Here is a 57,671-nt window from a genome sequence, read left to right on the forward strand (position 1 = left end):
TCTCCAACCATTAAAAAAGTTGTAGCTTCATTGAGATATTTTCCATCTAAATCAATTGAAAATTTAGTTTTATCGGATATCTCTCCCCATATGATTTTCTGTTTAGAAAAATCGTCCCAATAATTGGCTCCCCAACGTTGTAAGGCATACCATTCATATCTTATCCCTGTTTCATCCTTATTTCTAGCAGATAATTGCTTTTTAAATGATAATAGATGCTTGTAAATCGCCGGATATTGTTTTTCAAATTCCTTTTCTGCTACCTCCGAAGCCCCCGAAATCTTAGTATTAAAGTGAAGTGGAAAGTGCCAAGGGATAAATAAAAGCCATAAATCTGCGAATTCGTTTCCATATTTTTTAATATCTCTGCCGCGAAGAATGGGGCGTATAATTTCGTCAGATTTTGGGTCTAATTTTATTAACTCTTCTCGTTTTTTTCCGTCAATAATGAAAGCTTCGTTAAAGCCTGTTTTTATACCATAATTTATTTGAATATCCCAGTCTTTTAGCGGTGTCCCAATTTTTTCTATTTTTGCTTTTATTCGTTGTTCTATTGGGTTAAGTATCACCCAGCTATCACTAGAATGAAACCTATTAATCGTTTTATTTTGTTCAAAGAAATCATTTATATGTCCACTCTTTTTCTTCTTTATAGTGCATGTTTTTGTATTTCCAGTGTTGGGTCTTCTTAAAAAAATTAAAATATTTGTTTCAACTGTTGCATTCTCAAAAATTTTCTGTCCTGCAAAATCTATTAATATAATAGGGTCTGTTTTGTGAGCAAAAAAACCTCTCAAGGATTCTCCATAGCCTGCTCTCATCCATTTATTAGAAGTAATAAAAGCAAGGCATCCATTAGGTTTTAAGATATTATAGCCAAGCTCATAAAATAAAGAATAAATATCTCCGGTACGCTCAAAAGTTTCAAATTCTTCATTTTCGAATTGTTTTGCTAAATAACCTCCGTCATTTTGCAATTGTATATATGGTGGATTTCCAATAACAATATCAAAACCTCCTTTATCAAAAATATCTTTAAAGAACAAACGCCATAAAAAATACGGGCGTTCAGTGCGGTCTTGTAAAGTATGAAGCTGCTGGCGACTATTCTTCAGTTTTTGCAGGTCAGTTAAGAGTTTATCATAGTCCTTCCGAGTTTTAGTGTTCATATTTGCAGGTTTGCCAGCTTCGGATATCCTTCTTTCTAACTGTTTCTCTCTTAGCTCTATATTATATTCGATATGATTATGTACTGCTTCTGTAATTCTTTTACGAAGACTACGTTTCTTATCTAGATTCTCTATGTGAAAATACTCTTCTAGTAAACTTTGAATATTTTCAGTTTGGTCAGTATGAAAAATGGTTATTTGTGAATCAACAATATTTCCAAATAGGTCAAGCTGAGGTTCAAATAATTGTGCTTTTTGCTGATGTATTGTTCTTAGATCAATCCCTTCAAAACTTTCTAAAAGGCTATTTCCCTGCATAATTTTATAATCAAGGTTAGGAAGAGGGCTAGGGACATCTTCTTCTACCACAAGAGCTAACCAAAATCTAAGTCGAGCTATATCTACTGCACCTTTGTCAATATCTACTCCATAGATGCTATTTTGTATAATATGGCGCTTTACTTCTGCTGGATCAAGTGTAAGGTCAAGTGTTAGCTTGGTTTTAAATATTTCATTGAGCATTGCTACCGGAAAAGCTCCTGAGCCAATAGCCGGGTCACAAACCTTTACATTATCAAGTAGCTCTTCTATTTTTCGAGCGTTTTTTACTATAAAGCCTTTAATATTACCTCGTTCATTATAACGTACTAATCTAGCTATTTCTTCAATAGATTCTTCCCCCAAATGGGTTTGTAAATATTGTATTAGACTTTCCTGACATAGATATTGCACTATTGCCTTAGGAGTATAAAATGCACCTTTATCTTTGTTTTCTTCAAGTAAATTTTCAAATATATGGCCTAACATTTCTGGGTCAATACCTACATTAGCATCATCTGGGTCATTTTCATCAATAGTAAAATTGTATTGTTCAAAGAAATCAAATAGCTCCGAGAAATAATTTTCAGGAAAATCGAAGTGATTAGTTTCTGGTTGGTCATTATCAAAGAGCCCACCATTTAGATATGGAATTTTCGTATCTGTAAGCTCAAAAATATCATCTTTCCTTTCATGATTTAAAGTCTTAAAAAATAAATTCACTAACCCTACTGAATAAAATTTAGACTTATCCAAAAAACTTTGATGAAATTTTTTGACAAAGTTAAGATTACCATTAGCCCACCCATTTTCGGTAACAGGTACCCCCATCCAACCTTTTTTCTGCAAAAAATATAAGAAAACAATCCTCCCAAGTAGCTTTTTTGCAAAATCTCGTATAGGTTTTTCGGCCTTATCTTGAGTGCTTTGTTCAGAATCGATTAAAATGCTTCTATAATCGGGTTGTACATTTAGGAACCTGCAAAATCTTTCATAATGCTCCTTATAACCTTTAAAAAAGTCTTTATTCAGCTTTTCAACTGAAAAGGCTTCAATTAGCGCCTTTAATCCATCAGTGGCTACCTTTTCCTTTAATTCGGTTAAACGTTTTGCAGCAGTTGTACAGGACTCATTTGGCCCTAAAATAAAGGTATATCTTTTAGGAGCGGTCTCGTTGACTACAAAATCTCCATCCTCTGTAAAGTTTGATTGTCTGGCTATAAAAGAAAGACGATAGTCGGACTTATTAGAACTATGAAACGCCACTAATGCACTATTGACAATACCGTTATCAATATACTTAACTGCAATATCCCGAAGACCTTTTCTATTCTTTATGATATTGGTATTATCTGTGACATTAACATCAAATAAAGCAATACTTTTACCATCGGACAACATGATATTTCCAAATTGGAAACCTTCTACAACTCTACCATAGTCTTTAAAAAGTTGCTGATGTGTTTCAAAATACTTGTTACTTTGAGGAAAAATATCGTCAAGAACTTGTTTAAAGTTATTGAGAGAATAGGGTTGTTGTAAAAGGTTTTTTTGTTCAGGATAGGTCATTTTTTTAGTCTTGTTTTACTTTTAAAAAATATAAAAGGTAATTCAACAAAAGTTCAATTATCAGAGCGTTGCTTCAAAATCGTAATTAACAAACTTATAAATCTTTTCTTGATTTACTTTATATTATATTAAAGCTTTCTGAAATAATGATTTCTGGTTCTTGATTTGTTGGAATGCTAATTAATTCAGTTTCTAATTGTACAGTTTCAAGTGCTTCTTGTTTAAGCGGATATGATTTTAATATTACTATCAGTTTTTCCAGAATTATGGCAGGTTTTAATTTAATACTACTTATATTTTTTTTGAGCTTGTTAATATCACGTTGTAAATTCTGGAAGCGACCTTTAGAAATAGCCTTTTTTGCTAAATTTATTAACTCTTTTTCTTCATTACTAATAAATGGCAATGATAAAAATCCTTCAAGAAACTCAAGAGCTTTTTTTTCATTAGGCCCTGCAGTAATACTTACTTTCTTGTCTTTAGCTTTTTCTTCATTGATTTTGTGAGCAAATACAGCTACTACCTTTTCAATTTGCTCATGATGTAGGTTATGTAGAGGGATGCTTCTTTCATTTAACTCGCATTTAAAAACTTTTGCAGTTTCTAAGAATGTAAGTTCTTCAAAAGAATTATCTGATTTAATATAATAGAAAGCGTCTCGTTTCTGAGTACGAATAAAAGTAATTGTACTTTCTTTACGTGTCTTATCTTTACGCCCTACTCTCGCACGGAGAGGCATATTTTTAATACGCTTAAAATCTTCAAGATTTTCTTCTCTAAATTTACGTAAAAACATTAAAAACACTAAAGACTCGTCTCTTTCCTCATCAGGGTCTTTATCAAAAAGACCAAAAGTTTCAATTTCTTCATCAGGGCTATAAATTTGACTATCTTCACCTAAGGCAGCATGAAAAGCCTGCAATTTCATAATAGCTTTTTTCTGCAAATCGATGTCTCTATCAACTTTAGCAGTAGGAAAGAAATTAAAAACATAAACTTTTTCAGCTCTAGAACCAATACGATTAACACGTCCTATGCGCTGCATTAACCTTGTTGAGTTCCAAGGCGTATCATAGTTGACAATAATATTAGAGCGATGAAGATTTACCCCTTCTGCAAGAACCTCAGTTGAAATAACTATGTCAAAATCCTCTTTTCTATTAGTAAAGTTAGCATCAAAGTTAGCCCTAATGGTTGGCATTTTATCGGTTCTGGATGCACTATCCACACTCAAAATTCTGTGCTGAGTACGATTTTTTAAGTTTTCCTCTAAGTACTTGGTTGTTTCTTTACTTTCAGAGAATACTACTAATTTGTTTTCTGGATTAACTAAAGAATCAAACAAGCGATTTTGTATATAATCTAAGAATACATCCAGTTTGGGGTCTTCTTCAACTGCTTTCCAACGTTCATTTAATTCTGTAAGGATTTGAGTATCATGTTTTAGAGAATCTATGAAATTCTTTTCAAAATCATCTGGTTCACAGATTTCAATACTTGGGTCTTCTATTTGTTTCTCTAAAATTAGCTCTAAAAGTTCATCCTCTCTATCTGAGTTTATATAGTCATTAATAGGCAAGTTTGGCGCAATAAAGATCTTTCCCTTCTCAAACATTTTAATCATTGCTACATTTGCCTCAAGGAAACGCTTAATTGATTGCTTAAATGCGAAGAAACTGCTATCAATCCGCTTTACTAAAAGCGTTTTCATAATCATAGCTAACTGGCCGGAAATTATATCAGCTTTTTTATATTTAGCTTTTTTATGAGGTTTTAAGAAAGAAATGGCTCGATAGCGGCTATACGTAAGAGCGTTTGGAGAAGTCACAGTAAGAATCTTAGGAGGTGGAGGTGTTTCCATAAATGATTCACTACCATCTATTGGTTCAATTTCAAATTTTAATCCACTCAAACACGTAATTGTATAATCATATAGCTCCTCTAGCCTAGGATGAAGTTGATAAAATATCTTTTCAGGTTTTTGAATATCTGGGAATTTTATTCCTTGCTCAATAAGGTCTTTACTATATTGGTCATGAATATTTAAGTCTGTCCGAGTTCTTCTTACCATCAAGGGTTTTATAACCTTTTCACGTATTTCCTCATATAGTTGTTTAACACTCTGTTGGACTTTCTTAATATCTGTTTCTAATTTTAGCTTTCTATATTCGTCAATCTTACGGCGGAAAAAATTTTGCAGATTACTTACCTCAAGACTAGAATCTTTACTGTCCTGAAATAAATAGACTAAATTAGCAATGTCTTCAGGTCGGTTATTAAGTGGTGTTGCAGAAACCAAAATTACTTTTTTACTCATTAAATTTCCATCGGGATTGGTCTTTCTGGTTGGTGATTTACATATTTTTTGTAAATAATTATACATTTCAGCAGCATCAGATCTAAATTTATGCGCTTCATCTACAATCACTAAGTCGTATTTTTCAAGATTAATTACTCTATGAAGACTTCCATTTGTTATTATATCGTAATTGATAAATTGAAACTTTTCAAGTGTTTCTTCCCAGTTGCTTTTTAAGGCCGGTGGAACAATGATAAGCGTACGGGATACATAGCTTGGAAATCCATTAAAATAGAAAAACTTCTTAGCAATTAGGGTAGCAACAATTGTTTTTCCTAACCCAACGACATCAGACAAAAAGAATCCACCATGTTTCATCATTTTGTTATATCCATCATTGACTGCATCGACCTGATAAGACAATCTTTTGAAACCCTTTGGTAAGTCAGTAACAGAACTTGGGTCAAAATCTACACTTTTGCCATAATACTCTATTAAAAACTTTATATATACTTCGAATGGAGTGAATGAATTATTTAAATAGGTTTCTTTTTTTATTGTTTCTATAAACTCTTCACTTATTGCAATCCCCTCCGTCCAAAGCTTCTCAAAGGTATCAGTAGCAAAATCAATATCAGCATCTTCCCGCAATTCAACATTAAATTCAAAATTCCTCTCTAATCCCGCCTCTGTTAAATTACTAGAACCAGTTATTACTGCACCATATCCATGAGAGTGTTTTGTCTGTTCTCGAAAAATATAAATTTTAGCATGTATATTTTGTTTTGGATGGACTTTAATCTGTACTTTACCTGTTAGTAAGTCTTCAATTAGTTGCAACATTCCATCTTCTATTTCTTTTTTATAAGCAGCTTTTTGAATATTTTCTTTTAAGCTTTTTACAAAATCTTCTTGTGATTTTAAAACATCTACCTCAAATAAAATACCCTGCTTCTGTGCTTCATAAATTAGTTTATCAACGTTTATACCGACCAAGATTCTAATTTCCTTTGCTTTCTCAATAAAAGGGCGTATTCGGAAATAGCCAGTAGCTCGAAAATACCCTACCAATGCATCAAAAAAATGTATATTACGATGATTGAAAATTCCCTCAATTTTTTGGAGTAGGGTGTTTTGAGTATCGTTAGTAAAAAATTTAGTCGATTGCATAAATAGGTATGGGTCAGTTGTTCCGTGTAAATATAATGAAGAATATTAAAGCAGTAAAAATTAGGATAATATTATAGCAAAGTAAAAAGAATAAAAAATATTCAGATATTTGATATTAGCAGATAGCGAGAGTAAATCCAAGAAGTTGAAAATAAAGAAATTCTAAATATAACCTTAACAGTAGTTATGGAAAGCTGTATCTACTATAAAATCAAATCCACTTATTGGTAAAGTGTTACTTTATAGATTAATTTAAGATAAATAAAGAGATAAATTTAGTAGAGAATAATTTTGAAAATGGAAACAAAAACAAGTAAAAGGACTGGTACGAATAGAGAAGACAACAAAGTTATTTTTGATACACTTGACCATCCAGTAGTTGTAAATTCTTTTATTGAAAATATAAAAAAAGGTATTAATGCTGGATATAGAGATTTTATCTTAGACTTTTCAAAAATCCATCCTATATTTCCAAATGCAAGCGTCCCTATTTCTGGACTGATACAGTACTATAAAAATACAGGTGTAGTCTTTAGCTATATTGACAATAGTGATAATATAATTAGTTCTACACAATTCTTTGACCCTATTGAACCACAAGATGGATCACAATTAAAGCTAAAGAATACGTTAAATAAAATTTGGAAATTCTCTAATCATGAATCCGTATTTTGGCTGGTAAATTCGTTTCTTGAAGAACTTAGACGCAGTGATATATTCGAAGAGGGTGTATTAGTTGGTATTGAATGGTGTGTAAATGAAATAATGGATAATGTTTTGAATCATTCAAGTCAAAGTATAGGATTCATTATGGGGCAAATTCATAAATCTAAAAAGCATATAGCTTTTACCGTTTTTGATTATGGGCAAGGTATTTACAATTCTTTAAAGGATTCTACTTATGCCCCAAGGCACCCATTGGATGCTATAACATTGTCTGTAAAAGAAGGAGTCTCAAGAGACAAGAAAAATTTTCAGGGGAATGGAATATTTGGACTACATCAAATAGTAAAATTCAATGAGGGGAGACTATCCATAACTTCTAATTCAGCAGCTTACATTTTAAAAAAGGATATTGCAAAGAGTTTTAAAAATGTTCCTACTATTTCTAGAGAAGTAGGCTGCACTACTATTGATTTTCAACTAGATTACGGAAACAAAATATCTATTTCTGATGCTCTGAAGTTTGGAGAAAAAAATTATGAAATACAAAACATTCTATTGGAAAGTTTGGAAAATGAATATAACCAAATACACTACAAAATTAACGAAAGGGTAACAGGTTCTGGGACACGACCGTCAGGTTTAAGAACAAGAAACGATATTTTAAATATTATCAAAGAAACAAAAAAGGTTATAGTTCTTGATTTTGATGAAATAGTATTAATTACATCATCTTTTGCCGATGAAGTAATAGGAAAATTGCTTATTGAACTTGGGTTTTACGGATTTAATAATATAATTAGACTTAGAAATATGAACTCAACTGTTCAAAACATTGTTCAAAGATCAGTAAGCCAACGAATGGCACAATCACTAAATAAATAATTGTTTTTGATAAATGCTTGCAATAATCAAAACGTTATTATATTTGCATATATAATAGAAATTAATTTTCTAAAAGAAAAAATTCATAAGCCCTCACTCATTGTCCGAGTGGGGCATTTTTTTGTAAGACTTTATAAGTTATTTTTAACTTATTGAAAAAACTTTCAATATTCAAGCAAGTAAAAACCTAATTAGATGGTAACTCTGTAATCAGGTTTTTACTTTTATTATAGAATGAATTTACATTGATTCAAACCTAAAGGATGAACATTTATAGAAGTTAATATTCTGAATCTTTTAAGAATAGCAAAAGAGAGACCTAACCTATAAAAGCCAAATCTTAAATACATAATGTATTTTGCTTAAAAAGTAATTTGAATCTTTGTTTATTAGAATTGGAAGCTAGCTAGAATAAAAGATTATAATTCAACCTTAGAGGATACATGTTTATTTATTAGTAAATTGAATATAAATTAAAATGAACCTTAATTTTATAAACATTTAGGGACTATAAATTTACAGATAGTAATTTCTCATTTTTCAGATAATGTATTTCAAAATTATATTTATCAAAAATATCCTTTCCATCTACATCAAAAATGCTTCTTAAAGTAGGGTTATCATAAGTGAAATAGAAGGAATATTTTGTCCCTATATCTCTATTCTTATTAAGGATGATTCTTGCCATTGCTTCTTTGGTTGGTAAATAATGCTTGTTTTCTCCATTTACGCTCATCAAATAATTACTACATTCTATAATATCATAAAGGTCATTACTATTATTCCCTTTACTCCCATGATGCGCCACTTTTACCCAATCACATTTTAATTTATTACCAATAGAATAGCCTTGAGCCTTTAGAGATTTAATAACATCAGATGGATGGCTATCGGCTAACCATAAAATTCGTTTACCATTTAACTCTGTTAAAATTGAAATACTACTTCCATTTTCTTCTGAATCGTCTTCCTCCCAAAAAGAAAAATCAAAATCATCTAACTTGGTTGAGTAATCATAATTTTTGGCCTTCTTTGCTTCACTTATAGAATCTAATTCAGAACGTTCTAATGCCATAAATTTATGATCACTGTATTTTTTTCTAAGGCTAGTTAATTTTTCAGAAGATGGTGATAATATTTGGATTCTCATACCAAATAAATTTTGCTCATCTGATTCGGAAGAAATATCAAGACTAGACAATTTAGATTGTGATTTAAGGTAATAATATAGTTTGTCTCCTTGATCTATACTCTTGGCAGAACTTACAATTTCACTAAGCATCCCTGATGAGGGATGATTGTAACTACGTGGTAGGTTATAATACCAGTTTTTTACAATATCTCTTACCTCACCACTCTTGATTGCATCTAAATATTTTATTATACCACCAATATGGTCATCGTGAATATGAGAAATGACCCATAAATCAATATTCTCTTTCTTTCCAATTATCTTTTTTATTTCATCTACTAATATATGTCTGAAAGTTCTTTCATAACCAGCATCAATCATAATATGATGATTTAACCCATCATTACCTTTAAAACTAATTTTTGCTGCATCACCACATTCAGCTTGATAAAATGAAATTTCCATCTTAACTTATATACGTTTAAATGTTTTTAATTCTCCTTTAAATTCTCCTTTTTCAAAATAAAAAACTCCACATGGTTGTCTTGAATGAAATTGATCTCTATGTCCTTCATTCATTTTTTCTTTAATTATTTTTTCACCTGAGATAGTCCAAATAATATCTAAATTATTTACTTCTAAATATTGGAATAATTTATCTTGCGCTATCATTAGCCCTTTTGAAGCAGTGGCTTTAACAATTATTTCACCTGTCTCATCTTTAAAGCTTCCATCTAATGGTGCATATTGGAGTTTCAACCCTTCAAATAATATCTTAGATGGAATATTATAGTTTTGATTAGCTCCAGAGTTATCTTTTTCCATACTCCCTTTTGCATTTGTAGTTGCTATAATCAGTTTATAATCTGTCCCTGAAATTTTTTGCCACATAACCTCTTTTTCCTCATCTAAATATGCAGGTGCCCAAAATTTTTCCCTGTCTATTATTCGACTAATGTCATGGTCATTCGTAGGTATATTACTATGCCAAAGATTCTTGTTCTGAAGATATTTTATAACTTTAACCTTATCTTTTTTTTTCACTATATATGAATTCAAAGAATAATATATTTGCTTATAAGAATTATATTTGTCTTTACCTAATGGTTTCGGTTGATGCCAAGTTTTTTGTTTCTTTAAACTTACCCAAACTCTATCTTTTTCATCGTGTTTAATAATAAAATCTTTTGGATTAGGTAAATCATTAACATTATTTACCCATTCAGAATTAGATATTTCGCCATTCCAATATGAATATTCCTGTTCAGCATACCAGTTTTTTATATTTGAAGAAGAAATTATATCATTCTCGTCGTCTTCCTGTATATTTTTTGTAATATATGCAGGATCAATATCTCTTAAAAACATTTCCCATGTACCTTTATAATAATGATATTTATCTCTATTTCTCCAAAAATTTCTAATTTTATAATGGTCTGTCAAAAAAGCTAAAATCTCATAATAGGCTATCCATTGATATTTTTTACTAATTCTTTCTACATTGTTATTATATTCTATATTAGAAAAGTTTGAATACAAAGAATCATAATGACCATGTTCTTTCACATCATATCCCAATTCAAACACACGCTGTACAATCCAATTTTTTATAGACGAAGAAGGAAGTACATACTCTCGTGCATGTGATATACTTAGTTTATACTCTAAAATAAAATGTGGAATTATTTCAGTTTGGATAAAATCTTTATCCTCATTGCTGAATTGCTGATTTATTTGACTTTCATAATAATCAATAATTTCATTTATACTTTCTGAGAAAAGTTCATTCAATTCTGGTTTCTTAAACGGATTATTATATTTTTGTTTTAAATTTATAAAGGTCTCTCTATTAATATATGAAGTTATGGTGTCTTTGATAATTTTTTTCTGTTTTTGTGTTAGTCTTTTTAACCAATCTTTATAAAGCCTATTAAAATCAAAGCTTATAGGAGAAAAATAATCCATAACAGGTTCAATTACCTTTTTACCAAAATCCCATTCTACTACTGAAAAATGTACATAATTATATAATCTGCCATATTTGTTTTTTTTATAAACTTCACTTTCATGATCTAAATGATATTTGTCTATGTCTTGTTTCGTTGGGAGTAAAGGGAATGTACTTTTATAAGGAGGCGTTATTAATTTTTTATTGAGATTTTTAATATCAATCTTTTTATAGATTGCATACTCTATAATATTTCGAGCATAATCTCTTAGCAAAATATGTGTAGGAGGGTTGCCATTTTTGAATATATTATCATATGTAAATTGTGCAATTTCCTGAATTGAAGTATCTTGTTCTGTTCTTAAAGTACAACCATATGCAACAGCATATAAACGTTCTAATATATACATATCATCAATATTTTTGAACTTATCCAGAATGCTTATTAAGGCTTTAGGATGTTGCTCTAAAAGATTAACCATTGCTTTCGTTGTTTGGTCTCTTAATACTTTATCTGTTGCTGAAAGTATCCAAGCTAAAGTCTGTCCCGTTAATCTCGCAATCTCAGATGTAGTTTGAGAAGAAATATTGAAAGACCAAGCCCAATCAATTAGCCTCTGAATTGGATATGCTTGGTTATTGTCATTATGTCTACTAAATTGTCTTACATGTTCCAGCCAAAATCCATCTCTTTTCGGCATTGTGTATTGATTTAGTATTTTAAAAAGTCTATCACTATTGAAAGGATGGTTCTCTATAGTTGTTAGTTCAAGAAGTTTATACAGCCAATTATCTTCATTTATTTCACAATATTTACTCCTTAACCATTTAGTAATTTTTTTGTTATCTATACTTTGTATTGCCCTCCATTTAAGGCTATCTAATAAAGAATAATTTAAGAAGTGAGAATCCATATAAAAATGCTCAACGTCTCCCCTATTATCTTTTTTAAATATCCACTCAAATACTTCGAATATTTCTAGTTGATAATTTTCAGGTAAAATCACTGCCATTGCTTGAATGATACCATTATTTTTATAATCTATCAAAAGCTTCCCTAATTCATTGTTCTTTTGACAAGCAGCTAATATTTCGATATTTGTTTGATACCTCTTTAATAGTTCTGATGCTATATAAAAATCTCCAAACCTTTCATAAGTAAAATATATTACTTCTTCATTTATACTGGAATTATAATTCTTTATCAATCCTTTTGTAAAGACTCCCTCTTGAATTAAATCAAGCAATAATGAGGGAAATCCAGAAAAGTTTTCTTCAAAAAATCCTAATGCCTTTTCAATTGTTAAGTACCTTGTATTGCTCTGAAAATAGTAATTAGCTATTTTTTGTATTACAGTTCTAACTAATTCTTTTCTTAGCTTATAATCCGCTTTTGCTTGAAAAACTCTATTTAATGATTCTATGTAATAATCAAAAATTTTATTTATTCCTTGAAATCCGCTTGGGAAACTTTTTTCTTTAGAATTACTAATGCCCTCACACAGTAGTTTTAAAAATAGAGGATTAGTGAATTCTGGAGCAAGTATGGGAAATTTTGGTTGCTCTAGTTGATATACATCGCAAAATAATCGAAGTGCCTCATACTCATTACCTTTAAAACCTTCATGGGTTAAAAATGTGATATTCCCGCCATTCCTTAAATGCTCAGGAATAATATCTTCAAAGTAAGTATCTCTAATAGTTAATACTAAACCAATAAATGGAAACTTTCCAATTTGATTTATAAAACCGGCTAACTGAGCACTCCAAAATTGAGCATTATTGCTTTCATTGATTGCATCTATCAAAATTAAAAAGCGCGAACTTACTTGTTTCGCAATATTATTACACGTAAGCAGAAATTCTTCAAATGTGCATTTTAAATCAAGAATATCAAGAATATGTTTTTCAATTGTATTTCTACCATTAAAGTATTGACCAAGTAACAAAACAGTAGGTAAGTTGTTCTCTATTCTTTTATTAGCAATATCTCCTAATAGATGAGACTTACCACTACCCGCTTCACCTTTTATAACCATTAAAGGACTATTAGTTAACTTTATATTAATATTTTCAAAAAAGTTACTTGTAAAATTGTTATTTCTAATTCTAATTTCTCTTAGCCTTGCAATTTCATCTTCGAAAGGGGGTCTATAAGAGTGATCTTTTTCTATATCTTTATCTTTTATCTCTTCTTCTCTTCTTTTAGAATATAAAGAATCAATTTTTTCCTCGATAATGTTTTTTAATATTTCTATTTCATCAAATAGCCATTGAAAATTAATTTCCTTATCTGGGGCAAAATCTAAATTTAATAGCCAATTTTCAACTTTACTATATAAGTCACTTAGCTTCTTCTCAATATTACTGATTTCAACGTTTTTTTTAAATCGTTTCCAAGAATCTTCAGTTAACCATTGATCGATTATTTTAATAAGCCTTTGTCTAAAATAATCATTTCTAGCAACATCATCAAATCTCTGTGCAATTGGTAATTTGAAATTTAATTCTTCACTATACCTTGTACCTAAACCCTGAATTGATTTTTCAATATGATTTTTAAAAAAAGTTTCCGTAAACCCATACTCTCCTAAATATGAAAACTGTAATTTAGGTAGGTAATTCTTATCTAATAATTCATTTAGACTATCTAAAAATTGACAGTATATAACACGACCCTTATCTTCTGATCTAAACCTTGTAAAAATTCCATATAAGTAGACTTCCCTATTAGCAATCAAGAATATCCCACTCCCAGAAAACCCTTCAGTTGCCCAATCCGTATAATCGTCATTTAATTTGAGTTGGAATTTATTTACTCCCGTCATATTTTGCAGCCAAGTAGGATTAATTGCCGCTAATTCTTTGCCAGCAGTTGCTTTTGGAAATCCTTTAACAACAAAATCAATAAAATTAAGGCGCTCTTTTGTTAATTGAATTGTCGGAATATCTCCAATAATCTTTAAGACTTCATTCTTATTCAAAAGTATAATACCTAGATCATTGTCTTTGTCCTTAAAAAGGAGAGTTTCCTGTATATTAACTGTTATTGTTTTGTAGGACTTAGTATGAGTTTCATATATATCTACATTTATTTCTGATAAGATACTTTGAAAATTATCACCATCACTGAAGAGACAATGTGAGGCTGTAATAATATAGACATTGTCACCAAAGTTTTTTTGATAACATAGTACTCCAGTGCCTATTGTAGTAGGTTTATGGGCATCTTGTGTAATTGTAAGTCTAACTGTAAATTCAGATACTTTTTTGTCATTATTCAATGTCATATAGAGCAAATTTAAAAATCCCATCATTCATTCCGTAAAGTAAAAAACAAAAATGTTAATTAGTTCTAAAAATGAAAATTACTTTATTAAGAATTTAATAAACTTCTCTTGAGATAATTTAAAAATGTTCCGTGCAGCGTCAAAGGAAAAAACCACCTTGTTTTAGATTTGCAGAAATTAATACACTGAAAAGAAAGATTTGTATCTCATTTGTACCTTAAATATATAATTCATTGATAATTAATACACATTACTTTTTGTATTGGAAAGTAATTTACAACACCATACCCAAAAGAAACATATTTTGTCTGTCTCTTTTGGGTTAGAATAACAATTCAAATTTCCAAGTAATGATGTACTATATCCGCCTCACCCTCACATTCTTAAAATAAACTCGTTGCCCATGATGCTGCAACATAATATGCCCTTCCTTATAAGCCTGAAAACGTGGGTTCTTGCTGTATTTACTTCTGATAATAAGTTCTTTTACCGCCTGACTACCGATTTCAAAATCTAATACTTTAGCTCCATTCAACCAATGTTCTACATGGCCATCTTTTTGTATCAATCGGGCTTTATTGAATTGTCCGATGGGCATGAGTTTTTTGTTCATAGGTCTGATTAAATCATACAATGAACCTGCCGAACGTACAGCGGCCGTATCATTGAAATATTTATCATCCAATATCTGAATCTCAAAATTATCCAACCAGTTGGGGCTATTGCCGTTATTGGACACCATCGCCTTATCTTCCTGCAAATGAAAAAATATACCCGAATTAGCAGCAGTATCAACTGCCCATTCATACTCCAATTCAAAATTGCCAAACTGTTCTTTGGTTACTAAATCCACATTTTTGGTCTTTGGAATAGTTTGCAGACTACCGTCTTTAATAACCCAGATGCCATCAGGGAATTTATCCATCTTGTAGCCTCTCAAACCATCGGCACTCTTGCCATCAAACAGAGTAATCCATTTACCGGGTGTTTGTGCTGAGGATGCTATGGCATAGCAGGTTGTCAATAGTATAAGTAAGATTTTTTTCATTTTGGTATTAATATAGTGATTAGGTGATAGTCTTGAACTATGATTTACCTGATTAATATGATTGAGCTGAATAATACTCATTATCAATGGATTACTATGATCTACTGATTGAATAGTATTGAAAAATCAAATAGCGTAATTACAATCAGGGTAATCAATTCAATCAGGTAAATCATAGTTCAAGACTAAATTATTTCTTAAGGTTCTCAAACAAAAACACCCCGTTCTTATTTGCTATCACAATATCAACTTTTTTGTCTTTGTTGATGTCTTGGGCTACGATGTTCAAACCTGCTCCTGAATCGTTGTCTATTACGTGTTCTGTATAGTAAGGTGTTTTACCGGGTGTAAACTCAAAATATAGAAGATAGGCTGCATCCGCATCGCCCGGGTCACGGCCGTGGTGGGCTAAGAATCTTTTTCCGGTAATGTATTCTTTCTTGCCGTCACCATTCAAATCAGCCATGATTGAAGAGTGAGTCTGTGCTGTAGTCTTGCTCATGGTATGCGTTACGAAATCTATTTTGCCATCTTTTTCTATTTGTTCATGAAACCAGATACCCAATGCATGTGCTGAAGCACTCACCACATCATTTTTGCCATCGCCATTCACATCTAATATCTGCATGTGCGAGCAAGGTTCGCCTAAATTTGCCGGATGAAACTCCCAATTCCCTGCACTCTTATCCTTTGTTCCCTTATACCAACCTTCACGCACTACCACATCTTTGATACCATCTTTATCAATATCTCCAAAGCCTATGCCATGCGAAAATATCTCTGTACCAGCCACATTTTCTTTCGTAAGGTTATGGCGTTTCCATGCAGTTTCTCCCTTTTTGGTCGGTGCTTGCAGCCATACAATCTGTTTTTTGTTTTTATCACCGCAAAGAATGTCCAGACGGCCATCGCCATCTATATCAATAAAACCCGGTGACTCGTTGGATATTCCTACTGAGTCATCAATAATATGCTTAGCCCACTGGCCTGGTTTATTCTTAGGGTTTTCAAACCAGAAACCCACTTTGCCCGGAAAATCAATAATCACTACATCGTCCCAGCCGTCTAAATTTACATCCATACCCAGATTCAGAAACGATTCGCTGTATTCTTTACGAGGTTCAAAGGTACGAGAGGGAGCCATTTCATGGCGTGTCCAGTTAGGAGCTTCAAACCAGTAATAGCCTGCCACAATATCCATCCTGCCGTCTTTGTTCAGATCAGCTACTGCTACGCCTTCAGAAATAAAATCTCTGGTAATAGTAGTTTTCTTCCAGCCGGGAGAGGTTTGTGCCAAAGCAGATTCGAGGCAAAGACAACTTAATAATATAGTTGCTAATTTTATATTTGTTTTCATATGAATTCGATTTTTTCGATTTAATGGCTTCCGTGTCCGGCATGTGCATCTTGTACTGGTGCAGGAGGGGCTAATATTTTAGCAATGAGTGCCTGATTATCCTGATTCTCTTTGGTTGGAACTTTGCCTAAGCGTACGTCTAAATCCTTTAAAATCCCTTTAGCTTCAGAAGTGTTTAATGCGCCTGTTCGCTGAATGGCATATGACAGGAATTTAGGCAATCTGGCTTTTTCTGCTATCTGTACAAAACGCTTCGCATCAAGCGTAGCTAATGGTTCAGCCGCATACCATACCATCTGAGGCAGGTTATGGTCAGCTTTGTCTGCTACTTTCTGCGATAAGGCCTCTACTACTTCCCATCGCTGGCTCGGTTCTATGCGTTGCATGGCCGACGACAAGTATAATCTTACCAATGCCGAAGCATCTGTTTTTGCCATTGTACCGAAGCGTTTAAGCGTTTCAGTTGAAACACTTTTATCTTCTGCTAATAACTGAATCGCCCAGCTTCTGATATACTCACTTGGATTTGCCAACAAAGCTACCAGATCTTTCTCGGTTAGTCCTTTCGTCACGTGCAATGTCCACAAAGCTCTCAGCTTGCGTGTTACATCGGGATTTTTAGTCAGGATTTCTTTCAAAGCCTCATGTACCTGCTGACTTGCGCCACGCTCCTGCAAAATAGCTCTTGCCTGACGGACATACCATTCATTTTTATGCAGCTGGTAGTTCACTAGTTCCATGTCTGTAGCTTTCGATAAATCAACCTGTACCCATTTGTCGTTTTCGTGGGTAATTTTAAAGATACGGCCCATGGTTTTGTTATGAACATCAGGATTAGGGCTATGGCATTGGTTTTTATCGTACCAGTCAATGACAAATACCGAACCACTTGGATCATATTTGAAATTCAGCCATTGCGACCAGGAATCGTTCATAATCACAAAATCTTTATTATGCGATGCCACGTAACCTGAACCTGCCCTTGTCAACTGATCCACGTTCATTCTGGCACCATTGATATTGTTCATGAAAATTTTATTCCGGTATTCCTGTGGCCAGCTACCCCCCAGGTATAACATTGCTCCGGCATGGGCGTGTCCGCCGCCTGCCGCACCAGACCTGAAATTACCTGCATGAGGGCCTCTCTCGCCTAACCAGTGGCGATGGTCGGCAATGGTGGTAATATCATCATAAATATAAGGATTAAAGTGCTTGCCTGCCTGACGGAAGAAACGTCCACCCTGAACCATGTGATACATATGCGGAATCACACAAGCCGTAATGAATGGGTGTCCGTAATCATTAAAATCCAATCCCCATGGATTACTCGAACCTTCGGCAAATACCTCAAACTCTCTTGTAACAGGATGGTATCTCCAAACTCCGGCATTGAGTTTCACTCTCTGGTCGTCAGGTGTACCCGGCTTACCTACTTTTGAATGGGTAAATACACCATGTGTACCATATAGCCAGCCATCGGGTCCCCAACGGAAACTGTTCAGCACCTCATGCGTATCGTGTGTCCCCCAACCATCTAACAATATCTGCGGAGGACCAGCAGGCTTGTCGTTGGCAGCATCAAGCGGTACATACATAAAATAAGGGGCTGCACCTAACCACACGCCACCCATACCCAACTCTATCCCACTCACCAGATTCAGGTTTTCCATAAAAACCTTTCTGCTGTCAAGCGTTCCATCACCATTGGTATCCTCAAAAATCAGAATACGGTCTCTCCCTTGTCCTTCGGGCGCAGGTACAGGGTACGTATGCCCTTCTACAACCCATAATCTACCTTTCCAGTCGATAGTAAAACAGATAGGGCGCACAATTTCGGGTTCAGATGCTGCCAGATTAATTTTGAAGCCTTTCTGCAAGGTCATTGCCTTCGCAGCTTCGGTACCTGAAAGTCCTGCATTAATCACAGGGTCAAGCGGGGGAAGAATGATAATATCTTTTTGTTTTAATTCGTTCGGAAAATCCGGTCGTGATGGATAAAACAGGAAATTATCGAAGTTTATATGTGCCCATTTATCGTTCGGAATATATGGTATCTGAGAGATTCCGGTTTCGTTATCAATGATGCGAATAAAAATATTCTTGTTCAGATGCGCTCTCAGGTCAACCACTACGGGTTGCAGCGTAGCCCGCCCCTGACCTGTTGAATGGAAAATCACTTTTTTGGTATCTGCCCGGACAATTTCTACACGGGTATCCTGCAAGGCTCCACCAGATACACTGAAAGCCGCATAAGGTTGCGTTACTTTAAACGGTACTGAGGTAAGTGTACCTATCTGCTGGAAATTGGCTGTACCGCCACTGCTTAAAAAGTGTTTGCCTTCAAAGCCAATACTCATTTCTTTTTCGTGTACAGGAGATGGGTCTGTGCTGTAAAGTGGATTGTTAAAAGCCGTACCGGTGGCTGTCCAGTCTTTGAGGGTTCCTGTTTCAAAGTTCAGATTAAGCGGTTGACCATCTTTTGTTGGTAGTTTTCCGGCCACTACGGCTTCGGTAATCGGGCCGTCTACTACCTCAAACTTTCCTACCATCCCTGCTGCCCTGTGGCCAGGAACAGTACAATAATAAGTATCGCTTTTTTCGGCTTTAAAAGTAATGCTGGCAGATTGCCCTTTTTCGTTAACCGCTTTACTTTTAATACCCATTTTTTCTAAGGCCACATCATGCGTCATTAGTTCAGTATTCACAATTGTGATGCGCACTGTACTGCCTTTTGACGCCTTGAGGGTAGGGTTGCGAGCTCCGTTTTTGGCAAAGTAGCCCAGCATACTTGCGTCTAATCGGTAATCAAAATCTACTTTTTCGGCATCCTGCTGGGCAAATACCTGTGGTATAGCCAATAGTAATACCAGTAAGGGTAAGAGCAAATGGGATTTTTTCATAGTTAAAGGTAAAATAGTTAAATATAGGTTTATTATAGAGTTGAATAAATTTAGAATGAAAAATAGTGAATTAGTTAGAAACTGTTTGAGTTAAATTTTGAAAATAAAAAAGGATGACTTTTGTGCCAGGACAAGGTGTAAAAACCAGAGTTTAGCAGAGCTAAATGAGGATTTTTTCACCGCAGGATTGGTCAAAAAGCAACTTTTTTAGTTCAACAAGATTCACTCAAACAGTTTCTTAATATTAAAAGCACTTTTCCGCCGTTCACCGAATGAGTATCTTTCAAAAAAATAAGCGTTTATTGAACTTAATAAATTTCTTATCAAATCGTCTCCAAAGGTGTGCAGAGTACAGATATGGCGGTGCCTTGTCTGTACCAGACCCGACATTTCTAAAGAACAGTATTTATGAAGCTTAATCATCTGGTGACCCTCACGTTCTAAATATTCTTTAATTTGCCATTAAAATCAATCTGGCAGTTCATCCAGAAACACCTCTTTTATAGCTACCTGTGCTGCGCCACCTCCATGAATCTGAAAGCCTATCAAGCCCGATTGAGGAATACTCATATCCGGTTCTGTATAATCTACGGTCTGTTTGCCGTTTATCCACAAGCGGATACGTCTGCCTTCTGCCAGTATCTCGTAATCATTCCAGTCGTTGATTTTTATCCATTTTAACACCTGAGCCGAGTCTGGTTTTATCAAAGTTTTGTTTCTGCGCGATTCATCGTATAGCCCACCCCAGAAACCCTCTCCGAAATCGGCCTGATAACCCTCCATTTCATGTGCAGGGTTTTTCAGACGCTTACTACGGAACTGAATACCCGAATTGATAAAGCCTTGCGTACCTGTCAGTTTGATTTTCAGTTTCATATTAAAATTGGCATAAGGACGGGTAGTAACGATAAAGTCGTTATGAGGCACGGTTTTTTCGGTTGAGCCGCCAATGAGCATACCATTTTCGATACGCCAGGTATTAATAGTGTCTCCCTCCCAGCCTTTAAAAGTCTTGCCATCAAAAAGCCTGACTGGTTTTACAGAAACAGGAGGTATAAAACTCATCAGACAAATGCTGATAATGGTTGAATAGAAAAATAAAGATTTCATGCAGATCTTGTTTAGGAGGCTGAATGAATCGCCTCATTTATAAGATTTTCGTTTTCAACTATAAATGACAGTAAATTCATTCTATAAACCTTATATCAGTTCTTAGGTACCAGTTTCAACAATAACCCGGGGCTTTCAGTAAGTACATAGATGAACCCATCAGGGCTTTGGGCTACATGGCGTACACGGCCTACATCCTGCAATAATTTCTCTTCAGTAACGTACTTTGTTCCGTCTAATTGCACACGCGCTACATGGCGAAAAGCCAATGCCCCTACTAAAAGATTCCCTTTCCAATCAGGATATTTATTGCTGGTTACAATTGCCATTCCACATGGACCGATTGATGGTACCCAATAGCGTACCGGGTTTTCAACACCTTCCATTTCTTTAAACTCTGTCAGAATCGAGCCATCATAATTGATTCCATAAGAAGTTTTAGGCCAGCCATAATTTTTGCCTTTCTCAATCAGATTCAGTTCATCCCCTCCTTTTGGGCCATGTTCTACCGCCCAGATTCTGTCGTTAGCGGCATCATATATCATTCCTTGCGGATTGCGGTGTCCAAGTGTCCAGATAGAAGCATTTGCTCCTGCCTGACCTGCAAAGGGGTTATCTGACGGGATTCGGCCATCAGGGTAAATCCTGTGGATTTTTCCGTGATCGTTGTCTAATTGTTGTACTTTAGGCTGTGTGCCCCTCTCCCCAACACTTACATACAGATATCCGGCCTTATCAAATACAATACGGCTGCCAAAATGGAAGTCGGCTTTTAAAGCCGGTTTAGCAACAAATATATCTTTTTTCTCAATTAGGTGGTTGCCTTTTAGCTTAAAACGTGTCACAGCAGTAGAAGCACCATCCTCCATCGGTTTTGAATACGAAATGTAAATCCATCCGTTAGACTTGAAATCCGGGTCTAACTGAATATCTAACAAGCCCCCCTGCCCACGATTCGCCACTGCTGGTACACCCGATAGCTTTTCTCCTGTAAACTTATCGTTTTTAAATACTAATATTTCTCCGGCTCTTTCGGTTACTAAAAGCCTACCGTCAGGCAGCCAGGTCATACCCCAGGGATTGTTAAAGCCCTCGTGCAGTTTTTCAGAAGTAAAAGTAGTATTGGTCTGCCCAGATACGAAGACTGTCACGCACAGAAAAAAGGTAAAAAGTAAAAGCGTCTTTTTGTTCATTATTAGTTAAGGATAGGGTTGATTTATGACTATAACCCGACGTGCTGCCTAAAATTTACAGGAGTTTCTAAAGAAAAGTACGCTTGGAAGTTTTATACATACGCCGTTTCTCAAAGTTATTAATTATCGAAGGAATTTTTAGTAGAAATGACTGTTTTTTATCAGTTGGTGTTTTACATAAAGATTTTTTAAATCTTCTGCCGGATTAAATGAAAAAACTTTCTGTTTTCAATTGCGTTGGTATGTCTTCAGTAAAAAAATCTTCTTTCCTGTGATTTTTTATTCTCCTCCACGAATAATTGAGTAAATAATTATTTATTAATATGACCTACAAAAAATTACGAATACTTGCCTGGGCACTACTACTGATCACAATTCTGTCAATCAGGTGTCATATAAGTATTACCAAAAATTATTATTATAGCGGTACTTCGCAAAAACTGACACAAACAGAAACTATCATTTACGTGCATGATGATAAAATCGATAGTGAATTATGATGCCTGACCTGAAATCAGAGAAATTCCTGACTGTGCTACAAGCACACAAAGGTATTATCTACAAAGTAGCCCATGCTTACTGCAAAGATGCAGAAGACCGGAATGACCTTGTGCAGGAAATCATGATTCAGTTGTGGAAGTCTTTCGAAAACTACAATGAACAATTCAGATACTCAACCTGGATTTACCAGATTGCGCTCAATGTGGCTATCTCGTTTTATCGTAAAGAAAGCCGTCGGCAGCACATTGCCAATCCTATTTGTGAGGGTATTCTCAACTATGCAGATAATACTGCTACTGAAGAAACAGAAGAAAGCATCAGCATTCTGCACCGATTCATTGCTGAACTCAAAGAATTAGATAAGGCACTGATGCTGCTTTATCTGGAAGAAAAAAGCTATAAAGAAATAGCCGGAATCATCGGGATTTCGGAAACCAATGTAGCCACCAAAATCGGGCGCATCAAATTTATTCTCAAACAAAAATTTTTAAATGTCAAACAGTAAAATAATGGAAGATAAAGAACTCATCAATCTCTGGAAAGCTTATGATAAGAAGCTGGAGGAGACCCTTTCAATTAATAAAAAGAACGCCGAAGAGATTACCAAACTTAAGGTACAGTCGTTTTTATCATCTATGAAACCTATCAAAGTATTTACGATTATTATCGGTATTCTTTGGATATTGTTTGTTGATGGGGTGATTTTTATTGCCTATCAGGCAGGAGGAATATTCCTGCTAATCTCCGCACTTATTCAGGTAATATTAACCAAATTGGCTATAGGTATCTATATTTATCAGTTAGTGCTGATTAATGCTGTTAATATTAATGATTCGATATTAGCCACACAGGAAAAAATCGCAAGACTGAAATCCTCTACTATCTGGATAGCCAGACTCCTGTTTCTGCAAATTCCGGTCTGGAATACTTTCTACTGGACGGAGCGTATGTGGACCAATGGCAATATCTGGGTATATATGATACATATTCCATTAACAGCTGCCTTTATTTATCTGGCTTTCTGGTTGTTTTTTAATATCAACTATGAAAACCGGGATAAAAAATGGTTTCAGCTAATCTTTAACGGTAAAGAATGGACACCCATGATGAAATCAATGGAAGTGTTAGCGCAGATAGAGGAATATAAGGTAGAAGAGGAAATTATAGCAGGATAGTATTAAATAAATACTGTCTCCTCCTTATAAGTATAATTCGAAAGAGACAGTATGCTCAATAGGGCTACTACCCTATCTCAGCCTTTAACTGTATATTCAATAAATTTTTTATCTATAACAACATTATCCTTAAATGCTTTCCAGTCTTTATCGCTGATAATATTATCGGGTTTGTTTTTGAGTTTTTCTTCAGGGTCATAGTCAACATCAGCCGAAAATATGACCCGCTCTTTTGCTTTTTCTCTTAGCCTTTCTACGAGTTTATCATAAGGTATTCCCGGATACGCCCCTTTCTTTTCCGGTATAAATACCACCAATTCTTCATTATTCATTAATTCAAGCCCCTCTTTTTTGAGTGTTGCATTATGGCTGGCATGGTGTCCGGCTTTATAGAAAACAGTCTGATTGAGCAGGTCGGTAGCCGTAACCGATTTAGTGCCCAAAATGGTATCTTTCAATTTCCATGTATAATCATGCCAGCTTAGCCAGTTGCCTACCTGCGCGTCGCCCGGAAACAACAACACTTTACCAGAACTGATAAACTCAAAAGCCAATACCACACTTGTATTATTGGTGTCGCTATCCATTTGCAATGCCAGTGCTCCGGCAGCATCTAACCAATCATTTTTGACTGTTCGCCAGGGTTCACTCTTATATTTTTCCTGCATCACCTTCACGCATTCGTTTGCTTCAATCTCCTGAATACCCTGAAGTTTTTCTATACCTGAAAAAGGCTCACCGTTATCAAGCACTGTAGGTTTACCGGCCTGTTCCATATTCAACATGCCTTTAATAAAGCCGTCCATCTGAGCATTGGCAAGACTCATATATACTTCTTTTTTTTCGCCTTTCGATGGCGCATCTTTATTAATCTGCTTGTTTTTGGGAGGCCCGAGCACATATATTCTCACACCAGTCAGTTGTTCAATATTATCAATTATCTCGCCCGGGTTCAGGTATTTTCTGACCGATTTCTTAGCTAAATTCTGAATGACATTCTCCAAAGCCCTTTGGGTATCAATACTGATTTTCAAATCCTTATTAATACTAATGCCGCTTTCTGTTTTCTTGGCAGCAGAAAACTCTCCGTTGAAATTGACAATATCGGCAAGAATACGGTTATAGTCTTCCTTTACTGCTTTTAATACATCACCCATATACATAGATGTTGTATCTGCTTCTGCGGTTTCTTCTTTTAACTTTTCTACGGCAAAGTTCAAAGCTATTGCCCCCTCTGCAAGCCTTTTATTAATTTGCTTAGCTACCTCATCTTTTGGGTCCTCTGTCCATCCCAGCCATAAGTTATCTATCTGAAACCCTTCAAAGAGTTTATCTTCAGGTTTAAAGCCTGACACATGATCCCAGTGTTCGTGGGTAATTACCAGCGCATCTAAATGAGGTATTTTCTTGTTATTTTTTACAATAAAAGTATCTTCTTTAATTTGTTCTACTATATCGCTCATAGATACCCCTTCTACTTTATCATGCAGTTTTAAACCACAATCAATAAGAATTTTGTATTTCAGTTTTGTCTGATGATAGAACCGCAACAGAAAACAATCGCCAAAACCATGACGGAACATTTTTATTTTTATTGAATTGATAGTTTCCATAATGAGCATTTATTAATGTGAGTGCATAAAAGCAAAAGGCCCTGAAAGATTTATAAGCATATGATCGTCAAAATAAGTAGAGCCTGCATCAGGGTTGAAATAACCTGACCTATACCTGAACTGCGCCTCCATCCTTGATTCATCATTGATATTTTTACAGATAGCATATTTCAGTTTTTCTGTGTCTAAATCGAATATCAACGTACAACCCCCTCTGAAAATAAATTCATTATGAGACTGGTTAAAATTTTCCTCTGATTTAGGAACAAAATATGAATCTATTCTGAATACATCATCTTCAATACTCGCCTTAATACCACGTTTCTGAACCAACGCCACAATCACATGATTGTTAATTCTTCCGTCAGGTGTAATCCGGTTGGCTAATAACAAACTCTCAACCGAATACGAGGCTGTGCTTGACCATGAGGAAAATTTAAATCCTTTTTCTTCACAATCAGGCTTATTCTGTTCAAAATTCAGGCCTGTAAGTTCTTTAAATCGTTCACCACCTGGCGACTGAATAAATTTACTGTTGATCCTTCCATGAATGCCCTGTTTTGTAGCACCACTTCCTGCGATAAATGCTTTTGTAATGTTATGAATATTTTCACGGTTGGTTTCATATCCAATCGCATTTTTAAACTCTTTCAAAAAATCATTAAATACTTTGGCATTGGTATCGCCCAGGTTAAGCTCAGGACAATTTTCATAAACAAGGCTCTCTGCTGCCATAGCCTTTATGCCTTTCGGGAATATCCCTCTTCTCTGAAAAGCCTCAATAAAGGCAATCCTGATATTTTCTGTATCGTTGGGCACAGCATCCATATCTGAAGTGATAATGGCCCGCAGATAATCGCCAAACGTAATGTCAATAGGTGGGCAATAATCAATAGCTCTTATACAAATTCTCAGCACGGTTAACGCCGTGGAGGAGGCGTCTTTGGCAAGTATATCCACAAGATCAGGGTGCAGTTCTCCCTCGGGCAATACTCCTGTACCATTGGTAGCTAATCTCAGGTATTTCCGGATTTTACTTTTATAGATATTCAGGAATACCTCAAATACCGCCGCTACCAGAATTGACCCTCTTTCATGAAACTCCAGTTTGGTTGCATAATCACTCGTGTTCGGAATATGCGGTGTCCATTTACCTGTGTTAGGATCAGTATGGCCAATGGCATCTCTCAGGCTGCCATGCCCACCCATGGCTTTGCCAAACTCCTCGGCTAATTGCCCTAACAGATTCTGAGAATTAAGGTCGCCTCTCGTTTTTGCAATCTGATGCTTTAATACCTCCGGGAAGGTAAAATGCTGGAAAAGTGCTACAATATCGGCAAAGGCTTCATGAAAGGCTCTGGTATCGGGGTGCGTATCATCAATATATCTTCGTTTGAGCCCGTCTAATATGGCATGGGTTGTTTCGTGCGCAATGATGTCATGGCTCAGGCAGGTAAAAATCGTTCCCCCCGGAATATGCAGGTCTGGTCTGGCAGGCTGAGCCGGAAAATACCCGAACAACATCGATTTCTTAAAAGGATTATAATAGGCATTTGCCTGACGAAGCGCATGTGGAAAAACCCTGATTCTCCGGACAAACTTATATTCAGGCATCAGCGGATCATCTTTTTTTGGAACCGTTCTTTCAGCCCATTGAATTTTTCTACCTAAAGCATACTCGAAATTTTTGATGGTAGTCATAATCACAGCATATACCATCTGCTGGTGAAACTGCGGATTACTGACACTCGGTTCAAGACCATCCTGCGCCAATAAATACTTGTTGTTTAAATCTACCGGAGGATACCACATTTCGCCGGAAGCAGGGTCAATATCAAATATTTCAATGTATTCACCAATAGGCAGGCTCTGGTTAAAATGCTTTGAATCAGGGTCGTCTGATACACGTTCCAGATCCTCCCATTCTATTGTGTATATCACCCTGTTTACCTGTGCAGTATCTAAACGTATTGACAGAGAGGGGTCAAAGGCGTAGCCCTTTAATTTCCGTATGGCTGGTTTAACCATTGAAATAAAAATTTAGATGATAGATTAGGCATTCTTGTCTAAATGTAATGACAATAATCTGGCTAAAAAACTATTCTACATCATTTTTATTTAAAGGTATCCTTAAGTACTTTACAATAAATTAACCGTAAAACAAACTGAAGATAAAAGCAGCTGACAACAGATAGTGATTGGGAGTTTATAAAAAAGTGGGTAACTATCAGTTCATAGTTACCCACGCTCATACCCTCAAAAGGTATAAGACCATATCAATCTGAATGATTTAATTCAAATAGTACCAAACTGACAACAGAAACAGGAACAAAAGTGTTATCCATAGTACATTCCGGTTTTTCAAGGGCTTTAGCAAAGCCTTAACAAAATCCTCACCTTTATTTTTGTGATAAATCGACAATTGATTGTCTGTAGGTTTATCTGATAAGGGGCGTAATTCTGTTAGCATGATTTTACTTGGTTGAAGTATCCGGGGTATCCTGTATAGCTAAAGCTTTTAACTTCTGTTGTTTCAGCATTTCTCTTTTCAATCTGCGTTGTTCTTTTCTCTTAGGCCAACGGGCAGCTTCATAGGCAGCTAATTTTTCTTTGTTCAGTTGACGATACTCTTTGGATTTCTCTCTTAATTCTTCACGATGGTTAATCGCATAGTCTCTCGATCTTTGATTCAGGAGGTCGCGGTGTTTCTCACGGTACTTTTTGTGATATTCTCTCTGATACTCGCGACTTTTTTTGGCCTTTTCTTCTTCTGTACTCATGATGCTAAACAAGTTGGTTGACAAAAAAATTAAAATGTATTCTCTTTTAGTCAAAAAACACATTCTCTGTATAGGACATCGAAAGGACAGCGCAAGAAGTTTTGGTAAGAAAAATTTGCCTGCTCAAATAGCGGAAAAATTTTATTGTTATAGAGAAGATAGAACTCGAGCTTATATCTTTTGGCTATCAGCCGAAGTCTACCATACTTTCCATAGACAAATAACTGCAAATACTGGCAAATAACCAAGAAATATAATTTATTTTATTGGTCATTTACCAGTATTTGCCCCCCTACAGCAAATCTCTTTGTGAGAGGTGGTTGCTTGCTTTCAGTATTAACTCTTAAGGAAAATTAAATATCAATTGATTTTACTTCATCCAGTGGCTTACATCAATATCGCCTTCGTCTTCGCAGGAAAGAATGGATGAGCCTATTCGCTCAACACTTCTGAAATCTCAGGTAAAGTCGCTCCGTTAATCTTTCTATAGAGCAATATTCCTTTGCTTGAAAATTTATTGAAACATTTGAATGGCAGAAAAATGCATCAGGATTCGGTACGCTTGTTATATTTTACCATGCAAATATATCAGCCATAAAACCAATAGTTCTTTTCTTACAATTTATAAACAAATTGCAAGAAAATTGTTATCTCAATTCATACCAGACACATATAAATAGTAGTTGTGAATAATACTTAGTAAGTTTTCTTTTGTTAATGGTTTATTCAAGAACATTTTTATATCCTCTATTTCATCTGCTTTGTTTTTATCACTTGGGTCAATAGAAGAAGTGAGCATGACAATAAAAAACTTCGACCTCGTTATTTTGTCAAATTTTTTATACTCATCCAAAAAATCCCACCCGTTCATTACCGGCATATTAATATCCAGTAGGATAATACCCGATTGAGGGAAATTTTTGTTGCTTGTATATGCCCCTTTACAAGTCAGAAAATCAATAGCCTGCACACCGGAAGTTACTACTTCGACATGGCTTTGTACATGGCAGATTTTAAGTAATTTTGTGTGAAGTAAATTAGTAATCTTATCATCGTCTACTAATAAAAAGCAGTTTATCTCTTTTAAAAAGTCATTTTGATTCATCTACATCTTTTTGTTTCACATTAATTGAAAAACAACTAATTAACAAAATTGGTTATTTTCTTTTCATAAAACTACTGATACAAGTCTTAACAATTCTATCTGATTATCAGGCGCTTAGCTTTTTAACCTGGTCTTCAAGGTATGCAATATAGGCCATGTTAACCTCTTCTCTCTCTTTCTTTTCACTTAAATCTCTGGTCACTTTTGTAAACCCTATTACTTCGCCTTCTTGGTTATGAATAGCAGTAATAAGTATGCTACCCCAAAATCTTGAACCATCTTTTTTAACTCGCCAACCCTCATCTTTGGCAAAACCTTTTTCAGTAGCAAGATTAATTAATTTTTGTGGGCGTTGTATTTCTAAGTCTTCGCTTGTATAAAATACTGAAAAATTTTTACCTATAATCTCAATAGGTTTATAGCCTTTTATTTTTTCTGCTCCCTTATTCCAATTTTCAATATTTCCTTCTTTATCTAAAAGAATAATCGCGTAGTCTTCAATCTCTTCTACCATTTTATAAAACCTGTTTGTCCGGATATCCTTATTCTCAATAGTTTCATTTACAATAGACAAAATTTTATTATCCAGATTATTTGTTGCTTCTACAATCATTTGTATCCATTCTTCATCGACTTCCTGATAGTTATATCTAACAAGATTTACCAACCCCATAATAGTTGTTAAAGGATGACGAATTTCATGTGATTGTATAAAGGCAATTTTTTGTAAAGACTTATTTCTTTCTTCTATTTCTTCTACTTTTAACTTAAGAAGTTTATGACTAAGATCAAGTTCCATCAGGTTCGTAATTTGACTTGATAAAACAGCCAGCGTTTTTTGTTGAAGAGGTGTAAGAGTATTGGGTTTTAAATCGAATAAGCACAATGAACCAATAGTTATACCGCTACTCAATAAAAGAGGGGCTCCGGCATAAAAACGGACTTTGGGTTCGGTATAAACTAACGGATTATCATCAAATCTACTATCCTTCGTTACATCGTCAATAACCATCAAAGATTCTGATTGAACAACATATTGGCAAAAGGAAGTTTCTTTTGGCATAATTTGAATACTTACTCCTGAGCGTACTTTCAGCCAATTTACGTCCTTATCTAACAGGGATAATAAAGCGACAGGTTTTTCACAAAGTTCAGCGGCAAGATCTACTATTTCCTGATATTCTTTAGATTTATCAAAATCTATTTGAAGAAATTGATGAACTGCTTCTATTCTCCTTTTTTCAGCTAATTTAAAATCCTTCATTTTAACTCAAAAATGAAATTTTTAGAATTTTATGATACTTGAATTATTAATTAAGGCGTCGCAGAAGTTGATGATTTTTGAATTACAAATTTCGTAAAAAAATTAAAAAGTTATTAATTTTTTTACGAAAAATAAACCATCAAAAATTGCACCAGATTAATAATATTAATAAGTACAAAACCAATTATATATTAAATTGTTTTTAGAGATTGATGTGATTATATTCAAAGTTATATTATCTCTATTTGAACCTAATTTTTGTTCAGAAAAGTTTATAGAAATTACCCATATATAAATAATTAATACCCTTTTACGTTGCCTTAGTGGTCTCTTGGTTTCAATGGTTTTCCTTAATGAATAACCATTTTCATAATATATCTACTACTTCTTCCTGCAATCATTTGTTTACAGAGTTTATTTCCTTCAATTGGCTGAATCAATATTCAAAAAAAAACGCAACCACCTGACAATAAGGTGCTTGCGTCTGTTTACAGATAAAATAAGAGTCCAATTCACATCCTTTTGGCATATTAGCCTGCGGTCTACCATACTTTCCAGTTGCATATAAATGCAAATACTTGCAAAACAAATTAAGGCTTAGTTTATTTAATTAGTCAACTACAAGTTTTCTGGTAATAAACCGCTTTCTTTTTAGGATAGAATTAATTATTTACTTTCTGTTCCATTATTGACAGCACTTCTCAGCCTCACCAGCTCAGCCTTTATTTCTTCAATTGAAGCAGATAGCAATTCGTTTTTCTTTGTCAGTTTATCTATCTGATTTTGTTGATTTTTGTTGATGGTATTGAGTTCTTGTACAGCATTCACCAAAGGCATTACAAAATCAGAATAGGCCAGAGAATACATACCATTATCCGATTTTTTCAGGCCACTGAAAGGTATATTCAACTCTTTCATCACTTTCTCAACGTCCTGTGCAATGAAGCCATCATAACGAGTCTTATTACCATCAGCAATATAATTATAAGAAACAGTCTGCAAACGGGTAATAAAATCTAAGTCCAAGCGGTTGGTGTAAAGAATATTTTCTTTTAGACGTCGGTCGGATGGGTTACTCCAGGGCACTTGTCCTTCAATGACTGAAACGGCAGAATTACCTATTCGGACTTTGTTGGAGGCATCGACTGTAGTGGCATAGCCGATAGCTGTTGCGTTTATATAATCGGAACCAGAAGGTACATCTGCATTATGGCCTATAAAGGTATTGAATCCGCCGACACTATTCGCACCAGCCTGATTACCTATGGCGGTGTTGTAATTGCCTGATATATTATTGTACAAAGCACCACGGCCTATGACAACATTGTAGCTCCCGGTTTTATTTTTATACATTGATTCGTAGCCTCCTGAAAAATTCATTTCCCCTGTGTAGTTATCATATAAAGCTACACTACCTATACTGGTGTTTCCTGAGCCGCTTTTATTGCTAATAGACGACCAATACCCTACTGCAACATTATTATTGCCGGTAGTGTTACCTGCCAGTGCCGAACTGCCAAGAGCAGAATTATTTGAACCAGACACATTCGTATTAAGTGCGTTCCCACCCACTACCACATTATATTTTCCTGACTCATTAAAATATAAGGAAAAGCTCCCGATACCGATGTTTTCGTATGACTGATTGCGTTTTGATGCAAATGCACCGATAGCGATATTATTAAAGCCTGTTGTACTGTTTTGCATAGATGCTTTACCTATGGCAATATTGCCGCCTCCTGGTGTATCAATGTCTTGCAGGGAGTGATTTCCGATAGCTATATTGTTATAATCAGCCATTTTTTTATTAAGCGCATAACTCCCAAAAGCAATGTCACTATTTATTTCAAAGGTATAAGGTGGCTTATTGTTATTTGTTAAAAATCCCTGGGGAGTTAAAGTAATTGAGCCTTCATAGATACTGGTAACTCTTATTTGTCCGAACGACGCATTCATTATAAAAAAGAAGAAGAGTAGTTTTTTCATTGCAGAATTAGTCAAAGAATGAATTTTAACTGCATGACTGCTCACGCAAACGAAAGGTTGGAATTTGTATTATTTCAGTAAACAGGTCTGAAAAGTTGCCTACAAAACAAAGACCCTGATTAATTTACTTTGTTCCAATCTCTAATTAGCATAAAAACAAAAAGTGCCTATAGTCATAAAACCATAAGCACTTCAATTTTGTGGAGAAGATGGGACTCGAACCCACGACCTCTTGACTGCCAGTCACCAACCTTTCTTTATATTGCTTTATATTTCGTAATGTTTTATAATAGAAATAGGCTTTTTTAGCTTAAAATACGACTCTTTTTACTCATGTCTTTATAGTAAATTATACTGACGCATGAATTATTTATTGCAACTTTTATTGCAACTATAAAAGCGCTTTGAGGTACTCTTTTACCTGGTCATCTTCAAATGAACCTAAATAGTTTTGTGTAGTGGAAAGATTACCGTGCCCTAAGGATTGGGAGATAAATGGCAATGGTGCCCCACTTCTCAAAAGTATAGTTGCAAATGAATGTCGAGCAGTATAGGTATCCATTTCAGCATCAATTTCTAGCTTTTCAGAGATTAACCGCATATGTTTATTGGTAACTTTGATAATCTGTTTTATGACAGCTATTTTTCTTAACTCTGTATCTGCTCCATCGAGAAAAGGGAAAAACAATTCACTATCTTCATTGTTGTTTTTTAACTTTTCGAGTAATGGTATAAGTTGAGGAAACAACATAGCTACTACCGCTTTTTCTTTCGATTTAGTAGCTGATTTTGTTTTATTTCGGATAAATCTAATAACCTGGTTCTTATAATCAACGTCCGCCCTTCTTAGCCGGCATATATCAGAAAAATTCATTCCATTAGCCAGGTAACTAAAAACCCACAATATCCAGCTTCGTTCTTCGAAAGAGTTGTCAGTCGGGATATAATTCAATATCTTTTCTATATCAGCTTTAGATAGTGCTTTTTTGATATTCTGCACGGATGGAATAACAAAGGCCTTTGGACCAAACGGATAGTTTTCGTTTGAAATAACTTTATCGGCAATAGCAGTATTATATACAGCTCTGACATAACGCAGATATATACCTGTAGTGGTGGGGGATGCTGGAGATGGTTTGCCCTCTTTTGATTGTGGAGATTTACCATATTTGAGCATCCATTTTTCGTATTTTCTCAGAAAAGAGATGGTAATAACTTTGAAAGGCAAGCCATCAGCCTGTAAAGATAGCCCTAGCACACTTCTTTCATCTTTAGAAAGAGAGTCTAAGAACCTGTTCAATGATTTTGCAGCCATTTCATAGCCTGTAGCTGTACTTATTCGCTCTTCCTGAAATAAATCCTGAGATACTTTTTGCAAGGCGATGATTACATCTGTGATTTTGTTGCTTTCTGGATGATTGACAGATATTTGAGGATTTTCAAAGTAATGTTTGAAAGTTTCAAACTCAAAATTATCACCCAAAACTTTTATTATTTCTTTAGCCCGATTTAAGTCAGAATCCTGTTTTTCGTAAAGCTCCTGGTACATAGATATTACATACTCATTTTTTACCTTACCTGACAGGCCGTTTTCATCGATAGACCTTTGCAGGATTTTAAATTCTTTTTCAGGCGCTTTATTTCCGGTTGTGAAGAGTCGGTTTTTGTAATTGTAGTAAACATTCACTTTTATCATACCAACCCCTTTAGGCAAGAATTTAGACCTGGTATCGAGAAATAAGCTTACAGTTACTACTTTATTCATGTGATTTAGTCAGTTTGCAGCGGAGATTGTATTAAAGCGTGTTTTCTTTTTTTAGAGGCTGCTCTATCAAAATTTGAAAGGATCAGTTTAAATTCATTGATAACCTCTTTTAATTGTTGATTTTCTGCCTCCAGCTCATCAATCCTTTTCTCCATTCCTATATGTTTAGGTGATTTCTCACGGCCTTTTTTATACTCAAAATGTGGGCCTTCTCCTGTTAAAAGGTAATGAGCAGATGCTCGATAGGTCTCAACCAAATCAATGAGCCATGCCATTTTTAGCATATTTCTTGAGTGATTTTTTTTAAGTTGAGTGATATTACCAATATTGATTTTATGTTTTTTGTAGAAATCATTCACATATGACAGTTTCTTATCCCGGACGAGCTCATCCAGAATTTCAAAAAATCTTTTAACTACTGCTTCATGACTATTCATATATTATCTGTCGTTTACTCTATGTTAGGTGTACTTTTGAGTTAAGGCATAATCCTGTTTAGAATGACCTCCTTTTGGAGTTCTCGACATTATGTCGAGAACCTGATAATCTAAACCGGGACGAAATGATTCCAATAGATTTGATTTAATCCATCTGGCATATTTAGATTGAGCCAATTCAAGCTTTTCATAAAGCTCAGTCATTCTATAAGGGTATTCTCCTCCGTGATTGGTCAGCATATTATAGTTGTATATGGGTTACTTATTTTTACTTTGGTTCTCAATCATTCACTGGCAAAGGTGCTGACACCATTTTATAAGCCTTCCAAATATGATTTATATCGCTTTTCTTCAATGTGATTGAGCCTTCACCACTGGTATCAGGATTTGCGTAGAGTGTTAAGGTGGATTTTTCAATCAAATCATTTTCTCTAATCCTTTTGATGGTTATTTGATTTGTATTGAAATTCACTGCATAAACACCGCTGGCAATAGTATCCCAAACCTCAATTTCAACTTTTTTGACAAGAAGTTTCGTCTGTGGTGCATATAACATACTATAATCATCTAACTCTACATCAAAAACCAAACAGCCTTCAACGTCTTGAGGTAAATCGCAAAGAACTTCATAGGTTGGCAAGTGAATAAAGGTATTTCTGGATAATGATTCCAGAAAATACATTTTGAATTTTCTGTTTACCAGCGGAACTTCAATAAACAAAGGGTCTTCAATAATCCGGGCATTCGATTCTAAAATGATCATTTTGTTGTGTGTGTTTTATGTTTTGTTTTTATCATTTAGATGCTTCTGACTTGCTACTTACTTTCATTCTTTCCAATTCAGCCTTTATCTCATCAATCTCCGATAATCTGGCTGAGAGCAATTGATACTGTTTTTTTAGCTCCTCTATTTGCGCCTGTTGCTCTTTGATTGCATTGGCCAATGGCATGACAAAATCAGAATAAGCCAGAGAATAAGTGCCGGTTGAGGATTTTTTTAGGCCGCTAAAAGGTACACCAAGCTCCTGCATGACCTTTTCAACATCCTGAGCGATAAAGCCATCATGCCGGGTTTTGTTATCGTCTGCGATGTAATTGTAAGAGACTGTTTGTAGTCTGGTGATGAAATCTAAACCTAACCGGTTGGTGTAAAGTATGTTTTCTTTTAAGCGGCGGTCGGATGGATTGGACCATGGTACTTGTCCTTCAATTACTGATACAGCTGAATTGCCTATCCGTACTTTGTTGGAGGCGTCTACTGTTGCTCCATATCCTAATGCGGTGGCGTTTATCCAATCTCCTGCGGAAATATCTGCATTGTGACCAACGAATGTATTGAAACTTCCAGTGTTATTGCTACCTGCCTGATAACCTATAGCAGTACTATAATTGCCAGACAAATTATTGTATAAAGTACCTCTACCTAATGCTACATTATAACTTCCTGAGATGTTTTTATAAAGCGATTCGTGACCAGCACCAAAATTCAATTCTCCTTGATTATAATAAAGTACAGAATTGCCTAATGCAATGTTATCTGAACCCGTTGAACTCTGAACCATTGCCCGAACACCAATAGCAGTATTAAAACTTCCATTTGTATTGGTGCCCAGGGCTCCTGTGCCTAAAGAGATATTATTAGAACCAGTTGTATTTCCACCTGAAGCACTGGCTCCAATCGCAATATTATATGTGCCAGAGGTATTATTTGCTAAAGCATTATTGCCCAAACCTAAATTATTCCATCCTGACGTATTGCTTAAGGCTCTCATTCCAATTGCAATATTAAGCTCGGTTCTTGGACTATATTTCATCGCCTCTTGTCCTATCGCAATATTTGCCAGGCCATCAAACATGTTTTCCATGACATGATTTCCAATTCCTATATTATAGAGACCGGATTGGTTTTTATTAAGTGCCAGTGAGCCAATAGCAATATCTCCTGATAGTTGATATTGAGGAGCTTGTAAATAATAATTGCGGTGAAAACCATTGGGAGATATTGTAACTGAGCCTCCGATACCTCCGGTTTCAATCTGGCTATAAGAGCAATAAGAAATAAATAAGAATAGTAATAGTTTTTTCATCACGCTTAGTTGTTAGTATCGGTATATAATGAGTCAGGCAAATAATGTTTCAATAATAAATCCTCTTCTTGTTTTTGATATTCTTCTATTTTCTTTGAATAATAATCGTCAGGCATGTCTTTTGAACCGAAATAAATAAATGCTCCTATTATCAATAGTATGATTACTAATAATAAACCATTTGAAATGGTGAGTTTTTTCATTTCGATTTGTTGTTTTTGAAAAATACTAATGCAATAGAATATTTTCCCGTTTCTTTTGAATACCAGTTATTTCATATTTGAAATGATAGTCAATTGTTTGGTTGTTATAAACAAGTGGGAAATGAATAATAATGTTTTTTCCTATACTTTTTTTCCCTTCAAAAAAACATGTTGATGTCCATGAGCCAATTCTACTGATGTATTCAAGATTTCTACCTGATACCAATACACTGTTGATAAATGCATTTGCCGGTATATGCATACTTAATTGCTCTTTGTTTGAATCAATACCTCTCATCTCGCCATCATAAACCCTAAAGGCTTCTCCATCTATGATTACAGAGGCTCTGTTCCAGTTGATAAACAGACTCTTATCTGTTAAGTTTTTAACTTTATATATTAGTCTTGAGCAAGTTGGCATTTCCTTAATTTCAAACTCTATCAATTTATCGGATATTATTCCTGATCTTGGTTCAGTCATTTTTGTATTGTAGTAAATTGTAGACATACACGAAGAAGATACGTATGCCATAATAAGAACTACACTTATGTATCTTGTCATAGTAATGTTTGTTGATTAATAATTAAAAAAATCTTTTTATTACTTTAAATATCTGATAAACTTCATTTAAAGAAAGCTCAAAATCTGAGTATTCCGGAGAGGGGTTGCGTGAGTGGCATTTTATTGTTCCTAATGAGATGTCAATCCCTATAATATCTTTAAACAGGATATTTTTATGAGTCAAAATCACCCATCCATACTGACTTTCTTTTAATCCCCCATCAAGCCAAGAAATAACTGGTATTTCAAAACCCAATACAACGGATTTATTTGGTGAATCATCGATTAAACCTCCATTCATACTATCACCAGATACTTTAAATGCTAAATAATTTCCCTTTTCAATTTTCTCAATAATAAATACGATGGATTTAAAATCTTTTATTATATGTGCATCATTAAATACATCAAGGTATTTTGCGTATGCTTCAAATGGAATAAGTGGGACTTGAATTTCGTAGCCACCATCAGACAATTCTCTATATAAATATTTATTATTTCCATTGACCAATAAATCCGTTTTACTTAAAAATGTATCTAAATCCTCAATTTCAAACTTTTCACAAAAAAGTTGCAAAAAATTTTTTGTGACATGAGTTTTATTATTTAGATATGCACTAATACTTCCTTTATTTCGACCAGTCTTTAATGAAATTTCGGTTACTGGCCTTTCTAATTTCAATATTTCAACCGCTCTATTAAACTTAATGTTGTTAATACTATCCTTAAAATCAGTCATAAAGAATTAATCTTCCAAAAAATGTTTGAAAAAAGTTGGAATATATTTTGAATGTTGGAAAAAAGTTGTAATTTTGAAACGTCAAACAAAAAGGTTGACAATGTCAACACAAAATAGACAACAAAAATGGAATTAACAAAAGATATTGTCGAAAATCACGTAGAAACCCCTAATGAAAAGAGGGAAATTCCGCTTAACCGTTTACAACTTTTGATAGAGAAGTATCCTGCGTTGGTCAATACTTTCAAAAAAGACTTTATGATTAAGGGTTTCGGGGAATGGGTTTTCAGAGGTTTAACTAAAAGAGGCTCAGGTATAAAGCCATGGCATGATGTGGTCATTGATGAAATCGTTTCAAAACACAAATTAACTGAATAACCATGAACACCCTGACAGAAACCGAAAACCCAGCAGCTTTACAGCTAAAAATCCTGCATTACACGGAGCTATCGCTTTATGTATTAGAAGGTATCTATCAGATACCGAAAGGCTTTACAGTAGTTACTACAGCCGAGGGAGTGATGGTGTCGTTCATCAGAGATATAAATACAGAAGGCGAAGCGATTCTGGAAGAAAAAGAATTTATAGCTGAACCGGCAAAGCTTGTGAATGTATATAGGTTTTTGTGGGAATGTATTGAAGAGGCCCGGGTTTATGAGCGGCAGTTGTCTGAGAAGAGTATCGCGTTTAGTAACATAGACTTAAACCCTCCTGCGCTTGTAGGAGGTGCTTTTTCTGAACGTCAAAGATAAATGATTTAGGGTTAGATAAAAGGAGGATAGATACCCCTCTTTCAATGAGGGAGGGGATATTTTAAAAACACTGTAAAAACAAACGCCCTGTAAGGCGACTGGCATCGACGATACAGGGCATTCATAAATATCAATAAACATGACAATGACAAATTTAGCAACATTTAATCAAAAAGCAAGCGCAGCATGGGAGTATGCGCGCATGATATACAAAAAAATGCAACAGAAAGGCTGTAGAGGCCGAAATGCATGGGGAGAAGCCATGCGGCAGGCATGGAAGCTGGTAAAGGCTTTGGTAACAGGAGAAGTGACGTTCTGGAAACTAAAGACATCTGAAAAAACGACTCGCCAGATTGAGGTGGTTGGTGAAATATGGGTAAAGGATGATTTGGTTCGGGTGTGGGATTTAGGTGCAAACAAATGGTTATGTTTTCATACTTTTCAAATCTGGTAACTATGAAAGGTCCTGTCAATTTAACAAACCCCTCTGTAGGAATAGCCGTGCTATTCCTGGTAAGTATATTAGCTTTGGTGCTTATGCTCACAATCAGATTAGGTGATGCGCCCAACCTGAAACCGAAAGGTTATCATAGTGAAGGTTTTGATTTTGGTTCATTCAAACGAGATATGTTTATACTGATTGCGATAGCGATTCCTTTTATCGTTATCTTCTTTTTGAAATGCTTATGAAAACGCTCAATAAAATCTGGCATATCCTCGACTGGGTATTTCCAATTATAGGGGGCTTGTTTGTACTGTATTTTGTTTTAAGAACCTTTATTTAAAGTTCAATTAATCAATCAACTTATTTACTGACATGACACAGAATAATACAACGATTTTAAAGAAGCTCTGGCAGATTCAGAAAGCTATCAGAACCTTAGAACATGATAAAAAAAGGGATGTAGGGGGTGTTAGCTACACCTACACGAGTGATGATAAATTATTTAGCGTCGTTCGTCCTTTGATGGATGAAGTAGGCGTTTTGCTTCACCATGAAATTATTGGCATAGAAAATACTCGCCAAGACTACAATACTAATGCAGGCAAAGCAAAGTCTGAGATTCTGTCAACAGTACACATGAAATTTACATGGATTTGCTGTGAAACAGGAGAGTTTCTTGAGGGCCATTTTTCTGCCAATGGCATGAATGATTGGGATAAGGGTGTTGGTTCTGCGCTTGCCTATGGGGAAAGGTATTATGTAGAACAATTTTTTCATATTAAAAAAGGTAAGGATAGCTATGATAAATCAATCAATAATCCTGCTCCTGAAACGCCTTCTCCTGCCACTAACCAACAAAAAACGATTAAACCCAATAACCCATCAAGCACCCTCACACAACCATCTGTCAAAATACCTCAATTGCCTGAACTGACTATGTCAGAAATAAATGAATGGAATAGAGCAGTTGATTTTTTAGTGAATGGAGGGAAAATTGAAAAAATCAGAGAGAAGTATGTAGTTACTAAGCCGAACGAAGAACTTTTAAAAAAGAAAGCTTTAGAGCGTGTGGCATAGGTCGTAAATAAAGTTGTGAATTATACACCGCTACTGCTTTGCGGTGGCGGTTTGTATTAAATTAAAACAATGGTGACATGGAAGTAACACATAACAATTTACCGGAAGCCGTAGCCCTATTGTTAACTCAAATAGGGGAGCTTAAACAGGAGGTGAAACGGCTTTCGGAGCCTAAAGAAAGAGATGAAGTTTATTTGACATTGGAAAGTGCGGCCGAATATCTGGGCACTACTAAGACAGCTCTCCGACAAAATAAAAATGTGCCTTCTATTCTAAGGATGAGAAAGCTTTACTTTAAAAAATCGGATCTGCAAGCCTGGCTGGAAGCTGGGAAAGTTAAACCTAAACCAAATAAGGTTTTTGTTGCCAGTTCATAAAAAATAAGTTTTGCGTATATAAGTAAACGGTAGTAATAAACCAACAAGCATTATGGAAATAATCTTACAAAAAATAAAACTCAATGATGATAATCTGGTAGAAGCCAAGTATTCAGAGGAATACGATAATGATACCAGATTTGTCAATAAGTCCAGGGTTTTTGTACATACACCTCAAGCGGCATTTTATACAGCTCTGGAGGGGTTTGAAAGCCACGTTTTTGAAGTAGTGGACAAATTGAGAAAGGATACTAAAATATATATCCGAGGGGTTGAAATTAAGAGTAAAGATAATTGTGCTTTAGGGATTGTACTTACTTTTGAAATCAATACAAGTGTTGGTACCGTGGAAATTAAAACGCCTTTGATTGCCTATGATTTTTATGAGAAGCATGAGCAATTGAAAACATGTGTCAAAGAGCTGGAATATCAGTTTGAGCGGTTTTGTCTGGACAGAAAACCATCTATTCAATTTGATCTTTTCTCTAATCAGGACGATAAAGTAACTGGTTTAAAAGCTTTGGCTAAAATGTCTGGAGATAAAATAACGATTCTCCAGGGTGATTAGGTATTGAAGGAGATAACTCCTGAATAAAATAACTGCAATTATGAAAGAAACTATCACCGAAAGCTTTCGAAAATATATCGGTAAAAAAGTAAAGGCATCTTGTAAAACAGGTGCTCCAGTAGTAGGAAAAGTGCTTGATGTGATTGATTCAGACAAAGGTTTAGCAAGAATCGATATTGAGCAAACGCATTACCGAAAGATTCGTGTAGGAAATATTACAAGAGAGCCTAAGTTAGCTATTGCTAGCGTGTATTTGAAAAATATTATAACTGTTGAACTGTTATGAGTGCTTATCAGGATTTCTTAAACGATAAAATAAAGCTTGCCGAAAAAACAGGCTTTGAAATAGCTTATACAGATATACATCCTGTTTTGATGCCACATCAAAAGGATTTAGTTAAGTGGGCTATAGCCGGAGGCAAAAGAGCGATTTTCGCCTCTTTTGGATTAGGCAAAACACTGATTCAATTAGAAATTCATCGCCAGATAGATGAGTGTGAAGGGGGTAATCACTTAATCGTTTGTCCACTTGGAGTTAAACTAGAGTTCATGCGTGATGCCAAGAAAATTGGTATTGAAGAAATCAGATATATCACAAACTCAAATCAGGTAACAGGTGATTGTAAGTATTATATCACTAACTATGAGCGTATAAGAAAAGGTGATATAAATCCCCGGGTGTTTATCTCATTGACATTGGATGAGTCATCTATTTTAAGAGGTTTGTCAACGGAAACAACAGATGTAATCATGAAGGAATTCTCGTCAATTTCTTTCATATTTGCCTGTACAGCTACGCCATCACCGAACAGATATTTGGAGCTTATCAACTACGCTGAATTTCTGGGCATCATGGATAGAGGTCAGGCACTTACAAGGTTCTTTCAACGTGATAGTACTACTGCAGGGAATCTTACTTTATACGAAAAACGCATCAAAGAATTCTGGTTCTGGATGAGTAGCTGGGCCTGTTTTATTACCAAGCCATCGGATTTAGGTTATGACAATACAGGCTATGACCTTCCTCCTATCAAAATACATAGACATCTGGTAAAGTTTGACAGAGAAGCCAGATTTGATAAGAAAACAGGACAAGGCACTATTATTGCCAATAGTTCCAAGTCTTTGCCCGATGCAGCAGTAGAAAAGCGCAAATCAATCCCTTATAGGCTTGAAAAAATGAAAGAGATTCTTTCAGAAAACCCGGACGATAATTTTCTATTATGGCATCATTTAGAAGATGAGAGAAAAGAGATTCAGCGGGAATTAGGGACTGATTGCAAAAGTGTTTGGGGGTCACAGGATCTGGACCAGAGGGAAGATTATCTCATCGGGTTTTCTGAGGGTAAATATAAATACCTTTCAACTAAGCCGGAAATAGCAGGCTCAGGTTGTAATTTTCAATACTATTGCAACAAAGCCATATTTGTAGGGATTGATTATAAGTTCAATGACTTCATTCAGGCGGTGCATCGTATCTACCGATTCATGCAGGAAAAACAGGTTGAAGTGCATATTATCTACACTGACGCAGAAGAAGATATATTAAAGGCCCTTGAAGAGAAATGGCAGAACCATATCACGCTTCAAACTGAAATGACTGAAATTATTCAGGAATACGGTCTTAATTCGGATTTATATAAATCTGAATTGAAAAGAGAAATGTTTGTTGGACGTCGGGAAGTGAAAGGAAATAATTTCAGAGTAATCAATAATGATTGTGTAGAGGAAACCAGAAATATGCCAGATAATTCAGTTGGGCTGATAGTTACTTCTATCCCATTTGGCAATCATTATGAGTATTCGGAAAATTACAATTGTTTCGGACATAATGAGACAAACGAAGCCTTTTTTAGGCAAATGGATTTTCTAGTGCCAGAGCTTTATCGAGTGCTACAACCAGGTAGAATTGCAGCTATACATGTAAAGGACCGCATCAGGTATTCTTATATGAATGGAACAGGATTCACGTCAATTGACCCGTTTTCAGATGAGACTGTGACTTCATTCCGCAAACATGGCTTTCATTTGCTTTCACGCATTACTATCACAACTGATGTAGTGCAGGAAAATAATCAAACCTACCGTTTAGGCTGGTCGGAGAAATGCAAAGACGGTACAAAGATGGGGAACGGTCTTCCTGAATATGTTCTGATATTCCGAAAAGCTCCCACGGATTCATCCAATGCTTATGCAGATATACCAGTTGTGCATTCAAAACAGGAGTACACAAGAGCCAAATGGCAATTAGATGCACATGCATTCTGGAAAAGCTCAGGAGAACGATTATTTGATACTGATACTTTGAAAAAGCTTGATTTATCAGATGTTTTAACAATCTGGAAAGAACTGGAATTTGCAGAAGGATATAATTATGACAAACATGTGGAAATCTGTGAGAAATTAGATTCAATTGGCAAGTTACCAAGTTCTTTTATGTCAGTACCTCCGCAGTCACATCACCCTGATGTATGGGATGATATTACCCGTATGAAAACGCTGAATTCAGATCAGGCTAAGAAGAATCTTAATAAGCATATCTGCCCGCTACAACTGGATATAACTGAAAGAGTAATTGAAAGATACTCCAATAAAGGTGAATGGGTATTAGATCCTTTTGGTGGGATAATGTCAGTGCCTTATGTAGCCCTTCTAATGGATAGAAAAGGTTTAGGGATAGAATTAAACGCATCTTATTTCGATGATGGAGTAAAGCACTGCCGAAATGCAGAGCTAAAGAAAAATAGTGTGTTGGAACTTTTCAATTTATAAAATAATGAAAGCAATAGCAGAACACAACGGAAAGAAGGTAGAAATTCTTTTAACGCCTGATCAGGAGGCGGAGGTAAGAAGACAAACCTTTGATTACAAAACAATCACAACTGTAGAAGATGCTTTTAGCTTTTTAGATATCAATTATACTGAATGGCTTGAAAAGCACAAAGAATTACCTTCTGATGTATTAGCTTATATGCAACTGACTCATATAACTAAAGCCATCAATGGTGGCGAGTGGATGACTTATGAGAGCACAAATGAATATAAGTATTATCCTTGGTTTTATGCGAAAGGTTCGCCCTCGGGTTTCTCGTATTGCGGCTACGTTAGCGTCAACGATTACTCGCGCGTCGGCTCCCGCCTCACTTTCAAAAGCAGAGAAATAGCCATCTATGCAGGTAAACAATTTATTGAAATCTATAATCAGTATATCAACTAATGGAACATTTAAAAACATTCGAAGCAGCTGCCATCAGTTTAGGTAAAGACCCAAATATATTACCACAAGTAGAAGGTATTGATGAAGGCCATGCAAAGGCACTCACAGCAGTATATAAGCTTTTTATTATAAGCGAAGCAGCCTGGAAAGCTGAGGATAAAAAGATTGACTGGAATGACTTTGGCCAGTACAAATACTATCCTTGGTTTGATATGGAGAATTCGTCGGGTTCGCCCTCGGGTTTCTCGTTTAACGTCTTCGGTTACGACTTCGCTTACTCGAGCGTCGGCTCCCGCCTCGTTTTTCCATCAAGGGAGATTGCCAGATATGTTGGGCAAACGCACCTTGAGCTTTACAAAGATTTGATGGTCATTCAATAAAATATTGGGTGGTACGCTGCGCTGCGTGGTCGGGTTCGCCCTCGGGTTTCTCGTATAACGACTACGATAACGACAACGATAACTCGAACGTCAGCTCCCATATCTGTAAAATCTTTGCAGCGTACACCTTGCTAACAATGCAAAAAATAAAAGTTCTAACGGGCATGAGTACTAAAAAGGAAAATGACCTACTAAAACAGAGGCAATGAAAAGAATAGGCAATTTATACACGAGCATATACGACATCAATAACTTGTATAGAGCTGATCGCCTTGCACAGCAAGGAAAAGCTAAACAATATGGTGTGATAGTTCATAATCGCAATCAGGATGAGAACCTACATACGCTTCATCAGATGCTGATAAACAAAACCTACAATACCTCTGCCTATGCAGTTTTTAAAGTATTTGAGCCTAAAGAGAGAGATGTTTATAGGTTGCCTTATTTCCCAGATAGAATATTACATTATGCTATTTTGAATATTCTGGAGCCAGTTTTTATGTCAGTATTTACGGCAGATTCATATAGCTGTATCAAAGGGAAGGGCATACATAATACATTAAGAAACCTTAAAAAGGCGCTCAAAGACGTCGAAGGTACTATGTATTGTTTGAAGTTTGATATAACTAAATTTTATCCATCAGTAAACCATGACATTCTTAAAGATTTATTGCGAAAAAAAATCAAAGACAATGATCTGCTTTGGTTACTGGATGAAATCATTGATAGTGCGCCAGGTCTGCCTATAGGCAATTATCTTAGTCAATATCTGGCTAACTTCTATTTGACCTACTTCGATCATTGGCTCAAAGAAGTCAAAAAAGTGAAGTATTATTTTCGTTATGCGGATGATATTGTAATACTGTCAGATAGTAAAGTGCATTTACATACACTTCTGGCCGAATGTAGAGCATATCTACTAAACAACTTAAAGCTGATTATAAAACCTAATTATCAGGTGTTTCCGGTTGATGCAAGAGGAATAGACTTTGTAGGGTATGTGTGTTTTCATACGCATACAAAACTTAGGAAATCCATCAAACAACGATTTGCCAGAGCAGTGAAAGCAGGTAAAGGACCTGCGAGCATTGCCTCTTACAAAGGCTGGGCAAAGCATGGTAACTGCCGGAATCTGATAAAGAAATTGCTATCAAATGAAGAAATTCAGTGACTTTGAAATTAAAAATGAACAAAAAACTTTTGTAGGTGACAAAATCAAAATTAGTAAAATCCTCAACAAGGAGATAGTCGTGTTAGGTTTTGAAATTAAAGATTCAACGGTTTTCAAAGGTAAATGTCTCTATCTGCAAATTGAAGTCGGCGATAAAAAACATCTGGTTTTCACTGGCTCTAAAATGTTGATAGAATCTATTCAAAAGGTACCAAAAGACGGATTTCCATTTGAAACGACGATTGTAGAAGAGAACGAGATGTATCAGTTTACGTAAAAGTGTGGGCAGGCAATGAACTATATAGAATTGATTAATAATTTTTGGAAATTAGACGACGGTGCTCAATTTACGGGCTGGGAAACCAAGCTTTATTTTTACCTCGTAAAAACGGCAAATGGTTTAGGCTGGGTGAATGATTTCTGGCATTCAGATGCAAAGACATCTGTCAACGTCGGAATGAGTATTAATACGATGAAGACTTCTCGTAACCGTCTCAAACAAGTAGGATTAATTGATTTTTTTATAGGTGGTAAAGGACATGGCGATAAAACAAGGTATCAAATTTTGACACCTAAACTACAACCTAAAGTAGAATCTATTACAGATGAAAATGTGGATAACTCAATTAGGTATCAAAATTTGACACCTAACCTACAACCTAACCCATACCCTAACCTACAACCTAATGTAGAACCTAACCTATACCCATTAATTAAACTAAACGAAACTAAACTAAATGAAATAACTACCCCTACAGAAAAAAGCGTTTTTGAAAAAAAAATTGAAAGCGAAAAACCTTCTTTCGTTCAGGTGCATACGGATGCCGCCAAAGAGATTGCAAGAAATCAGGTAACGCCTGAGAAGCTGACAGAAGAATTACTCAACAACGAAACCTGTAAGATAGCGGTCAAAAATGCTGTAATACCGAAAGAAAATTATTCTCAGGTTGTTGAGAGGTTTGTTTCAGAGAAATTTGGACTGAAAGAAAATCTGAAATGGGTGGATATATCAGACGCCTTGAGTCATTTTATAAGATGGGTGAAGTTTTTACCACAAATTCTAAGACAAGAGCAAAATGGAAGATCAGGGAGCGTACAGCGTACCAAAAAGACCGGCCGCGTCATCGTCGAACAACCCGGGACAGACGATTCAAGAATCGAAACTGATGAAAACGGGTTCAAATGGCGAATTTCAGCAGCTGGAGTTAAAACCTTTGCAGGATAGCATTTATAGTGCTGTGTTTGAAATTTTGTCAACTCATAGCCATATTACGGCTATTGGTGAAGATTTGAAAAAGGATTTCATCAGAGAGTTAGCCGGTAAAATGGCCAGTGATTTTTTTGGTAAGTCATACGACTATCTGAAAAAACAACAAAGACTGGAGGCCGAAAGAATAGCGCAAGAATCAGCAGAATTCAGAATTAAGCATTTGCAAGCCATGCGAAGTATTTCTGATGCTGATTTAAAGGCCAAGGTTCTTCAAAACCTGGATGCGCTGGTAGGCGAAAGAAACGCTGGCAAAAAGTATTTGATGGATGAATACGTAAAAAGTAGTTTCGAAATTCTATTGAGATACTTTCATCCGGGTAGTTTCTTGCCTCAACCGTTTGACAGGAATAAAGGTATTTGTTTGTTAGGGCCTGTAGGTACCGGAAAATCTACACTTCTGGCAGCTTTCAAAGACAATCCGATGGCATCATTCAGGATATACAAAGCTCAGGATATTGTAGATAGCTATGTGAAGGATCCTGAAAGAACGATGAATAAGATTCTGACAGAAGCACCGATTTCTGAAGAACAGAACGAATTCGGATTTACACAATATGAAATCCTGATTGAAGAGGTAGGCCGTGAGCAGTTAAGTGTCATTCCGAAAGGGGCAGGTTATCAGAGTACGCCGGTCAATGTAATGGAAAGGGTTATCATGGAGCTTTATGACAAGCCTAACGTTCGGATTCATATGATTTCAAACGCTGAAATCAAAGGGAATGAAGTGTATGAGGATAAGTTATCAGCACTTTACGGAGAAGCAGCCGCAAGCCGGATTTATGATATGTTTAATGTGATTACACAGGATAGTAAAGCACCTAACCGGAGAGGGAATTTTTAAGGATGAATCAAGCACCGAAATTTATAATTGTTGATCTCTTTTGTGGAGCTGGTGGAACTACATTAGGCTTTGAAATGGCTAAAAATGGAATAGCTAAAGTGATTGCCTGTGTGAACCATGACCCAAAGGCTATTAAAAGCCACTGGGCTAATCATCCTGAAGTGGTTCATTTTGAAGAAGACATTTTAACACTTGATTTGACTGAACTTATTTCTTTGACAAATCACTATAGAAAGCTTTATCCAGAAGCGAAAGTGATTTTATGGGCGAGTTTAGAATGTACAAACTTTTCAAAAGCCAAAGGCGGACAGCCGCGCGACGCTGACAGTAGAACATTAGCTTGGGGGTTGCCTCGATATGTTGATGCGCTTAAGCCCGATTACATTCAAATTGAGAATGTGGTAGAATTTATGAGCTGGGGGCCGTTGACAGCAAAGGTAGTTAAATCAGAGGATGGATACCCTTGTTGTAATTTTGAATATGCGCTTCAATGGGAACATGCTTACGAAAATTTGGATATAAACACTAATCGTAAACCAAAAAATAAAGATTTATTGTCAGGAAAATGGAAGCCAATCTGGAATGCTCAGCCTGAATCAAGGAAGAACGGTATTGACTGGATTAAGTGGCGTGAGTTCATTTGTCAGGAGTTTGGATATAGAGATGAATGGAAGGAACTCAATAGCGCAGACTTTGGCGCTTACACAAGCCGAAACAGGCTGTTTGGAATTTTCGCCAAAGATATCTTACCAATTGTATTTCCTAAACCTACCCATGCGAAAGTTCCTGCCAAAAATCCTTTGTTCGGTAATCTGCATAAGTGGATGCCTGTTAAAGAAGTACTTGATTTTTCAGACGAAGGAAGTAGTATATTCAATAGAAATACTCCTTTAGTTGATGCCTCATTGGAGCGTATTTATGCAGGCTTAGTTAGGTTCGTGGCAGGTGGAAAAGAAAACTTTCTGATTAAGTATAATTCGATGAACAGATCAGGAGGCTATCAGGCACCATCTACGGATGAACCATGTCCGACAATCGCTTGTCAGAATAGATTGGGAGTAGTTAATGCAGCTTTTCTACAAAAGAATTTCAGCGGACATCCGGATAGTAAAGTTCAATCAATAAATAACCCAGCAGGAACTATAACCACAGTTGACCATCATTCATTAGTGCAATCTTCTTTTTTGTGCAAATACCATAAAACAGGCGAAAACGTTTTGAGCGTTGAAAATCCTGCAAGCACTATTACCACCAAAGACAGAATTGCTAAAGTCGAGTGTTTTTTGACTAAGTACAATTCTGGCCGCCCGGATAACAAAATTCAGTCGGTTGAGGTACCATCAGCAACGTTGACTACTTCGGATAGAATGTGTAAGGTCAATTGCAGTTTCATTGAAACACAGTATGGATCAGGGCAAAAGGTTACTTCTATTGATAGTCCAAGCGGAACACTTTTGAATACACCTAAACAACGATTGGTAAATATTGTCAAAAATCAGAATTGGAATGACAAACAGTATTCAGGAACATTAAACCATCAATCTATTGAGCAACCTGCAGGTGCTATTCTATCCAATGACAAACACTGTCTAATGAGTTGCCAACCTTTCATTGTCAATACAAACTATGCTAATCAAGGCTCATCTATTGACAATCCATCACCAACAATAGTATCAAGTAGACGCCATATGTATTTATTATACCCCTCGCATGGCGGGCATACACAATCAATCGAAAATCCTTGTCCGGTGATTGTTGCAAGACAGGACAAATCTCCGCTTTATTTGATGAATGCTGTTGAAGGCTCTTATCAAATACCTGTTTATGAAACTGATTCGGAGGTGATGGTAAAAATCAAAGAGTTTATGGCTCTTTATGGCATTGTCGATATAAAGATGCGTATGCTCAAAGTACCTGAATTATTGAAAATACAGGGTTTTCCATCTGATTATAAGTTAGTCGGAAATCAGTCAGACCAAAAGAAGTTTATCGGTAATAGTGTAGTGCCTTTGGTGGTGAAGTACTGGATAGAGGCATTAGCAAATCTTAATATCTGATTTTTTTCAATGGAGAAAGGATATAAATTTTCAGAAGCGGCTATTCAATCTCGAAGGAGAAAACTAAGGGCGAAGCGTTTATGGAAAAAATCTCCAATCTTCGCTTATGAAACTCTTTCAAAGGAAATAGAAGGATATTCTTTATTAGACTTTGATAAAGACATCAAGTCGAAAACCAAGCCCAAAACTAATAAAAAGAAAACAACACTTGAAAGATATGGAAGGTATTGGGAATACAGAAGGGTATTAGCATTATATAATGACACGAAAAACTCTGATTATTACTTTGCTGCTAAAAGACTCAGGGACAATATGACCAAACCGTATCGGTTTCAAGTAACTTTTAAAGGAGAGAAGAAAGAATATAGCTTTGAAGCTACTACAAAATATCAAACTGTTGTTGAACTCCAGAAGTTGGTTAAGACCTGCGAGTCTATTCAAGAGTTTGATCAGAAATTAGAAGCTTATATTTCTTCATTAAACCGCTATTCTGGGCAATGACAATAAAATTATGACAACTAACCCAACCCGAATACAACGCAAAAGAACCAAAGGGTTCAAACTACCAGCAAACACCGTCTGCGTAACCAGAGGTACTCGCTGGGGCAATCCTTTCAAAATCGGTGAAACGATGACAAGAGAGGAAAGTATTGAGAAGTTCAAACAACTCATTTCGAATGAGGAGACTTTGAAACTGATTAAACAGCAATTAAAAGGCAAGAATTTAGCCTGTTATTGCCCGGTAGGTGTTGCCTGCCATGGGGATTTATTGTTAGAAATTGCTAATAGTTAAATCATGAAACCACTAACCAGTGACGAAGCCATGTTAGTGCTGAATTTCTATATTCAGCATATCATCATTTTTATTGAAGAGTATAACCTCTGGTATCATAAGGGCTTTAAACAACTGCCTAAAAATTTCATACGAAATTTTTGTAATGCCCTGGAATCACAGATAAATGATTTCTGTAATCCATTAAACAAGCCTAAAGATACTTTGAGTATTGAAGAGCTTGAGCAACTCCACGCTGGCACTATTGAGATAGGGCAGTATTTCGAAATGCATTTTAATCTGGCGCAAAAGCCGGAGGCGGTTCAGGATAGTTTTGTAGAGGAATACAATGCACTGTTGAAAAAGTATCAATTAACTAAATCACTTGAAGAGGTGATGATAAGCAAAAAGTAAATTTGTTATAGGAGTTAAATATCAATACAATGAAAAGAACAAAAATAGATTTCAGCAAACATGAATTGACGATAACGCAAATCAATGAAAAGGCAACAACTCATTTGCTTAAAAAACCTGACACTTATATCCATAGTGTTAAGTTTACAAATATCGATGGTGTATTGTTAGTGACAGGTGATTTTGGGAATTGGGTATTTTGCAGGAGTTTTTACCCAAGCAAAGATGAAAAGGTAAGTGATGGGTATTGGTGCGAAAAAGCTGTCATTAGTTCAACTCAAATTACTCATGAATACGATTCTGAAAAAACAGAAAAATCGATCAAAGAACTATTGCAGGAAGATTGGAATGAGGAAGAAAAAGAATATTTGAATGAGTTACTTGATCATACTTATGATGGGCGAGAATATAAGGATTATGCCTATAATCATAGGCCATCAGGATTTGAGTATGAAAGTATCCCTTATGGGGAATCGGTTAAGCCGTGGCTCAAAGCCGTTTTTGACGCTTTTGATGAAATCTGTGACCGAGTAAAACAGAGTTAAAAAAAAGTAATAAAAACCAAAAGCAAAATTCAATAAAACACTCACATGATAACAACTGAAACAATATACGTTGCAACCTGCGATGACTGCGGGGAGCCATGGTTGGATGATAATGATTGTGCTGGTCACTTTGATAAAAGTGATACAGAAAACGGATTAATGGAGTCCGAATGGCACGTAGCTAATGATGGGAAAACTTATTGTCCTAAATGTTGGAAATTAGATGAGGATGATAACGTTGTCGTCAACGATATAATTGACAAACAATGACCTCAAAAGAAATAGCCTCTGTGGTTCAAAAATATTATTACCATAAAGGCAAAACCTTACAGATTTGCGGATTTTCGGGAGGCTGGAAAATATTCAATCCTGATATTCTGATAATGTCAAAGAAAAAACTATTGACAGACATCGAAATCAAAATAAGCCGTTCTGACTTTAATCGAGATTTCGCAAAAACAAAGCATCAGTACTTTTCGCAGGGCATAGAAACAGGAGTCAATTATTTTTATTTCGCTTGTCCTGAAAACCTGATAAAGAAACATGAAGTGCCGTCCTACGCAGGTTTGATTTACGTCAATGAAAAGTATGTAACAGTAATCAAGAAAGCTCCCAGGTTACATCAAAATAAAGCACCTGAATCATTGATTGTTTCAATTGCTAATAGCTTATCTGCTAAATGTATCTGGGGGCAGTCGTATCTGACAGAGAAAAATAAGGAATTAAGCCAAGCCTATTAAAAACATGGAAAGAATAATCAAGTTTAAAGATATTGAAGCAGGGAGCACGTTAGAGTTTTCAGAGTCTCACTCTAATCAGGTTGGACAGTTTACGGGACTTGTAGACCGGAATGGTAAGGAAATTTATCATAAGGACGTTGTAATGTTAAATAGTGGTATGGGTTATAGTGTAGTTTATCAACGCGGTGCTTTTGGCTATTTAGTGCATGACAATTCAGAGCCTCATGGCAATGGAAGATTCATAAGTTTCGCTGAAAACTTTGCTAACTTGAAAGGAAAAGGCAATCAGTTGAATGCGGTTGAGGTGGTGAATAGTTAATTGCTATCGGGCAAACATTTCTACCGTCAGGACTATCGAAATTTTTATAAGCCAATATAAGGATGGTTCGTATTTAGATAGAAAATCAAAAAATATGTATGTAGTTTTTAGAGGTTCTTTAATAGTCACTTTTATCTGATATATTTTCGAAATGGTATATATAGATGATTTCAATGCTAAATTTGGCAAAATGACTATGTGTCATATGATTGCCGACACTAGAGCTGAATTGCTTGATATGGCAAGAAAAATAGGTGTAAATACCAAGTGGATTCAAGAGTATGACACCGCACGCGAACACTTTGATATTTGCCTCTCAAAAAAAGCAAAAGCATTGAATTTAGGGGCAAAAGAAGTGAGGTTTAGAGAATTGAATAAAATAATTAGAGAACGAACCTATGAAGGGAAAGTGTCGGAATATTAGTATATTTGAATAGATAAATAGGTAAATTATGCCAGCGGAAAAAGGAAATAAGTATGCCAAGGGAATTAAAAGAACTACCTACCAACCTGAATATGATAAGCAGGCTTATAACTACTGTCTTTTAGGAGCAACTGATGAGGACCTGGCTAAATTCTTTGAGGTAGCTGAATCTACTATTAACAATTGGAAAAAAAACAATCCAAGTTTCTTGGAGTCCATAAAAAAGGCAAAGGAGTTTGCCGATGTTGAGGTTGTCAAGAGCCTCTATAAAAGAGCCACTGGATATAATTACAAAGAGGTGACCTCTATAAAGTTTGATAAAAAGGGAGGAAGTATAGAAGATGTTGACGAAGAAATACTCGACGAAGATTTTCTCCCGGACGAGGGAAATGGCTTTACAAAAACAAAAGTTGTTACTAAAGAAGTAATTCCAGATACCACAGCGCAAATCTTCTGGCTTAAAAACCGCCAGCCAAAATACTGGAGAGATAAACAGGAAGTTGACCATACCTCAGCAGGCGAAAAACTCCCACCAGTAACCATTTTTAGACTACCAGATGACGGCAGGAACGGTTGAGTATATAGAACCCCAAATAGGCTATCAGATGATGGCCTTATCTTCTGGCGCTGATATAGTGATAGGTGGCGCAGCAGCAGGTGTTGGTAAAACTTTCTGCCTATTGTTAGATCCTCTCAAACACATCACTAAAACCCCTGGATTTGGTGGTGTAGTATTCAGACGTACAACTACACAGGTGAAGAATGAAGGTGGTTTGTGGGACACTTCCATGAGCCTATATTCAAAACTACCAAAGGCTCGACCTCGTGAATCTAATCTGGAATGGTTGTTTGAGTTGGAGAATGGCAGGAATAATAAGCTAAAGTTTGCACATATTGAGCATGAAAAGAATGTGCTGGACTGGCAAGGCTCTCAAATACCTTTCATCGCCTTTGATGAGCTCACGCATTTTTCGGAAAAAATGTTTTTTTACCTGCTATCACGTAACAGGTCGGTGTGTGGCATCAAGCCTTATGTAAGAGCTACCTGCAATCCAGACCCCGAAAGCTGGGTGTATAACCTGATTGAATGGTGGATTGGTGAAGATGGGTTTCCAATAGCTGAAAGAAACGGTAAATTAAGATACTTTGTCAAAAGTGGTGCTAATTATATCTGGGGGAATTCGATTGATGAGGTATATGAAAAGGCTGCATATTTTTTAGATGATATTATAGGTGAATCAGGATTAAGGAAAGAGGATTTTATAAAGTCTATCACCTTTATATCAGGATCTATCTACGAAAACAAGAAACTCTTAGAAGTTGACCCAGCATATCTGGGGAACCTACTCGCACAGGATGAACAAACTCAGTTGCAATTGTTCAAGGGCAATTGGAAGTTTGTTCCATCCGATTTAGACATTTATAAGTATCAGGATTTTTTAGGGGTGTTTAATAATCTATATCAGGTCAATACTTCTGAAAGGTTTATTACGGCTGACATAGCATTAGAAGGCTCTAATAAGTTTATTGTGGGTTATTGGGAAGGTAAATCATTAGAGGATATAGCTATTATTGATAAATCTAAAGGGCCAGAGGTAGTGAAGGAAATTGCAGACATGGCCAAAGCTCATCATGTACAAAATAAGAATATTATTTATGATGCAGATGGCGTTGGAGGTTTTATTGATGGCTATATTACAGGGGCTATCCCTTTTAGAGGGAATGGAAAGGTAGTAGATGTAAAAGACCCTGTTAGCGGTAAAACTATACAAGAAAACTATTTTAACCTCAAAACACAACTCTATTATCGTTCCGGCTATGCAGTATCCGATGGAGAATATCACATATCTGATGAAGTAGCTAACCTGATGTATGATCAGAAAATGACAGTCAGGCAGCGTTTTCTTCATGAGAGAAAGGCTATCAAAAAAGATAAGGTTGATACAGATGGCAAGAAGCGTATTATTTCAAAAGAAGAAATGAAAACAATCCTTAATAATGAATCTCCTGACTTATTGGATATGTTTATGTTACGGGAATGGTTTGATTTGAAACAGTTTAAAATAAAAAAGAATCTGGGATCTTTATTTAGGTGAAAGTTCATTCTTGAAAATTTTTTATATGTATATTGTACATATAAAAATATCATATATATTTACTCCTCAAATCGGGACTATTCCCACAAACTCAAATCAAGTATCATGAAAAAACTCATTGCATCTCTGCTTTTATTCTGCTTTTCAGCAGTAGCATTGGCTGCACCACAAAATCATGATTCAGATCTTCAAAAACAGGTTGCCAAAATCGAAGCAGTGACACCCTCACTCGATTTAGGTTTCCAGGTAGCAGTTTATTTGCCTTTGGATGTATATGCACCTGTAGGCCAATCAATTGACTATTCATTTGAAAAGACAGAATCAGGATTTACAGCACTGCAAGAAAAACCTCCATTAAAAACACAAGAATTCACTAATAAACCCCATAAAAAGTGGATTTGGTGCAGTGAATTAGTTGTGCAAGGAAGCAATCATATAAAGGAAATACCGGAACGACTATCTTTGTTATCCGTCTAATCCGGCCAGGTTATTACCAGGTTCAGCTATGTAAAAGTATCTGAACCTGTTTGAATAGAATACAAGGTGTTTTATTGAGGTTCGAGTCCTCTTCCATTCGCACAGAACAAAAGATGAATATAGTTCCTTTATTGAAGTAGGCGCAGGTGCTACGGCAAGCGGTAGAATTTCTGAGTAGTTTTTTTCTTAGTTTAGGTTAGGGTTTACTAAAGGGGGGATTGAATCAATCCTCCTTTTTTATTTTAATTTATATGTATGTTATACATATAATAATTAATTATATTTGATAAAAAAATGATAGATGAAAGTATTTGACATCTCCGAAGTTGACGATATAGAAAAGACCATCAAGTTTTTCAAGGATCATGCCGAGCAGCCAAAAATTAATGAGTTAAAAAAGCAGTATGAAGTAACTGAGCATCCTGTTTTTGATCCTGTCAATAGGCCTGATCGAAACATCATGAAAGAAGATGGCCAGTCTCTTGACCGGATAGAAAAGGTTAACCGGTTAGGACTGCCTTTTCAAAAAAAGATTGTCAATGCTTCTGTCAGTTTCATTTTCGGTAATCCTGTTAAAGTTGTTTGTCAGACTCAGAGCAAGCAGGAAGTTTCGCTACTGGAGGCTATCAAGAAAATCCTCTACAGCAACAAAGTAGATAGTTTTAATAGAAAGATTGCCCGAGACCTATACAGAGCCACTCAGGTAGCCGAAATCTGGTTTGCTCATGGTGAGAAAACTGATCCTACTCATAAAGATTATGGTTTTGATACGCCTTATAGAATTAAAGTTTTAAAGCTTAGCCCTTGGGAAGGTGATGAGCTCTATCCCTATTTTGACAAGTATGGGGATATGACAGCTTTTTGCCGGGCTTACAGTAGAAAGGTAGAAGGCAAAGAAATATCGTATTTTGAAGTATATACGGATGAAGAATACAAGCTTTTTGAGAAAGGCGATAAATGGGAGGAAGTAGAGGCCTATGATAACCCAATCAAAAAAATACCTATTGTTTTTGCCCAGGAAGCGCAGTCTGATTGGGCTGATGTACAAACAGCGATTGAAAGATTAGAGAATCTTTTGAGTAATCATGCTGAAATCAATGATTATCATGCAAATCCAAAAATATTTGTTCAAGGAGAAATTGGAGAGTGGGCAGGTAAAGGAGAACCTGGGGCGGTAATTCAAGGTGAATTAGGTTCTAAGGCTGAATATTTGAGTTGGGACCATGCACCTGAATCTATCAAGCTTGAAATAGACAACTTATTCAAGGTTATATATTCATTCACTCAAACGCCTGACATTTCATTTGACACGCTAAAAGACCTCAAGCAAGGTATCTCAGGCGTTGCGCTTGAAATGTTGTTTATGGATGCTCATTTGAAGGTGCAGGAGAAACGAGAGATTTTCGATGAGTATTTGCAGAGAAGAATCAGCGTGATAAAAGCTTTTATTGCGTGGATGAA

The 57,671-nt window shown here is 35.6% G+C and carries 55 protein-coding genes (1 of these 55 running past the window's edge); 31 read left to right on the plus strand and 24 right to left on the minus strand.

Annotated features, from left to right (window positions below; genetic code table 11):
• Positions 1-3,056: Eco57I restriction-modification methylase domain-containing protein (locus H1R81_RS16395; RefSeq protein WP_181841835.1), on the minus strand; the 3,056-nt coding region annotated here is incomplete at its 3' end.
• A gap of 118 nt (positions 3,057-3,174) precedes the next feature.
• Positions 3,175-6,525, minus strand: a complete 3,351-nt coding sequence (locus H1R81_RS16400) for a helicase-related protein (protein WP_181841836.1) — start codon at positions 6,523-6,525, stop codon at positions 3,175-3,177.
• A gap of 297 nt (positions 6,526-6,822) precedes the next feature.
• Here H1R81_RS16400 and H1R81_RS16405 point away from each other — a divergent pair, with 297 nt between their 5' ends.
• Positions 6,823-8,073 carry an STAS-like domain-containing protein gene (locus H1R81_RS16405; protein WP_181841837.1) on the plus strand — a complete coding sequence of 417 codons (1,251 nt, stop codon included), beginning with the start codon at positions 6,823-6,825 and terminating at the stop codon, positions 8,071-8,073.
• Between the two features lie 508 nt (positions 8,074-8,581).
• Here H1R81_RS16405 and H1R81_RS16410 read toward each other — a convergent pair.
• From H1R81_RS16410 to H1R81_RS16440, 7 genes are all read right to left on the minus strand, one after another.
• Positions 8,582-9,670, minus strand: coding sequence for a ComEC/Rec2 family competence protein (locus H1R81_RS16410; protein WP_181841838.1), 1,089 nt, complete (start codon positions 9,668-9,670; stop codon positions 8,582-8,584).
• A 6-nt stretch (positions 9,671-9,676) separates the two neighbouring features.
• Positions 9,677-14,443 (minus strand): AVAST type 2 anti-phage system protein Avs2, encoded by a 4,767-nt coding sequence (gene avs2, locus H1R81_RS16415; RefSeq protein ID WP_181841839.1) that lies wholly within the window; start codon positions 14,441-14,443, stop codon positions 9,677-9,679.
• Positions 14,444-14,801: 358 nt separating this feature from the next.
• Positions 14,802-15,491 (minus strand): DUF1080 domain-containing protein, encoded by a 690-nt coding sequence (locus H1R81_RS16420; RefSeq protein WP_181841840.1) that lies wholly within the window; start codon positions 15,489-15,491, stop codon positions 14,802-14,804.
• Positions 15,492-15,681: 190 nt separating this feature from the next.
• Positions 15,682-16,848, minus strand: coding sequence for a VCBS repeat-containing protein (locus tag H1R81_RS16425; RefSeq protein ID WP_181841841.1), 1,167 nt, complete (start codon positions 16,846-16,848; stop codon positions 15,682-15,684).
• 20 nt (positions 16,849-16,868) lie between these two features.
• Entirely contained in the window at positions 16,869-19,748 is a 2,880-nt protein-coding gene (locus H1R81_RS16430) for a PVC-type heme-binding CxxCH protein (RefSeq protein ID WP_181841842.1), read from the minus strand.
• 468 nt (positions 19,749-20,216) lie between these two features.
• Positions 20,217-20,858 (minus strand): DUF1080 domain-containing protein, encoded by a 642-nt coding sequence (locus tag H1R81_RS16435; protein WP_181841843.1) that lies wholly within the window; start codon positions 20,856-20,858, stop codon positions 20,217-20,219.
• Positions 20,859-20,953: 95 nt separating this feature from the next.
• Positions 20,954-22,009: a PQQ-dependent sugar dehydrogenase gene (locus H1R81_RS16440; RefSeq protein WP_310588086.1), complete on the minus strand. Its 1,056-nt coding sequence runs from the start codon at positions 22,007-22,009 to the stop codon at positions 20,954-20,956.
• A gap of 538 nt (positions 22,010-22,547) precedes the next feature.
• Here H1R81_RS16440 and H1R81_RS16445 point away from each other — a divergent pair.
• Both H1R81_RS16445 and H1R81_RS16450 read left to right on the plus strand, forming a co-directional pair.
• Positions 22,548-23,057, plus strand: a complete 510-nt coding sequence (locus H1R81_RS16445; protein WP_181841845.1) for an RNA polymerase sigma factor — start codon at positions 22,548-22,550, stop codon at positions 23,055-23,057.
• Positions 23,044-23,727: a hypothetical protein gene (locus H1R81_RS16450; protein WP_220275242.1), complete on the plus strand. Its 684-nt coding sequence runs from the start codon at positions 23,044-23,046 to the stop codon at positions 23,725-23,727. Before H1R81_RS16445 ends, H1R81_RS16450 begins: the two co-directional genes overlap by 14 nt.
• Positions 23,728-23,804: 77 nt before the next feature.
• Here the strand turns inward: H1R81_RS16450 and H1R81_RS16455 are convergent, their stop codons facing one another.
• From H1R81_RS16455 to H1R81_RS16525, 15 genes are all read right to left on the minus strand, one after another.
• Positions 23,805-25,340, minus strand: a complete 1,536-nt coding sequence (locus H1R81_RS16455; RefSeq protein WP_181841846.1) for an MBL fold metallo-hydrolase — start codon at positions 25,338-25,340, stop codon at positions 23,805-23,807.
• A gap of 12 nt (positions 25,341-25,352) precedes the next feature.
• Positions 25,353-27,368 carry a hypothetical protein gene (locus H1R81_RS16460; RefSeq protein ID WP_181841847.1) on the minus strand — a complete coding sequence of 672 codons (2,016 nt, stop codon included), beginning with the start codon at positions 27,366-27,368 and terminating at the stop codon, positions 25,353-25,355.
• A gap of 262 nt (positions 27,369-27,630) precedes the next feature.
• Positions 27,631-27,810: a hypothetical protein gene (locus H1R81_RS16465; protein WP_181841848.1), complete on the minus strand. Its 180-nt coding sequence runs from the start codon at positions 27,808-27,810 to the stop codon at positions 27,631-27,633.
• A gap of 4 nt (positions 27,811-27,814) precedes the next feature.
• Entirely contained in the window at positions 27,815-28,120 is a 306-nt protein-coding gene (locus H1R81_RS16470) for a hypothetical protein (protein WP_181841849.1), read from the minus strand.
• Positions 28,121-28,772: 652 nt separating this feature from the next.
• Positions 28,773-29,225, minus strand: coding sequence for a response regulator (locus H1R81_RS16475; protein ID WP_181841850.1), 453 nt, complete (start codon positions 29,223-29,225; stop codon positions 28,773-28,775).
• A 106-nt stretch (positions 29,226-29,331) separates the two neighbouring features.
• Positions 29,332-30,489, minus strand: a complete 1,158-nt coding sequence (locus H1R81_RS16480; protein ID WP_181841851.1) for a PAS domain S-box protein — start codon at positions 30,487-30,489, stop codon at positions 29,332-29,334.
• Positions 30,490-31,155: 666 nt separating this feature from the next.
• Positions 31,156-32,475 carry a tail fiber domain-containing protein gene (locus H1R81_RS16485; RefSeq protein ID WP_181841852.1) on the minus strand — a complete coding sequence of 440 codons (1,320 nt, stop codon included), beginning with the start codon at positions 32,473-32,475 and terminating at the stop codon, positions 31,156-31,158.
• A gap of 391 nt (positions 32,476-32,866) precedes the next feature.
• Complete coding sequence (locus tag H1R81_RS16490) at positions 32,867-34,240, minus strand: tyrosine-type recombinase/integrase (protein WP_181841853.1); 1,374 nt, start codon at positions 34,238-34,240, stop codon at positions 32,867-32,869.
• A 5-nt stretch (positions 34,241-34,245) separates the two neighbouring features.
• Entirely contained in the window at positions 34,246-34,677 is a 432-nt protein-coding gene (locus H1R81_RS16495) for a hypothetical protein (protein ID WP_181841854.1), read from the minus strand.
• 24 nt (positions 34,678-34,701) lie between these two features.
• Positions 34,702-34,917 carry an antA/AntB antirepressor family protein gene (locus H1R81_RS16500; protein WP_181841855.1) on the minus strand — a complete coding sequence of 72 codons (216 nt, stop codon included), beginning with the start codon at positions 34,915-34,917 and terminating at the stop codon, positions 34,702-34,704.
• A 40-nt stretch (positions 34,918-34,957) separates the two neighbouring features.
• Positions 34,958-35,440 carry a hypothetical protein gene (locus H1R81_RS16505; protein WP_181841856.1) on the minus strand — a complete coding sequence of 161 codons (483 nt, stop codon included), beginning with the start codon at positions 35,438-35,440 and terminating at the stop codon, positions 34,958-34,960.
• 31 nt (positions 35,441-35,471) lie between these two features.
• Complete coding sequence (locus H1R81_RS16510; protein WP_181841857.1) at positions 35,472-36,764, minus strand: tail fiber domain-containing protein; 1,293 nt, start codon at positions 36,762-36,764, stop codon at positions 35,472-35,474.
• Positions 36,765-36,769: 5 nt separating this feature from the next.
• The gene (locus H1R81_RS16515) at positions 36,770-36,967 is read right to left on the minus strand and encodes a hypothetical protein (protein WP_181841858.1); all 198 of its coding nucleotides are present in this window, start codon (positions 36,965-36,967) and stop codon (positions 36,770-36,772) included.
• Positions 36,968-36,992: 25 nt separating this feature from the next.
• Positions 36,993-37,448, minus strand: coding sequence for a hypothetical protein (locus H1R81_RS16520; protein WP_181841859.1), 456 nt, complete (start codon positions 37,446-37,448; stop codon positions 36,993-36,995).
• 103 nt (positions 37,449-37,551) lie between these two features.
• The gene (locus H1R81_RS16525; protein ID WP_181841860.1) at positions 37,552-38,268 is read right to left on the minus strand and encodes a hypothetical protein; all 717 of its coding nucleotides are present in this window, start codon (positions 38,266-38,268) and stop codon (positions 37,552-37,554) included.
• Between the two features lie 126 nt (positions 38,269-38,394).
• Here H1R81_RS16525 and H1R81_RS16530 point away from each other — a divergent pair, with 126 nt between their 5' ends.
• From H1R81_RS16530 to H1R81_RS16665, 28 genes are all read left to right on the plus strand, one after another.
• Positions 38,395-38,646 carry a hypothetical protein gene (locus tag H1R81_RS16530; RefSeq protein WP_181841861.1) on the plus strand — a complete coding sequence of 84 codons (252 nt, stop codon included), beginning with the start codon at positions 38,395-38,397 and terminating at the stop codon, positions 38,644-38,646.
• Between the two features lie 2 nt (positions 38,647-38,648).
• Positions 38,649-39,020, plus strand: coding sequence for a hypothetical protein (locus H1R81_RS16535; RefSeq protein WP_181841862.1), 372 nt, complete (start codon positions 38,649-38,651; stop codon positions 39,018-39,020).
• 145 nt (positions 39,021-39,165) lie between these two features.
• Positions 39,166-39,474 carry a hypothetical protein gene (locus tag H1R81_RS16540; protein WP_181841863.1) on the plus strand — a complete coding sequence of 103 codons (309 nt, stop codon included), beginning with the start codon at positions 39,166-39,168 and terminating at the stop codon, positions 39,472-39,474.
• A gap of 2 nt (positions 39,475-39,476) precedes the next feature.
• Positions 39,477-39,710, plus strand: a complete 234-nt coding sequence (locus tag H1R81_RS16545; protein WP_181841864.1) for a hypothetical protein — start codon at positions 39,477-39,479, stop codon at positions 39,708-39,710.
• Between the two features lie 127 nt (positions 39,711-39,837).
• Positions 39,838-40,542: an ERF family protein gene (locus tag H1R81_RS16550; protein WP_181841865.1), complete on the plus strand. Its 705-nt coding sequence runs from the start codon at positions 39,838-39,840 to the stop codon at positions 40,540-40,542.
• A gap of 77 nt (positions 40,543-40,619) precedes the next feature.
• Positions 40,620-40,919: a helix-turn-helix domain-containing protein gene (locus H1R81_RS16555; RefSeq protein ID WP_181841866.1), complete on the plus strand. Its 300-nt coding sequence runs from the start codon at positions 40,620-40,622 to the stop codon at positions 40,917-40,919.
• A gap of 52 nt (positions 40,920-40,971) precedes the next feature.
• The gene (locus H1R81_RS16560) at positions 40,972-41,487 is read left to right on the plus strand and encodes a hypothetical protein (protein WP_181841867.1); all 516 of its coding nucleotides are present in this window, start codon (positions 40,972-40,974) and stop codon (positions 41,485-41,487) included.
• 40 nt (positions 41,488-41,527) lie between these two features.
• On the plus strand, positions 41,528-41,773 hold the full coding sequence (locus tag H1R81_RS16565) for a hypothetical protein (RefSeq protein ID WP_181841868.1): 246 nt from the start codon (positions 41,528-41,530) through the stop codon (positions 41,771-41,773).
• Positions 41,770-44,259 carry a DNA methyltransferase gene (locus H1R81_RS16570; protein WP_181841869.1) on the plus strand — a complete coding sequence of 830 codons (2,490 nt, stop codon included), beginning with the start codon at positions 41,770-41,772 and terminating at the stop codon, positions 44,257-44,259. Before H1R81_RS16565 ends, H1R81_RS16570 begins: the two co-directional genes overlap by 4 nt.
• 4 nt (positions 44,260-44,263) lie before the next feature.
• On the plus strand, positions 44,264-44,704 hold the full coding sequence (locus H1R81_RS16575) for a hypothetical protein (protein WP_181841870.1): 441 nt from the start codon (positions 44,264-44,266) through the stop codon (positions 44,702-44,704).
• Positions 44,704-45,084 carry a hypothetical protein gene (locus H1R81_RS16580; RefSeq protein ID WP_181841871.1) on the plus strand — a complete coding sequence of 127 codons (381 nt, stop codon included), beginning with the start codon at positions 44,704-44,706 and terminating at the stop codon, positions 45,082-45,084. The genes H1R81_RS16575 and H1R81_RS16580 overlap by 1 nt, the downstream gene beginning before the upstream one ends.
• A 205-nt stretch (positions 45,085-45,289) precedes the next feature.
• Complete coding sequence (locus H1R81_RS16585) at positions 45,290-46,255, plus strand: RNA-directed DNA polymerase (RefSeq protein ID WP_181841872.1); 966 nt, start codon at positions 45,290-45,292, stop codon at positions 46,253-46,255.
• Positions 46,239-46,532, plus strand: coding sequence for a hypothetical protein (locus tag H1R81_RS16590; RefSeq protein WP_181841873.1), 294 nt, complete (start codon positions 46,239-46,241; stop codon positions 46,530-46,532). The genes H1R81_RS16585 and H1R81_RS16590 overlap by 17 nt, the downstream gene beginning before the upstream one ends.
• A gap of 15 nt (positions 46,533-46,547) precedes the next feature.
• A complete protein-coding gene (locus tag H1R81_RS16595) occupies positions 46,548-47,480 on the plus strand; it encodes a hypothetical protein (RefSeq protein WP_181841874.1) in 933 nt (310 codons plus the stop codon).
• On the plus strand, positions 47,422-48,366 hold the full coding sequence (locus H1R81_RS16600; protein ID WP_181841875.1) for an AAA family ATPase: 945 nt from the start codon (positions 47,422-47,424) through the stop codon (positions 48,364-48,366). The genes H1R81_RS16595 and H1R81_RS16600 overlap by 59 nt, the downstream gene beginning before the upstream one ends.
• Before the next feature lie 2 nt (positions 48,367-48,368).
• The gene (locus tag H1R81_RS16605; RefSeq protein WP_181841876.1) at positions 48,369-50,423 is read left to right on the plus strand and encodes a DNA cytosine methyltransferase; all 2,055 of its coding nucleotides are present in this window, start codon (positions 48,369-48,371) and stop codon (positions 50,421-50,423) included.
• A gap of 9 nt (positions 50,424-50,432) precedes the next feature.
• Positions 50,433-50,924, plus strand: coding sequence for a hypothetical protein (locus H1R81_RS16610; protein ID WP_181841877.1), 492 nt, complete (start codon positions 50,433-50,435; stop codon positions 50,922-50,924).
• Positions 50,925-50,934: 10 nt separating this feature from the next.
• Complete coding sequence (locus tag H1R81_RS16615) at positions 50,935-51,216, plus strand: DUF4326 domain-containing protein (RefSeq protein ID WP_181841878.1); 282 nt, start codon at positions 50,935-50,937, stop codon at positions 51,214-51,216.
• Between the two features lie 3 nt (positions 51,217-51,219).
• A complete protein-coding gene (locus H1R81_RS16620) occupies positions 51,220-51,609 on the plus strand; it encodes a hypothetical protein (RefSeq protein ID WP_181841879.1) in 390 nt (129 codons plus the stop codon).
• A gap of 29 nt (positions 51,610-51,638) precedes the next feature.
• Complete coding sequence (locus tag H1R81_RS16625; RefSeq protein WP_181841880.1) at positions 51,639-52,154, plus strand: hypothetical protein; 516 nt, start codon at positions 51,639-51,641, stop codon at positions 52,152-52,154.
• A 45-nt stretch (positions 52,155-52,199) separates the two neighbouring features.
• Entirely contained in the window at positions 52,200-52,424 is a 225-nt protein-coding gene (locus H1R81_RS16630; RefSeq protein WP_181841881.1) for a hypothetical protein, read from the plus strand.
• The gene (locus H1R81_RS16635; protein WP_181841882.1) at positions 52,421-52,894 is read left to right on the plus strand and encodes a hypothetical protein; all 474 of its coding nucleotides are present in this window, start codon (positions 52,421-52,423) and stop codon (positions 52,892-52,894) included. The genes H1R81_RS16630 and H1R81_RS16635 overlap by 4 nt, the downstream gene beginning before the upstream one ends.
• A gap of 4 nt (positions 52,895-52,898) precedes the next feature.
• Entirely contained in the window at positions 52,899-53,213 is a 315-nt protein-coding gene (locus H1R81_RS16640) for a YopX family protein (RefSeq protein ID WP_181841883.1), read from the plus strand.
• A 151-nt stretch (positions 53,214-53,364) separates the two neighbouring features.
• Positions 53,365-53,637, plus strand: coding sequence for a DUF4031 domain-containing protein (locus tag H1R81_RS16645; protein WP_181841884.1), 273 nt, complete (start codon positions 53,365-53,367; stop codon positions 53,635-53,637).
• Positions 53,638-53,665: 28 nt separating this feature from the next.
• Positions 53,666-54,214: a hypothetical protein gene (locus H1R81_RS16650; RefSeq protein ID WP_181841885.1), complete on the plus strand. Its 549-nt coding sequence runs from the start codon at positions 53,666-53,668 to the stop codon at positions 54,212-54,214.
• A complete protein-coding gene (locus H1R81_RS16655) occupies positions 54,195-55,733 on the plus strand; it encodes a terminase large subunit domain-containing protein (RefSeq protein WP_181841886.1) in 1,539 nt (512 codons plus the stop codon). Before H1R81_RS16650 ends, H1R81_RS16655 begins: the two co-directional genes overlap by 20 nt.
• 105 nt (positions 55,734-55,838) lie before the next feature.
• On the plus strand, positions 55,839-56,210 hold the full coding sequence (locus H1R81_RS16660; RefSeq protein WP_181841887.1) for a hypothetical protein: 372 nt from the start codon (positions 55,839-55,841) through the stop codon (positions 56,208-56,210).
• A 301-nt stretch (positions 56,211-56,511) separates the two neighbouring features.
• Positions 56,512-57,671 carry the 5' portion of a phage portal protein gene (locus H1R81_RS16665; protein ID WP_181841888.1) on the plus strand. 244 nt of this gene lie beyond the right edge of the window, so only the first 1,160 of its 1,404 coding nucleotides appear in the window; it begins with the start codon at positions 56,512-56,514; its stop codon lies off the right edge, out of view.

The organism is Emticicia sp. BO119 (genome assembly GCF_013912375.1).
In the GTDB taxonomy this organism is placed as follows: domain Bacteria; phylum Bacteroidota; class Bacteroidia; order Cytophagales; family Spirosomataceae; genus Emticicia.

Excerpts from the sequence above, each read along its gene's own strand:
- H1R81_RS16510 (WP_181841857.1), bottom strand. The coding sequence starts at position 36,764 with ATGAAAAAACTATTACTATTCTTATTTATTTCTTATTGCTCTTATAGC.
- H1R81_RS16635 (WP_181841882.1), top strand. The coding sequence starts at position 52,421 with ATGACCTCAAAAGAAATAGCCTCTGTGGTTCAAAAATATTATTACCAT.
- H1R81_RS16565 (WP_181841868.1), top strand. The coding sequence starts at position 41,528 with ATGAAAGAAACTATCACCGAAAGCTTTCGAAAATATATCGGTAAAAAA.
- H1R81_RS16640 (WP_181841883.1), top strand. The coding sequence starts at position 52,899 with ATGGAAAGAATAATCAAGTTTAAAGATATTGAAGCAGGGAGCACGTTA.
- H1R81_RS16520 (WP_181841859.1), bottom strand. The coding sequence starts at position 37,448 with ATGACTGAACCAAGATCAGGAATAATATCCGATAAATTGATAGAGTTT.
- H1R81_RS16525 (WP_181841860.1), bottom strand. The coding sequence starts at position 38,268 with ATGACTGATTTTAAGGATAGTATTAACAACATTAAGTTTAATAGAGCG.
- H1R81_RS16470 (WP_181841849.1), bottom strand. The coding sequence starts at position 28,120 with ATGAGTACAGAAGAAGAAAAGGCCAAAAAAAGTCGCGAGTATCAGAGA.
- H1R81_RS16650 (WP_181841885.1), top strand. The coding sequence starts at position 53,666 with ATGCCAGCGGAAAAAGGAAATAAGTATGCCAAGGGAATTAAAAGAACT.
- H1R81_RS16505 (WP_181841856.1), bottom strand. The coding sequence starts at position 35,440 with ATGATCATTTTAGAATCGAATGCCCGGATTATTGAAGACCCTTTGTTT.
- H1R81_RS16405 (WP_181841837.1), top strand. The coding sequence starts at position 6,823 with ATGGAAACAAAAACAAGTAAAAGGACTGGTACGAATAGAGAAGACAAC.
- H1R81_RS16475 (WP_181841850.1), bottom strand. The coding sequence starts at position 29,225 with ATGAATCAAAATGACTTTTTAAAAGAGATAAACTGCTTTTTATTAGTA.
- H1R81_RS16485 (WP_181841852.1), bottom strand. The coding sequence starts at position 32,475 with ATGAAAAAACTACTCTTCTTCTTTTTTATAATGAATGCGTCGTTCGGA.
- H1R81_RS16620 (WP_181841879.1), top strand. The coding sequence starts at position 51,220 with ATGAAACCACTAACCAGTGACGAAGCCATGTTAGTGCTGAATTTCTAT.
- H1R81_RS16535 (WP_181841862.1), top strand. The coding sequence starts at position 38,649 with ATGAACACCCTGACAGAAACCGAAAACCCAGCAGCTTTACAGCTAAAA.
- H1R81_RS16450 (WP_220275242.1), top strand. The coding sequence starts at position 23,044 with ATGTCAAACAGTAAAATAATGGAAGATAAAGAACTCATCAATCTCTGG.
- H1R81_RS16530 (WP_181841861.1), top strand. The coding sequence starts at position 38,395 with ATGGAATTAACAAAAGATATTGTCGAAAATCACGTAGAAACCCCTAAT.
- H1R81_RS16435 (WP_181841843.1), bottom strand. The coding sequence starts at position 20,858 with ATGAAATCTTTATTTTTCTATTCAACCATTATCAGCATTTGTCTGATG.
- H1R81_RS16560 (WP_181841867.1), top strand. The coding sequence starts at position 40,972 with ATGGAAATAATCTTACAAAAAATAAAACTCAATGATGATAATCTGGTA.
- H1R81_RS16585 (WP_181841872.1), top strand. The coding sequence starts at position 45,290 with ATGAAAAGAATAGGCAATTTATACACGAGCATATACGACATCAATAAC.
- H1R81_RS16570 (WP_181841869.1), top strand. The coding sequence starts at position 41,770 with ATGAGTGCTTATCAGGATTTCTTAAACGATAAAATAAAGCTTGCCGAA.
- H1R81_RS16550 (WP_181841865.1), top strand. The coding sequence starts at position 39,838 with ATGACACAGAATAATACAACGATTTTAAAGAAGCTCTGGCAGATTCAG.
- H1R81_RS16480 (WP_181841851.1), bottom strand. The coding sequence starts at position 30,489 with ATGAAGGATTTTAAATTAGCTGAAAAAAGGAGAATAGAAGCAGTTCAT.
- H1R81_RS16660 (WP_181841887.1), top strand. The coding sequence starts at position 55,839 with ATGAAAAAACTCATTGCATCTCTGCTTTTATTCTGCTTTTCAGCAGTA.
- H1R81_RS16500 (WP_181841855.1), bottom strand. The coding sequence starts at position 34,917 with ATGCTGACCAATCACGGAGGAGAATACCCTTATAGAATGACTGAGCTT.
- avs2 (WP_181841839.1), bottom strand. The coding sequence starts at position 14,443 with ATGACATTGAATAATGACAAAAAAGTATCTGAATTTACAGTTAGACTT.
- H1R81_RS16580 (WP_181841871.1), top strand. The coding sequence starts at position 44,704 with ATGGAACATTTAAAAACATTCGAAGCAGCTGCCATCAGTTTAGGTAAA.
- H1R81_RS16455 (WP_181841846.1), bottom strand. The coding sequence starts at position 25,340 with ATGGAAACTATCAATTCAATAAAAATAAAAATGTTCCGTCATGGTTTT.
- H1R81_RS16540 (WP_181841863.1), top strand. The coding sequence starts at position 39,166 with ATGACAAATTTAGCAACATTTAATCAAAAAGCAAGCGCAGCATGGGAG.
- H1R81_RS16465 (WP_181841848.1), bottom strand. The coding sequence starts at position 27,810 with ATGCTAACAGAATTACGCCCCTTATCAGATAAACCTACAGACAATCAA.
- H1R81_RS16460 (WP_181841847.1), bottom strand. The coding sequence starts at position 27,368 with ATGGTTAAACCAGCCATACGGAAATTAAAGGGCTACGCCTTTGACCCC.
- H1R81_RS16555 (WP_181841866.1), top strand. The coding sequence starts at position 40,620 with ATGGAAGTAACACATAACAATTTACCGGAAGCCGTAGCCCTATTGTTA.
- H1R81_RS16645 (WP_181841884.1), top strand. The coding sequence starts at position 53,365 with ATGGTATATATAGATGATTTCAATGCTAAATTTGGCAAAATGACTATG.
- H1R81_RS16430 (WP_181841842.1), bottom strand. The coding sequence starts at position 19,748 with ATGAAAAAATCCCATTTGCTCTTACCCTTACTGGTATTACTATTGGCT.
- H1R81_RS16495 (WP_181841854.1), bottom strand. The coding sequence starts at position 34,677 with ATGAATAGTCATGAAGCAGTAGTTAAAAGATTTTTTGAAATTCTGGAT.
- H1R81_RS16545 (WP_181841864.1), top strand. The coding sequence starts at position 39,477 with ATGAAAGGTCCTGTCAATTTAACAAACCCCTCTGTAGGAATAGCCGTG.
- H1R81_RS16605 (WP_181841876.1), top strand. The coding sequence starts at position 48,369 with ATGAATCAAGCACCGAAATTTATAATTGTTGATCTCTTTTGTGGAGCT.
- H1R81_RS16630 (WP_181841881.1), top strand. The coding sequence starts at position 52,200 with ATGATAACAACTGAAACAATATACGTTGCAACCTGCGATGACTGCGGG.
- H1R81_RS16400 (WP_181841836.1), bottom strand. The coding sequence starts at position 6,525 with ATGCAATCGACTAAATTTTTTACTAACGATACTCAAAACACCCTACTC.
- H1R81_RS16590 (WP_181841873.1), top strand. The coding sequence starts at position 46,239 with ATGAAGAAATTCAGTGACTTTGAAATTAAAAATGAACAAAAAACTTTT.
- H1R81_RS16625 (WP_181841880.1), top strand. The coding sequence starts at position 51,639 with ATGAAAAGAACAAAAATAGATTTCAGCAAACATGAATTGACGATAACG.
- H1R81_RS16490 (WP_181841853.1), bottom strand. The coding sequence starts at position 34,240 with ATGAATAAAGTAGTAACTGTAAGCTTATTTCTCGATACCAGGTCTAAA.
- H1R81_RS16595 (WP_181841874.1), top strand. The coding sequence starts at position 46,548 with ATGAACTATATAGAATTGATTAATAATTTTTGGAAATTAGACGACGGT.
- H1R81_RS16410 (WP_181841838.1), bottom strand. The coding sequence starts at position 9,670 with ATGGAAATTTCATTTTATCAAGCTGAATGTGGTGATGCAGCAAAAATT.
- H1R81_RS16655 (WP_181841886.1), top strand. The coding sequence starts at position 54,195 with ATGACGGCAGGAACGGTTGAGTATATAGAACCCCAAATAGGCTATCAG.
- H1R81_RS16600 (WP_181841875.1), top strand. The coding sequence starts at position 47,422 with ATGAAAACGGGTTCAAATGGCGAATTTCAGCAGCTGGAGTTAAAACCT.
- H1R81_RS16515 (WP_181841858.1), bottom strand. The coding sequence starts at position 36,967 with ATGAAAAAACTCACCATTTCAAATGGTTTATTATTAGTAATCATACTA.
- H1R81_RS16575 (WP_181841870.1), top strand. The coding sequence starts at position 44,264 with ATGAAAGCAATAGCAGAACACAACGGAAAGAAGGTAGAAATTCTTTTA.
- H1R81_RS16615 (WP_181841878.1), top strand. The coding sequence starts at position 50,935 with ATGACAACTAACCCAACCCGAATACAACGCAAAAGAACCAAAGGGTTC.
- H1R81_RS16425 (WP_181841841.1), bottom strand. The coding sequence starts at position 16,848 with ATGAAAACAAATATAAAATTAGCAACTATATTATTAAGTTGTCTTTGC.
- H1R81_RS16420 (WP_181841840.1), bottom strand. The coding sequence starts at position 15,491 with ATGAAAAAAATCTTACTTATACTATTGACAACCTGCTATGCCATAGCA.
- H1R81_RS16445 (WP_181841845.1), top strand. The coding sequence starts at position 22,548 with ATGATGCCTGACCTGAAATCAGAGAAATTCCTGACTGTGCTACAAGCA.
- H1R81_RS16610 (WP_181841877.1), top strand. The coding sequence starts at position 50,433 with ATGGAGAAAGGATATAAATTTTCAGAAGCGGCTATTCAATCTCGAAGG.